General features: G+C 58.6%; 49 protein-coding genes and 1 riboswitch (2 of these 50 cut by a window edge). Of the genes, 24 read left to right on the top strand and 25 right to left on the bottom strand.

From position 1 onward, the window contains the following. A protein-coding gene (locus AC13Q5_RS18850; protein WP_488502730.1) for an ABC transporter ATP-binding protein crosses the window boundary here: on the bottom strand, window positions 1–957 show its 5' portion. It extends 132 nt beyond the left edge of the window; 957 of the gene's 1,089 nt are visible here — the first part of the coding sequence; it begins with the start codon at window positions 955–957; the stop codon falls past the left edge of the window. Window positions 958–1,224: 267 nt separating this feature from the next. On the opposite strand from AC13Q5_RS18850, the gene AC13Q5_RS18845 reads away from it, so the two are divergent. Further along, window positions 1,225–1,938, top strand: coding sequence for a GntR family transcriptional regulator (locus tag AC13Q5_RS18845; RefSeq protein WP_488502763.1), 714 nt, complete (start codon window positions 1,225–1,227; stop codon window positions 1,936–1,938). A gap of 61 nt (window positions 1,939–1,999) precedes the next feature. Beyond that, window positions 2,000–3,202 (top strand): amidohydrolase family protein, encoded by a 1,203-nt coding sequence (locus AC13Q5_RS18840; protein WP_075854256.1) that lies wholly within the window; start codon window positions 2,000–2,002, stop codon window positions 3,200–3,202. Window positions 3,203–3,741: 539 nt separating this feature from the next. Here the strand turns inward: AC13Q5_RS18840 and AC13Q5_RS18835 are convergent. After that, window positions 3,742–3,996, bottom strand: coding sequence for a hypothetical protein (locus tag AC13Q5_RS18835; RefSeq protein ID WP_075854254.1), 255 nt, complete (start codon window positions 3,994–3,996; stop codon window positions 3,742–3,744). A 194-nt stretch (window positions 3,997–4,190) separates the two neighbouring features. Between AC13Q5_RS18835 and AC13Q5_RS18830 the strand changes: the two genes are divergently transcribed. The 6 genes from AC13Q5_RS18830 (at window position 4,191) to AC13Q5_RS18805 (ending at window position 10,272) form a co-directional block, all read left to right on the top strand. Then, window positions 4,191–4,886: a FadR/GntR family transcriptional regulator gene (locus AC13Q5_RS18830; protein ID WP_083961386.1), complete on the top strand. Its 696-nt coding sequence runs from the start codon at window positions 4,191–4,193 to the stop codon at window positions 4,884–4,886. Further along, complete coding sequence (locus tag AC13Q5_RS18825; protein ID WP_075854252.1) at window positions 4,883–6,049, top strand: PLP-dependent transferase; 1,167 nt, start codon at window positions 4,883–4,885, stop codon at window positions 6,047–6,049. Before AC13Q5_RS18830 ends, AC13Q5_RS18825 begins: the two co-directional genes overlap by 4 nt. 40 nt (window positions 6,050–6,089) lie before the next feature. Beyond that, window positions 6,090–7,349, top strand: coding sequence for an ABC transporter substrate-binding protein (locus AC13Q5_RS18820; protein WP_075854251.1), 1,260 nt, complete (start codon window positions 6,090–6,092; stop codon window positions 7,347–7,349). A gap of 90 nt (window positions 7,350–7,439) precedes the next feature. Next, window positions 7,440–8,375 carry a carbohydrate ABC transporter permease gene (locus AC13Q5_RS18815; protein ID WP_457878249.1) on the top strand — a complete coding sequence of 312 codons (936 nt, stop codon included), beginning with the start codon at window positions 7,440–7,442 and terminating at the stop codon, window positions 8,373–8,375. A 3-nt stretch (window positions 8,376–8,378) separates the two neighbouring features. Beyond that, the gene (locus tag AC13Q5_RS18810; protein ID WP_075854250.1) at window positions 8,379–9,209 is read left to right on the top strand and encodes a carbohydrate ABC transporter permease; all 831 of its coding nucleotides are present in this window, start codon (window positions 8,379–8,381) and stop codon (window positions 9,207–9,209) included. A 4-nt stretch (window positions 9,210–9,213) separates the two neighbouring features. Beyond that, the gene (locus AC13Q5_RS18805; RefSeq protein ID WP_488502729.1) at window positions 9,214–10,272 is read left to right on the top strand and encodes an ABC transporter ATP-binding protein; all 1,059 of its coding nucleotides are present in this window, start codon (window positions 9,214–9,216) and stop codon (window positions 10,270–10,272) included. Between the two features lie 20 nt (window positions 10,273–10,292). Here the strand turns inward: AC13Q5_RS18805 and AC13Q5_RS18800 are convergent, their stop codons facing one another. Then, window positions 10,293–11,438 carry a M24 family metallopeptidase gene (locus tag AC13Q5_RS18800; protein ID WP_488502728.1) on the bottom strand — a complete coding sequence of 382 codons (1,146 nt, stop codon included), beginning with the start codon at window positions 11,436–11,438 and terminating at the stop codon, window positions 10,293–10,295. A 229-nt stretch (window positions 11,439–11,667) separates the two neighbouring features. Here AC13Q5_RS18800 and AC13Q5_RS18795 point away from each other — a divergent pair, with 229 nt between their 5' ends. The 7 genes from AC13Q5_RS18795 to AC13Q5_RS18765 all read left to right on the top strand — a co-directional run bounded on the left by AC13Q5_RS18795 (window position 11,668) and on the right by AC13Q5_RS18765 (window position 19,009). Continuing rightward, complete coding sequence (locus tag AC13Q5_RS18795; protein WP_075854247.1) at window positions 11,668–11,895, top strand: DUF1127 domain-containing protein; 228 nt, start codon at window positions 11,668–11,670, stop codon at window positions 11,893–11,895. A 69-nt stretch (window positions 11,896–11,964) separates the two neighbouring features. Beyond that, window positions 11,965–12,816, top strand: coding sequence for a helix-turn-helix domain-containing protein (locus tag AC13Q5_RS18790; protein ID WP_488502727.1), 852 nt, complete (start codon window positions 11,965–11,967; stop codon window positions 12,814–12,816). Window positions 12,817–12,899: 83 nt separating this feature from the next. Continuing rightward, window positions 12,900–13,061 carry a hypothetical protein gene (locus tag AC13Q5_RS18785; protein WP_488502726.1) on the top strand — a complete coding sequence of 54 codons (162 nt, stop codon included), beginning with the start codon at window positions 12,900–12,902 and terminating at the stop codon, window positions 13,059–13,061. A gap of 265 nt (window positions 13,062–13,326) precedes the next feature. After that, on the top strand, window positions 13,327–13,944 hold the full coding sequence (locus AC13Q5_RS18780) for a hypothetical protein (protein ID WP_488502725.1): 618 nt from the start codon (window positions 13,327–13,329) through the stop codon (window positions 13,942–13,944). A gap of 291 nt (window positions 13,945–14,235) precedes the next feature. Next, entirely contained in the window at window positions 14,236–15,726 is a 1,491-nt protein-coding gene (locus AC13Q5_RS18775; RefSeq protein ID WP_488502724.1) for an efflux transporter outer membrane subunit, read from the top strand. A 118-nt stretch (window positions 15,727–15,844) separates the two neighbouring features. Then, complete coding sequence (locus tag AC13Q5_RS18770; RefSeq protein ID WP_143525461.1) at window positions 15,845–17,050, top strand: efflux RND transporter periplasmic adaptor subunit; 1,206 nt, start codon at window positions 15,845–15,847, stop codon at window positions 17,048–17,050. 3 nt (window positions 17,051–17,053) lie between these two features. After that, the gene (locus AC13Q5_RS18765) at window positions 17,054–19,009 is read left to right on the top strand and encodes a MacB family efflux pump subunit (protein WP_488502723.1); all 1,956 of its coding nucleotides are present in this window, start codon (window positions 17,054–17,056) and stop codon (window positions 19,007–19,009) included. A gap of 396 nt (window positions 19,010–19,405) precedes the next feature. Here AC13Q5_RS18765 and AC13Q5_RS18760 read toward each other — a convergent pair whose 3' ends face one another. The 9 genes from AC13Q5_RS18760 to AC13Q5_RS18720 form a co-directional block, all read right to left on the bottom strand. Further along, window positions 19,406–20,671 (bottom strand): sensor histidine kinase, encoded by a 1,266-nt coding sequence (locus AC13Q5_RS18760; RefSeq protein ID WP_075854242.1) that lies wholly within the window; start codon window positions 20,669–20,671, stop codon window positions 19,406–19,408. Then, complete coding sequence (locus AC13Q5_RS18755; RefSeq protein ID WP_075854334.1) at window positions 20,668–21,399, bottom strand: response regulator; 732 nt, start codon at window positions 21,397–21,399, stop codon at window positions 20,668–20,670. The genes AC13Q5_RS18760 and AC13Q5_RS18755 overlap by 4 nt, the downstream gene beginning before the upstream one ends. 237 nt (window positions 21,400–21,636) lie before the next feature. Further along, window positions 21,637–22,692 (bottom strand): hypothetical protein, encoded by a 1,056-nt coding sequence (locus AC13Q5_RS18750; protein WP_457878239.1) that lies wholly within the window; start codon window positions 22,690–22,692, stop codon window positions 21,637–21,639. 18 nt (window positions 22,693–22,710) lie between these two features. After that, window positions 22,711–24,036, bottom strand: a complete 1,326-nt coding sequence (locus AC13Q5_RS18745; RefSeq protein WP_488502722.1) for a glycosyltransferase family 4 protein — start codon at window positions 24,034–24,036, stop codon at window positions 22,711–22,713. Between the two features lie 39 nt (window positions 24,037–24,075). Further along, complete coding sequence (locus tag AC13Q5_RS18740) at window positions 24,076–24,939, bottom strand: FkbM family methyltransferase (RefSeq protein ID WP_457878238.1); 864 nt, start codon at window positions 24,937–24,939, stop codon at window positions 24,076–24,078. A gap of 110 nt (window positions 24,940–25,049) precedes the next feature. Further along, window positions 25,050–26,222 (bottom strand): polysaccharide biosynthesis/export family protein, encoded by a 1,173-nt coding sequence (locus tag AC13Q5_RS18735; protein WP_488502721.1) that lies wholly within the window; start codon window positions 26,220–26,222, stop codon window positions 25,050–25,052. A 57-nt stretch (window positions 26,223–26,279) separates the two neighbouring features. Then, window positions 26,280–27,209, bottom strand: a complete 930-nt coding sequence (locus AC13Q5_RS18730) for a helix-turn-helix transcriptional regulator (RefSeq protein ID WP_244557878.1) — start codon at window positions 27,207–27,209, stop codon at window positions 26,280–26,282. 736 nt (window positions 27,210–27,945) lie between these two features. After that, window positions 27,946–28,680 (bottom strand): ABC transporter ATP-binding protein, encoded by a 735-nt coding sequence (locus tag AC13Q5_RS18725; RefSeq protein ID WP_083961384.1) that lies wholly within the window; start codon window positions 28,678–28,680, stop codon window positions 27,946–27,948. Further along, the gene (locus tag AC13Q5_RS18720; protein ID WP_075854236.1) at window positions 28,677–29,882 is read right to left on the bottom strand and encodes a KpsE/RkpR family capsule polysaccharide export protein; all 1,206 of its coding nucleotides are present in this window, start codon (window positions 29,880–29,882) and stop codon (window positions 28,677–28,679) included. The genes AC13Q5_RS18725 and AC13Q5_RS18720 overlap by 4 nt, the downstream gene beginning before the upstream one ends. A gap of 637 nt (window positions 29,883–30,519) precedes the next feature. Here AC13Q5_RS18720 and AC13Q5_RS18715 point away from each other — a divergent pair. From AC13Q5_RS18715 to AC13Q5_RS18700, 4 genes are all read left to right on the top strand, one after another. Continuing rightward, the gene (locus AC13Q5_RS18715; protein WP_488502720.1) at window positions 30,520–32,637 is read left to right on the top strand and encodes a capsule polysaccharide biogenesis protein; all 2,118 of its coding nucleotides are present in this window, start codon (window positions 30,520–30,522) and stop codon (window positions 32,635–32,637) included. Next, window positions 32,634–34,001, top strand: coding sequence for a glycosyltransferase family 4 protein (locus AC13Q5_RS18710; RefSeq protein ID WP_488502719.1), 1,368 nt, complete (start codon window positions 32,634–32,636; stop codon window positions 33,999–34,001). Before AC13Q5_RS18715 ends, AC13Q5_RS18710 begins: the two co-directional genes overlap by 4 nt. 71 nt (window positions 34,002–34,072) lie before the next feature. Further along, a complete protein-coding gene (locus AC13Q5_RS18705) occupies window positions 34,073–35,125 on the top strand; it encodes an FkbM family methyltransferase (protein WP_488502718.1) in 1,053 nt (350 codons plus the stop codon). A 69-nt stretch (window positions 35,126–35,194) separates the two neighbouring features. Next, on the top strand, window positions 35,195–36,313 hold the full coding sequence (locus AC13Q5_RS18700; RefSeq protein WP_488502717.1) for a DUF6270 domain-containing protein: 1,119 nt from the start codon (window positions 35,195–35,197) through the stop codon (window positions 36,311–36,313). Between the two features lie 28 nt (window positions 36,314–36,341). On the opposite strand, the gene AC13Q5_RS18695 is transcribed toward AC13Q5_RS18700, so the two are convergent. Further along, a complete protein-coding gene (locus AC13Q5_RS18695; protein WP_083961383.1) occupies window positions 36,342–37,151 on the bottom strand; it encodes an ABC transporter permease in 810 nt (269 codons plus the stop codon). 164 nt (window positions 37,152–37,315) lie between these two features. Here AC13Q5_RS18695 and AC13Q5_RS18690 point away from each other — a divergent pair, with 164 nt between their 5' ends. Then, window positions 37,316–38,527 carry a KpsE/RkpR family capsule polysaccharide export protein gene (locus AC13Q5_RS18690; protein ID WP_488502716.1) on the top strand — a complete coding sequence of 404 codons (1,212 nt, stop codon included), beginning with the start codon at window positions 37,316–37,318 and terminating at the stop codon, window positions 38,525–38,527. Between the two features lie 45 nt (window positions 38,528–38,572). Here the strand turns inward: AC13Q5_RS18690 and AC13Q5_RS18685 are convergent, their stop codons facing one another. The 9 genes from AC13Q5_RS18685 to AC13Q5_RS18645 all read right to left on the bottom strand — a co-directional run bounded on the left by AC13Q5_RS18685 (window position 38,573) and on the right by AC13Q5_RS18645 (window position 49,488). After that, window positions 38,573–39,406, bottom strand: a complete 834-nt coding sequence (locus AC13Q5_RS18685; RefSeq protein ID WP_488502715.1) for a tetratricopeptide repeat protein — start codon at window positions 39,404–39,406, stop codon at window positions 38,573–38,575. Window positions 39,407–39,414: 8 nt separating this feature from the next. Beyond that, the gene (locus AC13Q5_RS18680) at window positions 39,415–40,392 is read right to left on the bottom strand and encodes a hypothetical protein (RefSeq protein WP_488502714.1); all 978 of its coding nucleotides are present in this window, start codon (window positions 40,390–40,392) and stop codon (window positions 39,415–39,417) included. Then, on the bottom strand, window positions 40,370–42,688 hold the full coding sequence (locus AC13Q5_RS18675; protein WP_488502713.1) for a glycosyltransferase family 4 protein: 2,319 nt from the start codon (window positions 42,686–42,688) through the stop codon (window positions 40,370–40,372). Before AC13Q5_RS18675 ends, AC13Q5_RS18680 begins: the two co-directional genes overlap by 23 nt. Before the next feature lie 159 nt (window positions 42,689–42,847). Further along, on the bottom strand, window positions 42,848–44,038 hold the full coding sequence (locus tag AC13Q5_RS18670; protein ID WP_488502712.1) for a Hint domain-containing protein: 1,191 nt from the start codon (window positions 44,036–44,038) through the stop codon (window positions 42,848–42,850). Window positions 44,039–44,092: 54 nt separating this feature from the next. Next, window positions 44,093–44,785, bottom strand: coding sequence for an outer membrane protein (locus tag AC13Q5_RS18665; protein ID WP_075854331.1), 693 nt, complete (start codon window positions 44,783–44,785; stop codon window positions 44,093–44,095). Between the two features lie 905 nt (window positions 44,786–45,690). Next, window positions 45,691–46,242: a DUF982 domain-containing protein gene (locus tag AC13Q5_RS18660; protein WP_457878473.1), complete on the bottom strand. Its 552-nt coding sequence runs from the start codon at window positions 46,240–46,242 to the stop codon at window positions 45,691–45,693. 531 nt (window positions 46,243–46,773) lie between these two features. Then, on the bottom strand, window positions 46,774–47,019 hold the full coding sequence (locus tag AC13Q5_RS18655) for a helix-turn-helix domain-containing protein (protein WP_047634520.1): 246 nt from the start codon (window positions 47,017–47,019) through the stop codon (window positions 46,774–46,776). A gap of 306 nt (window positions 47,020–47,325) precedes the next feature. After that, complete coding sequence (locus AC13Q5_RS18650; RefSeq protein WP_075854225.1) at window positions 47,326–47,859, bottom strand: NUDIX hydrolase; 534 nt, start codon at window positions 47,857–47,859, stop codon at window positions 47,326–47,328. A gap of 300 nt (window positions 47,860–48,159) precedes the next feature. Then, the gene (locus AC13Q5_RS18645; RefSeq protein ID WP_075854224.1) at window positions 48,160–49,488 is read right to left on the bottom strand and encodes a dicarboxylate/amino acid:cation symporter; all 1,329 of its coding nucleotides are present in this window, start codon (window positions 49,486–49,488) and stop codon (window positions 48,160–48,162) included. A 233-nt stretch (window positions 49,489–49,721) separates the two neighbouring features. Here AC13Q5_RS18645 and AC13Q5_RS18640 point away from each other — a divergent pair, with 233 nt between their 5' ends. Continuing rightward, the gene (locus AC13Q5_RS18640) at window positions 49,722–51,584 is read left to right on the top strand and encodes a sensor histidine kinase (RefSeq protein ID WP_488502762.1); all 1,863 of its coding nucleotides are present in this window, start codon (window positions 49,722–49,724) and stop codon (window positions 51,582–51,584) included. Next, window positions 51,581–52,957, top strand: coding sequence for a sigma-54-dependent transcriptional regulator (locus tag AC13Q5_RS18635; RefSeq protein ID WP_488502711.1), 1,377 nt, complete (start codon window positions 51,581–51,583; stop codon window positions 52,955–52,957). The genes AC13Q5_RS18640 and AC13Q5_RS18635 overlap by 4 nt, the downstream gene beginning before the upstream one ends. Window positions 52,958–53,011: 54 nt before the next feature. Here AC13Q5_RS18635 and AC13Q5_RS18630 read toward each other — a convergent pair whose 3' ends face one another. The 3 genes from AC13Q5_RS18630 to AC13Q5_RS18620 form a co-directional block, all read right to left on the bottom strand. Beyond that, window positions 53,012–54,622 (bottom strand): hypothetical protein, encoded by a 1,611-nt coding sequence (locus AC13Q5_RS18630; protein WP_488502710.1) that lies wholly within the window; start codon window positions 54,620–54,622, stop codon window positions 53,012–53,014. A gap of 213 nt (window positions 54,623–54,835) precedes the next feature. Further along, a complete protein-coding gene (gene yghU / locus AC13Q5_RS18625) occupies window positions 54,836–55,711 on the bottom strand; it encodes a glutathione-dependent disulfide-bond oxidoreductase (protein WP_075854221.1) in 876 nt (291 codons plus the stop codon). Between the two features lie 572 nt (window positions 55,712–56,283). Further along, window positions 56,284–56,430 carry a DUF1127 domain-containing protein gene (locus AC13Q5_RS18620; protein ID WP_015342994.1) on the bottom strand — a complete coding sequence of 49 codons (147 nt, stop codon included), beginning with the start codon at window positions 56,428–56,430 and terminating at the stop codon, window positions 56,284–56,286. 228 nt (window positions 56,431–56,658) lie between these two features. Further along, window positions 56,659–56,755: riboswitch (TPP riboswitch) on the top strand. Window positions 56,756–56,805: 50 nt separating this feature from the next. Here AC13Q5_RS18620 and thiM point away from each other — a divergent pair. Together thiM and thiE are read left to right on the top strand one after the other, a co-directional pair. Continuing rightward, window positions 56,806–57,609: a hydroxyethylthiazole kinase gene (gene thiM, locus AC13Q5_RS18615; protein WP_488502709.1), complete on the top strand. Its 804-nt coding sequence runs from the start codon at window positions 56,806–56,808 to the stop codon at window positions 57,607–57,609. Further along, window positions 57,606–57,671, top strand: the start of a protein-coding gene (gene thiE / locus AC13Q5_RS18610) for a thiamine phosphate synthase (protein WP_488502708.1). The gene runs 570 nt beyond the window's last position; only the first 66 of its 636 coding nucleotides appear in the window; its start codon is at window positions 57,606–57,608; its stop codon lies off the right edge, out of view. Before thiM ends, thiE begins: the two co-directional genes overlap by 4 nt.

Here is a 57,671-nt window from a genome sequence, read left to right as displayed (position 1 = left end):
ACCGATGACGGTGATCTTCAGCGTCGCGCCGCGATATTCGATGTTGGAAACCACACCGTTGAAGCCGAGGCCCTTGTCCGTTGGCTGTGAAAGCCGGACGCGGTCGGTGCGGATGGCGATATCAACGGGGTCTCCAACCTGGCGTCCTGATCCCTTCACCGAGAAACCCTGTCCTTCCGGCACGGTCGTGGTGATCACGCCGCCCTCGCTCGACGTGACCCGGCCAGACAACACATTATGATCGCCCATGAAGCGGGCGACAAAGGCTGTCGCAGGGCGTTCAAAAACCTCTCGCGGCGAACCTGCCTGCTCAATCCGGCCGTCATTCATGATGACCATGATATCGGCGAGCGCCATCGCCTCTTCCTGGCTGTGCGTGACGTGGACGAAAGTGATGCCGAGCGACTTCTGCAGCTTCTTCAGCTCGGCGCGCATGCGGATTTTCAGGAAGGGATCGAGCGCCGATAGCGGTTCGTCGAGCAGCAGCGCTTCCGGATCGGTGATCAACGCACGGGCAAGCGCCACGCGCTGCTGCTGGCCACCTGAAAGCTGGGCCGGGCGTCGGGTGGCATAGGCCTCCATCTGCATCAGCTTCAGCATCTCAAGCGCCTTGGCGCGACGCTCGTCCTTGTCGACACCCTTCATCTTCAAGCTGAAGGCGACATTGTCGATGAGATCGAGATGAGGAAACAGCGCATAGGACTGGAACATCATCGCCGTGCCGCGCCTGGCGGGCGGGAAGTCGGTGACGACGGTATTTCCAAGCCTGATGTCGCCGGAGGAAATGCCTTCGTGGCCCGCGATCATGCGCAGTGTCGAAGTCTTGCCGCAGCCGGAAGGACCGAGAAAGCAGCAATAGGAGCCTGCCGGTATCTTCAGGCTGATCGCATGGACAGCCGTAGTTGTACCGTAGACCTTCGAAACGGACACTATATCGATCTCTGCCGCTTTCGACATCATCTTCCCCTTTGGTTTGGGAAAGACACTGCATCATTCATGCCAGTTTTGCTGCGGCGCACTAACCAGCTGGAATTCCTATATTTTCCAGCTGGTGAGAAATTTTGCCTCCTGAATAGCAATTGTGAATTTGCACAGGAAATAGGCTATTGTGCTCGATTTATGCAAATTATTGTATACACTTTAATCCATTCTTTGCATCAGATTTCGTTTAACTTCGGCGCGAAACCGGGCTATCATCGCGGCCAATTATTCAGGCAAACGATTATGAATCCTTCAGCAGACGGGCTTTTGACGCCTAGCGACTCTACCGACAGCGGTGCGCAACAGATCCGCGATGCCATTCGCGACGCGATCGTCGAGCGCCGGCTTGCGCCGGGCACGAAACTGTCCGAAAGCGATGTCGGCGGCCTGTTCAACGTCAGCCGAACCTTGGCGCGCGCCGCCCTGCAGGCTCTTTCTTATGAGGGGCTTGTCAGCGTCGAGAAAAACCGCGGCGCTTTCGTCGCCTATCCATCGCCCGAGGAAGCCCGGCAGATATTCGCTGCGCGTCGTCTGGTCGAGCCGGGCATACTGAAATCGGCTGCCGAACATATCACCGCGGCTCAGCTCAAGCATCTCCGACACCTCCTCGTCGAGGAGGGTCGCTTGATGGGTGAACGCGGTCAATCTGCGCGTCGCGCCGAAATCAAGGCTTCGGGTGACTTCCATCTGATGCTGGCGTCGATATCAGGCAATCTCATCATGCAGCGCTTCATGGAAGAGCTCGTCGCCCGCTCGTCACTGGTAATCGCACTCTACGGACAATCAAGTGCCTCCAGTTGCGGCCATTCCGAGCACGGCGATATCATCACCGCGCTGGAGCAGAAGGACGTCGACACGGCCTGTCAACTGATGCTCCATCATATCGCGCATATCGAGGCCGATCTCGACCTGCGGGAGCGCAAGAGCTTCGGCCTGAAAGAAGCATTCGAGCATTGAGACATCCGCCATCTAGGCGGCTCCCGCTCGGATCAATGGCCATTGATTCAAGGAGAAAAAATTGAGCACGATCGAAACCCTCTTTACCCGGGCCAAGCTCGTCGATGGCTCGATCAAGGATATCGGCGTCACGGATGGCCGCATCGTCTCGATCGAAGAAACCAAAGCGCCCGCCACAGCCTCTGAGGTAATAGACCTCGAAGGTGTTCTTGTGGTGTCTGGCTTCGTCGAAGGACACATTCATCTCGACACCAGCTTCTATGGAGACGCGTGGATACCGCATAAGCCGTGCACCAATGGCTTCGATGTCCATGAACGCGTGGCCTTCCAGGCACAGAATATGGCACAGGCTGCACCGATGGACGAAAGAGCCAGAAACCAGCTCGACCTCTGCATCGCCAATGGCAGCACGCATATGCGCAGCCATGTCATGGTGGACGGCTCCGTTGGGCTGAAATCGCTCGAGACCATTCTTGCCGTGCGCGAGGAATATCGCGGCCTGATCGACATTCAGCTCGTCGCTTTTCCGCAAAGTGGCATCCTGAAGAGCGCCGGCACGCCCGAGCTTCTGGACGAGGCGATCGCCATGGGAGCCGATCTTGTTGGAGGGCTCGATCCGGCGAGCTTCGACCGGGATATTGAAAAGCACCTCGACGTTGTTTTCGGAGTGGCCGAGAAGCATGGCGTCGACGTCGATATCCACCTTCATGAAGGCGGTACGCTCGGTCTCTTCACCATCGAGCAGATCTGCGCCCGCGCGCGTGGTCTCTCCATGGGTGGGCACGTTACGATCAGCCACGCCTATGGACTTGGCGATCTTTCGACCGAGGCGGTAACACGCGCTGCAGCACTCATCGCCGAAAGCGGCGTCTCCATCATGACCAATGCTCCGGGCGCCCACCCCTTCCCGCCGGTCGCCCTGCTTCGTGCCGCCGGCGTCACCGTCTTCAGCGGCAGCGACAATATTCGCGATTCCTGGTGGCCATATGGCGATGGTGACATGCTGGGCCGCGCGATGATGATCGGCTATCGGTCGGGCTTCTATACAGACGACGAATTGAAGACCGCCTTCGATGTCGTGACGGAGAGCGGCGCCAGAGCTTTGCGCCTGGAGGGCTACGGCCTGCAGATCGGTGCAAAAGCCGATTTCGTTACCTTGAAGGCAGAGCATGTTCCCGAGGCGGTCGTTGCGGTGCCGAAAGGACGCGCGGTCTACAAGGCGGGCAAGCTCATTGCCACAGATGGCGTCGTCCTGCGGCGCTGATCAAGCACGCGGGGCTTAAGAGCCAACGATCGGCTATCGTTTCAACTCTCGCTCGAATTTCTCGATCTGCTGCAGGACCCATGGGTCATCGGCGGAGTGTTGGATCGTTTCTTGTTCCGACCGTCGCTTGCGACAAATCCAATTGATGAAGGCGCGAAGCAGCCGCATGTGGGTATCCGAGGTTTTCAATATCTGCGAGGTCCGGCGACCAGGCTCGAAAGCCAATGGAAGCCGGACCTCGACGACCGCAAGGCGTTGCGGCGATTGCCTTTTTGCCCGCGCGAAAATGAACGCTAGCTGAACATATTGCACGGCACGATAGTTTCACCCGACCTTTGCAGCCAGTGGGAGAGAGTTGGCAAATCAATCTCTTTCACGAATAAAGAGCTTTTTTGGTTAAGCGTACCGGTATCGGCAAAACTGACCTAGTCGGGAGAGAAGGCGACCGCTAGACAATGCCGCGTCGCTTCCGATTTCCCCGGAGCGGCACAAGCTTAGCCTCGCCTGTGCGGGGCTTTTTTCTTTTCAGCCTTTGCTTTTCAGCGCCGCGGCTCGCCGCCCGGCGCATAAACCGTGTCCTGCGCGAAAGGAAACACCGAGCCGCACCGGCAGCGGATCATGTGCTTGCGCGGATCGGTCGATGGCCGCTCTGTGGAAAAGCCGCGCGGCATCTCGTCTATCTTGAAATCGCGGCTCACGGCACGACGATCGTCAGTTTCAGAAACCTCGGCGAAGCCGGTGTGATCGCATTTCGCGCATTCCAGCTTCCGTGAATATCGATCTCTTGCGGCCATTCTCTTCCAGCTCGGGACTCACAACATGCTCCTTCTATCAGCGCTGTCGGCGCTCTTGAAGGCCGCTGACGACCTTCGTTGTGGGCTGCTTTGCGCCCTTAAAAATTTAAGGGCCGAAAAAATGCCCGTGCCAAGAAAAAGAGATTGACCTGATGGCAGATGTCAGACCAATTTATTGTCCCATGACAAAACCCATGCTTACCCCTCTTCCTTCCATCGATCGGACGCAGCAAGTCATCGAGGCGCTGTCGACCTTCATCGAATCGTCGAAGCTGCGAGCCGGTGACCGACTACCGACCGAGCGCGAGCTGATGGCGGCGCTTTCGGTTGGACGTTCCACCATCCGCGAGGTGATCACCTACTTCCAGGCGCTCGGTGTCATGGAAACGCGCAAAGGCAGCGGTACCTATCTGCTGAAGCCGGTTTCGAAGGCGACGATCCATATGCCGCTCTCCTTCAATCCGTCCCATCTGCGCGATGCGCTCTTGCAGACGCTGGAGGTCCGTCGCGGCATCGAATGCGAGGCCGGCATGGTGGCTGCAAGGAAGCGAACGGATGAAGACATCGTCATCATCGAAGAGAAGCTTAACGAGATGGAGCGTGTGCATATGGCCAAGGGCACATCCGGGCCGGAAGACCTCGCTTTCCATCTTGCCGTCTATGACGCCACGCACAATCCGCTGTTCCGGCAACTTCTCGAACAGATGCGCGAAACCTTCGAGCGCTTCTGGGATCATCCCTTCGATCGGCAGGACTTTGCCCGCCGGTCCTTCCCTTATCACCGCACGCTGTTCAACGCGATCGTCGACCAGGATCCCGAGGCTGCGCGCGCCGAGACACTGAAAATTCTCGACGTAGTCGAGGAAGACATCAAGGAAATGTCCAAATGACTGACGGGCTAGAGCCGTTCGAACTCGCATCCCTTATCACCGCCCATGACGACGGCAATTTTGCCGATGCCGTGGTGCCGCCGATCTTCCAGACATCGCTCTTCACCTTCTCCAGCTATGACGAGATGATTGCCTCCTATCGTGGCGAGAAGGTGCGGCCGACCTATACGCGCGGCCTTAATCCGACGGTACGTCTGTTCGAGGAAATGCTGGCGAAACTTGAAGGCGCCGAGGATGCGCTTGGCTTTGCCAGCGGCATGGCGGCAATCTCATCTGCCGTACTGAGTTTCGTCGAGCCGGGCGACAGGATCGTCGCAGTCAAGCATGTCTATCCCGACGCTTTCCGTTTGTTCGGCACGGTCCTGAAACGCATGAAGGTGGACGTGACCTATGTCGACGGTCGCGATGAGGAGGCCGTCGCCAAGGCGCTTCCGGGTGCGAAGGTCTTCTACATGGAAAGCCCGACCAGCTGGGTCATGGAGGCGCATGATGTCGGTGCGCTGGCAGCTCTCGCCAAGCAGCATGGCGTCGTTTCCATGATCGACAACAGCTGGGCAACGCCCTATTTCCAGCAGCCGCTGAAGCTCGGCGTCGACCTCGTCATCCATTCCGCCTCCAAATATCTTGGTGGGCACAGCGATGTGGTCGCCGGCGTGGTCGCAGGTTCGAAAGAGATGATCGCGCGGCTGAAGGCAGAAGCCTATCCCTATCTCGGCGGCAAGCTTTCGCCCTTCGACGCGTGGCTGTTGATCCGCGGTCTGCGTACGCTGCCGATCCGCATGAAGGCACATGAGGCGGCTGCCCTGACGATCGCCAAGCGCCTGCAGGAGCTCGATGTCGTCGAGCAGGTCTGCCATCCGGGCCTCGCCAACCGGCTACCAGCTGGCTTGAACGGCACCTCGGGTCTGTTTTCGTTCATTTTCCGCGAAGGCGTGGATGTGCGTGCATTCGCGGATCGCCTCAAGCTCTTCAAGCTGGGTGTGAGCTGGGGCGGGCATGAGAGCCTGATCGTGCCGGGCGAAGTCGTGCTGCAGCAAAAGGCGCAGCCGAATTCAGCGCATACCTTCGGCATCAATCCACGCTCCGTACGTCTCCATGTCGGCCTCGAAGGAACCGAGGCTCTGTGGAAGGAACTCGAGGAGGCAATCGCCGCCGCCTCGTGACATCGTCAATCTGAGAGGAAAACCTAAAAGGGGAACCAACATGAAAAGACTGATAACAGCAGCACTCTTTACCGCTTTGATGGGCGGCACCGCCTTTGCCGATACGACGCTGAAGCTCGTGGAAGTCATCACGAGCCCGGAGCGCACCGAGACGCTCAAGTCGATCGTCGCCAAGTTCGAGGCCGCAAATCCCGGCACAAAGGTCGACATCATCTCCCTGCCCTGGAACGAAGCCTTCCAGAAGTTCGCCACCATGGTTTCTGCCGGCGATACGCCTGACGTGATGGAAATGCCGGACACCTGGCTGTCGCTCTACGGCAATAATGGCATGCTCGAAAGCCTGGAGCCTTACCTGGCGAAATGGGAGCATACGAGTGAATTGACGCCGCGCGCGCTCCAGCTCGGCCGCGACGTGAAGAATACCGCCTATATGCTGCCCTACGGCTTCTATCTGCGCGCCATGTTCTACAACAAGAAGCTCCTGAAGGATGCCGGCATCGCCGAACCGCCGAAGACGATGGACGAGTTCGTCAAGGCATCCGAAGCCGTCTCCAAGCAGCCTGGCAAATACGGCTACTGCATGCGCGGCGGCCCGGGAGGCCTTAACGGCTGGATGATCTTCGCCGCCTCCATGGCCGGCGACAACAAGTACTTCAAGGATGACGGCACATCGACGATGAACAGCCCCGGCTGGGCCAAGGGCATCGAGTGGATGGTCGATCTCTACAAGAAGGGCTATGCGCCGAAGGATAGCGTCAACTGGGGCTTCAACGAAGTCGTCGCCGGCTTCTATTCCGGTACCTGCGCCTTCCTCGACCAGGATCCGGACGCGCTGATCGCCGTCGCCGAGCGCATGAACAAGGATGATTTCGGCGTGGCCCCGCTGCCGAAGGGTCCGGACGGCAAATCCTTCCCGACCATCGGTTATGCCGGCTGGTCGATGTTCGCGACGAGCCAGAACAAGGATCTATCCTGGAAGCTGATCGCAACCCTTGAAGGCAAGGAAGGCAATCTGGAGTGGAACAAGAAGATCGGTGCGCTGCCGGCCTACACGGCTGCGGAAAAGGACCCCTTCTACGCCGGCGATCAGTTCAAGGGCTGGTTCCAGGAATTGGCCGACAAGGACACCGTGCCGACCGTCATGCCGACCTATCTTGAGGAATTCGCCTTCTTCAAGGATTCGCTCGCCATCAAGACCTCGCAGCAGGCATTGCTCGGCGATATCTCGGCAAAAGACCTCGCCGACCAGTGGGCTGATTACCTGACCAAGGCCCAGCAGAAATTCCTCGCCAAGAAATAAAACGCATATCCGGCGGCGGAGCGATCCGCCGCCGTTTCTGTCCGCTTGAAACAGACGGCGTCCGAACGCCGCGAATGGGAACTCTTGCAGATGACTTCGATCACCGACACGCTCGACAGGCGTCACGACCGCAGGCCGTGGCTGAAGCGCCTGGCCGACGCCTCGGAGCCCTATCTCTACAGCGCGCCTGCTCTCATCCTCATCATCGCCGTGATGCTGGTGCCGCTGGCGATTGGCATATCCTACGCCTTCCGCGATATTCAGCTGCTCAATCCGTTTTCCGGCGGATTTATCGGTCTCGAGCATTTTCGCGATCTCGCCAAGGATAAGGCCTTCTACTGGGCGCTGAAGAACACGCTCTGGTGGACCGGCGCTTCGGTCTTGCTGCAGTTCATCTTCGGACTGATCCTGGCGCTGCTGCTGGATAAGCCTTTCTTCGGCAGATCGATCGTTCAGGCGCTCGTATTCCTGCCCTGGGCCGTTCCTTCCTTCCTCGCCGGTCTCAACTGGTCATGGCTGTTCAATCCGGTCATCGGCCCGATACCGCACTGGCTCTATGCGCTCGGCCTGATGAGCGAACCGAACAACATTCTGTCGGACCCGAATTATGCGATGTGGGGGCCGATCGTCGCCAATGTCTGGTGGGGTATTCCCTTCTTCGCGATCACGCTTCTGGCAGCTCTCCAGGCGATCCCGCGCGATCTCTATGAGGCGGCCTCGATCGATGGTGCCGGCTGGTTCGAACGTTTCCGCTCGATCACGCTTCCCTTCCTCGCCCCGACCATCGCCATCACCGTGCTCCTGCGCACGGTCTGGGTCTCCAATTTCGCCGATTTGATCGTTGTCATGACGGGCGGCGGCCCCGCCGACCGCACGCAGATCGTCGCCAGCTACATCTTCACGCAGGCCTTCAAGCGGCTGGATTTCGGCTATGCCTCGGCCATCGCCTTGGTACTGCTGGTGCTCCTGCTTGCCTATTCCATGCTGATCATCCTGCTGCGGCAGACCCTGCTGAACAAGGATTGAGCCATGAGACGATCCATCCTGCCTACCATCGCACACCGTCTGGCAATTCTTTGCTACGTCGTCTTTGCGCTCTTCCCATTGTTCTGGCTGCTCAAGGTCTCGGTGACACCGAACGATCTGCTCTATACCGAAGGCGTGCGCATGTGGCCATCGCGCACGACTTGGGAACATTATGCCTTCGTGCTGCAGCACAGCGATTTCCCGACCTTCTTCAAGAACAGCCTGATCGTCGCTGGCTCGACGGCGATTGCGGTGACGATCTGCGCATCGCTCTCCGGCTATGCGCTTTCGCGCTTCAACTTCCGTGCCAAATACTGGATCGTGGCGCTGATGCTGCTGACCCAGATGTTTCCGCTGGTCATGCTGGTCGCGCCGATCTTCAAGATCCTGACGCCGCTGCACCTGACCAACAGCCTCACCGGCCTTGTCATTGTTTACACAGCGTTCAACGTGCCCTTCGCCACCTTCCTGATGCAGTCCTTCTTTGACGGCATTCCAAAGGATCTGGAAGAAGCTGCAATGATCGACGGTGCGACACAGTTCACCGCCTTCCGGCAGATCATTCTGCCGTTGACCCTGCCCGGCATCGCCGCGACGCTCGGCTTCGTCTTTACGGCGGCATGGAGCGAACTGCTCTTCGCGCTGATGCTGATTAACGGCAATCAAGCCGCGACCTTCCCGGTCGGGCTTCTCACCTTCGTCTCGAAATTCTCGGTGGATTTCGGGCAGATGATGGCGGCGGGCGTCATGGCGCTCATTCCGGCCGCGCTCTTCTTCCTGCTCATCCAACGCTATCTCGTGCAGGGCCTGACGGCCGGCGCGGTCAAGGGTTAGTCAAATGGCATCGATCGATATTCAAAACGTCAAGAAAGCCTACGGCCACGTGCAGGTGCTGCACGACATCGACCTCAGGATCAAGGACGGCGAGTTCGTCGTTCTTGTCGGTCCCTCAGGGTGTGGCAAGTCCACGCTGCTGAGGATGATCGCCGGCCTCGAGGACATCAGCGGCGGCGAAATCCGCATTGCCGACAACCGCGTCAACGAACTGCATCCGAAGGACCGCGACATCGCCATGGTCTTCCAGTCCTATGCGCTCTATCCGCATATGAACGTCGCTGGCAACATGAGCTACAGCCTGCGGCTACGGAAAGTAGCCAAGGATGGCATCGCCAAGGCTGTCGCCGGTGCGGCATCCAAGCTCGGTCTCGATCCTCTGCTTGAACGCCGACCGAAAGCGCTTTCCGGCGGCCAGCGCCAGCGCGTCGCGATGGGCCGCGCCATCGTGCGGCAGCCGAAAGCCTTCCTTTTCGACGAGCCGCTATCGAATCTCGACGCCCGCCTTCGCGAGCAGATGCGAGCCGAAATCAAGAAGTTGCACGGCGACCTTAAAGCGACGTCGATCTACGTGACGCACGATCAGATCGAGGCGATGACGCTGGCGGATCGGATCGTTGCCATGCATGGCGGCGTGGTTCAGCAGGTCGGAAGCCCGCTCGAACTCTACGATCAGCCAGCCAATCTCTTCGTGGCCGGCTTCATCGGCTCTCCCGGCATGAACTTCCTGGACGCGACTTATGAGGGCAATGGCGTCAAGCTCAAGGACGGCACGCTCGTTGCGCTGCCCGCGCCGCTAAAATTGGCTGATGGTGCGAAGGTGACGCTCGGCATTCGGCCGGAGCATGTCGTGCTGTCGTCCAATCCGTCCGACATGGCCGCCAATGTCGAGCTCATCGAACCCACCGGCTTCGGCATCATCCTGCATCTTTCGCTGCACGGCCTGCCGTTCAAGGTGTTCACCTTGGATCGCACCGCCCTGAGCGCCGGCACGCAGGTCAATGTCGCCTTCCCGGCGCAGCATCTGCACCTCTTCAACGAGGAAGGGAAAAGGGCGACCTGACGCCGCCCTTTCCAAAATTCTCAGTTCGCAAACGGCTCGGTCGGCCCGCTGGACGGTTGTGTAAACCAACGCGGGCCGTCCGTGGTCATGTAGATGTGATCCTCGACCCGAATGCCGAATTTCTGCGGGAAGACGATCATCGGCTCGTTTGAGAAACACATGCCGGGCGCGAGTTCCGTCGGGTTGCCGCGCACGATATAGGGCTCCTCGTGAATTTCGAGGCCAAGGCCGTGACCGGCGCGATGCGGCAATCCCGGCAGCTTGTAGTCAGGCCCGAGCGAATGTCTCGCCAGCACGGCGCGCGCCGCATCATCCAGGCTGGAACAGGCAGCGCCGAGTTTTGCCGCGTCGAAAACGGCCTGCTGCGCCTCGCGTTCGATCGCCCAGGCATCTTCGAAAGCGCTGTCGCCGCTCTTCAGCTTGTATGTCCGTGTCAGATCAGAATGATAGCCATCGATGCGGGCGCCCGTATCAACCAGAATAACGTCGTCTTCGCCGAGCGTCTGATCGCCATCTGCGCCGTGCGGCAAGGACGTGGCTTCCCCGAAGGACACGATGCAGAAGGTCGAGCCGCCATGGGCACCGGCCTCGCGATGACGCCGGTCGATGAACTCGACCACTTCCGACGCGAGAATCCCCGGCTTAAGCAGGGCATGCGCCTGCTTGTGCACGTCGAGCGTCAGGCTCATGGCATATTGAATGAGCGCGATTTCGGCGGGGGATTTGATGCGGCGCAGGCCGTTGATGATCGGCCCGCCATTGACAAGCCTTTCAGTTCCAAGCTTGGCGGCCAACGCGTTATAGAAGTAAAGCGGCATGTTGTCGTCGAGCGCCAAAACGCCCTTATCGCCGAGCACGCGGGCGATGAGCGCCGCGCTGCTCTCCTCTTCCTGCCATTCGAGGATTTCGGCCGGCAGATGCGGCAGGGTTTCGACCCGGCTGCGCTCGAAGCCCGGTACGATGTAATGGAACCCGGTCTGCGTAACCAAGGCTCCAAGGAACCGCTCGCTCGCATGCCAGACGAGTCCCGTAAAGTAACGCAGGCTTTCGGTCGGCCCGAGAAGCATGCCAGCCAGTCCCTGCGCGTCGAGCAGCTTTCGAAGCCTTGAAAGGCGCTGCTGCCTCTCTTCCTCCGTGATCCGGGGTACTGGGTGTTGCCACGACATTCCTAGTCTCCTCAATGATATTCGCCCTGCATGCCTTTATCATCGCAGCAAGCGGAACGGCGCCGACACTATCGCTCTCTCGGGCATTATGTCGACAAAGAAAATACAGATAGGTCACGATTGGCTTGCCGAATGGTTTCTGCCGCTGTCGATCACTAAATTATCTGACAGCGCGGATGCTGTCCCGATGGTTCACTGTCTTCATCGAAACAGACGGTGGAGTATCACCATGCAAGCCGCAAACACCCTAGTGTCTTCCGAACGCGTCCGTAGTCACTACAAGACCCAACGCGCGCCGCTTTCGAGGTTGCTAAATCTTGTACATCTGCTGGCGCGCAAGATGGCCGAACGCAGGAATCGCAATGCGCTTATGGAACTGTCGGACGATCAGTTGAAAGACATCGGCCTTTCTCGTGGCCAGAATGGAAGCGATGTCCATGTTTACAGCCGCTACTAAAAACATGGCGCAGGACGTGCTAAGCTTTGCAAGTGCAGCGAGCATCGGCGCTGAGGTGGGGATTTCGGCATGTCACAAATTTCGACAGCCTTGCTGCTGAAGACGAAGACCGTCCTCATCCGCGATGTCGTCTGCGATGGCGAATGCCGGCATAAGAGCAGCGAGGAATGCGCCCACAAGACGAGCCTCGTCTATCCCTACCGCGGTGTCTTCAAGCGCCATGTCGGCCGGAGCGATGCCGTTGCGGAAGCAAATCAGGTGCTTTTCTTCAATCGGGGACAGGGATACCGTATTAGCCATCCTGTCGACGGCGGCGATTCCTGTCTCGATCTCATGATCGACGAGAGCGCTCTTCACGAGCTCGCGCCAAAGGAACAGGTTCAACCCGGGGAAAGCGCTATCTTTCGTCGCCAGCGCCGACGCATCGATCCACGGGCACAGGCGCTCATCGCGATGCTTCGCCATGGGCTCAGCCGCAACATAGCCGAGGGCCTGGAAGGCGAAACACTGGCATTGACGCTTGTGCGCCGCTCCCTCGGCGAGCGGACATCGCATGCGGCTGGCGCAAGTTACGGCCGGCAGAAGCTCGTCGATCGGGCAAAGCTTGTTCTCTCCTCCGATCTTGCGCGGCGGTGGACGCTTGCGGAGATCGCCAAGGACGTCGGCGTCTCGCCCGTTTATCTGACGCAGGTCTTCCAGCAGGTCGAAGCCATGCCGCTCTATCGCTATCAGCTGCGGCTGCGGCTGGCGCGCGCACTCGATCTCCTGGGCTCATACGACGACCTGACCATGCTCGGGCTCGATCTCGGTTTTTCCAGCCACAGCCATTTCAGCGCCGCCTTCAAACAGACCTATGGCCTGACGCCGGCGGAATTCCAGCGCTCGGCGCAGCTGAGGCCCAAGCGCTACACGGCTCGCTAAAGATTCTGACAGCGCTGATGTGATGATCAGTGCTCTCATGATCCTGCCCCGGCAAGGGGGATCGATCAGGAAAGGATCATGAGATGAAGAGAACCACATGTGCCGCTTGCGACTGCGAACTCGGCGCCGAGACCATCAAGGTCAATCTCGGCGGCAAATCGGTCGAAGTGTGCTGCGAGGAATGTGCGGTCGCCTTGAAGGAGGCAGATCAATCGACATCGGCTGCTTCCGGAGCCAAGGAATAGCAACGGCCGTGGAGAGAGCTTTCGCCGAACGGCAGCTCTCTCCATCTACAATCTGTAATCGGCCACACCCTACGTGTCATTACATCGAAGCGTGAACTTTAAGGCGACAATAAAGGAATTTGTAATGAAGCGTTGCTGTCAGGCCATCAGCAAACTTCGTTCGCAATATTCCCCTTGCGGGAAAAGTTCGGAAATATATCGACGTATTGTATACATAAGCTCCCACTAGCCTTTGCAGCAGTCATTCGTAGCGAAGGCATTGATTATGAAGAAACGACTTATCGTCGCTGCCTTATTGGTAACGGCAATTGGCGGCGCAACCGCTTCGGCTTATGCAGCCGGCGCAGAAATCGCATCAGACCAGCAAAAGCCCGCAGGCGCCGAAGCCGCGCAGCCGGGTCCGGTCGGCCCGCCGTCGGACGACTGGTATTTCCAGGGCCGCCATCCCGAAGGGCCGATGATGGCCTTTGGCGGCGGCATGCCCATGCCGCCAGGCCCTCCGCCGTACAGGCCGAACCCGGCCCTGATGATAGCAGAAAAATTGTCGGCGCTCGAAACACTGATCGGCGTCCGCAGCAACCAGCTCGACGCTTGGCGGGATTATACCAGCGCTCTGATCGATCTCCTGACTCCTGCGAAGAATGAGCTGCCGGAACCGCCGGCCGCCGATGATGCTGCCGCTTCCCAGGCCGCCCATCAGGGCGACGGGCAAGCTCAGCTTTTCGGAGAGCGCCTGGCCGACCGCATGCTGGATCGCGCCGCCAAGGCCAAGGTTCTCAAGGACAAGGCTGTTGCTCTGCGTAACGTGCTGAACGCCGATCAGCTCACTAAACTAGAGGATGCGGAGCGATCGCTTATTCCTGGTCCGCATCCGTTCCGCTGATCGTTGACAGAGGGTCTTTCTAGGAGAAACCCCTCTGCCTCATCACGACGACCATTTCCTCTCCGCCTCCAACCAATTGAGATCCCCCCGGACGCCCCTGTTGGTTGGAAGGAGCGGCCCATCGTCGGGCCGAATGGTCCGGGAACGCCCCGCCCGGCGCTCCCGGACCAATGGCGTGTGAGCACCGCCATCCTTCTCCGTTGAGGAAACGATGGTCCCCCTAAATGCTCCGTCGTCTTCCTGGCCTCAACCAAGGCCATGCATAGGATCAACAAGCCAGGGATAGAAATCTTGCCGATATGTTTGCGCTCAAACACGGGACTATCGAATATTGCCATTGCCGCCGTGCTCGCCGGGACACTGACGGGCTGCGTCGTAGGACCGGATTATAAGACACCAGACCCTGCCATGCCGACGCATTGGGGTAGCAAGGCCGGAAGCAAGCCCTCGCAGGCCCCGCAATTGTCGCAATGGTGGAAACAGCTCAAGGATCCTACCCTTGATGCGCTCATCGAAGAGGCGATCGCCAGCAATCTTGATGTTGCGACAGCCAAGGCAAAGATCCGAGAAGCGCGCGCCACCTATCGGGAACAGAAGGGCGCATTGCTGCCAACAGCGTCGGGAACAGCTTCAGCGGCGCGCACACGCACATCGGCTGCGGAAGGCGGCACGACCGATGCGACCTTTTCCACATTGTACGACGGCGGTTTCGATGCCAGCTGGGAGCTCGATCTCTTCGGCGGCAACAAACGCGCCGCGGAGGCGGCGAAATACGGTGTCGATGCAGCGGATGAACAGCTGCGCGACACCATGCTGACCCTGATCGGCGATGTCGCGTCCTATTATGTCCAGGCGCGCGAATATCAGGCGCTGCGTGATCTGGCCAGGCGCACCGCCGCATCGCAGCGCCAAAGCGCAGCTCTTACCCATGAGGAATATAAGGCCGGCAGCGCCACCGGCGTCGATACAGCCAAAGCCGACGCGCTCGCCAATAGTACGGAGGCGGATATCCCGACCTACGAAATCTCCTATTCGGAAGCTGTCCATCGTCTGGGTGTGCTGCTGGGCAAGCCCCCGACCACGCTTGAGGACAAGCTCAAGGGAGGCGGCCCGATTCCGAGCCCCAAGATGAATGTCGCGGTCGGCATCCCCGCCGATATTCTGATTTCGCGGCCGGATGTTCGTCTGGCCGAACGGCAGCTTGCCCAATACACTGCAAAGATCGGTCAGGCCGAAGCCAATCGTTATCCGTCGATCTCCCTGACCGGCGACATTTCCTCGTCGGCCGCCAGTATCGGCGATCTCGCGAAGAAGTCCTCCATCGGATGGACATTCGGCCCGACCCTGACGGTGCCGATCTTCCAGGGTGGACAGCTCAAGGCCGCCGTGGACGTAGCCAAGGCCGAACGGGATCAATATTTCATCGCCTACCAGTCGGCCGTTCTATCGGCCATGGAAGATGTCGAAAATGCCATCGTATCGCTGACTCAGGAACGGTTGAGATACGGCAAGCTGGTCTCTTCAAGCAGTTCCTATCGCCGCGCCTCGGACCTCTCACACACGATGAACAAGGCTGGCGTTGTCGACTTTCTCGATGTGCTCGATGCCGAGCGCTCGCTCTATAGCGCGGAGGAGAACGCGATCCAGAGCAGAGCATCAATCGCTACCGACTATATCGCACTCAACAAGGCGCTGGGTGGAGGCTGGGACGGACAGGTCGATGTCTCCAAACCTGTCGTCATTGACACCGATACCGCTCCACATCTGGCCAAGGCCAAATAATCTCATGCTGAACACCCTAGAACATAAAGCACCGGCGACCGTCAGCCCCAAACGTGCCAAGGACGCAAGCCCTCTACCCGGCAGAACGCTCCCAAAGCGGAGCATCAGACCGCGGCACATGCTCTATGCTGGTCTCATTGTCCTTGCAGCAATCGGCATTCTGTCTTTCCGCTACGGCTACTTCGACCGGCAGACGACATCGGCCATCACGGCGCCGGTGACGCGGGGCAGTGTCGAAGAGGCCGTGCTTGCATCCGGTACCTTCAGGCCGATCAAGCTGGTCGCGGTCGGCGCACAGGTCTCCGGGCGTATCACGGCGCTGCATGTCAAACTTGGCGATGCCGTCAAGAAGGACAGCCTTGTCGCCGAAATCGACTCAACCACACAGAGCAACGACCTGAAGACCGCTCAGGCTTCCCTGGCGAACGTCAGGGCACAGCGCCAGGAAAGCGAGGCCGATCTTGAAAACGCACAGACGACGCTTATCCGCCAGCAGACGATATTCCGCAATCAGGCGGGTTCCAAGGCGGACCTCGACAGCGCGGAAGCGAACGTCAAGAAGATTACTGCCCAAATTGCCGCTCTCGACGCGCAAATTACATCGGCCGAAGTCGCGGTCGAAACCGCGCGTGCCAATCTTTCCTACACGCACATCACAGCGCCGATGGACGGCACGGTGCTCGCCATCGTCAACCAGCAGGGCCAGACGGTGAACGCAGCGCAATCGGCCCCGACTATCGTCATCCTCGGACAACTCGATACGATGATCGTTCGTACCGAGATCTCCGAAGCCGATGTCGTCAAGGTCAAGGTCGGGCAACCGATCTACTTCACCATCCTTGGCGATTCTAATACCCGGTATGACGCGACATTGCAGTCGATCGAGCCGGCACCTGAATCGATCACCAGCGACAGCAGCGTCACCTCGTCGTCCACCACGACGTCGTCGAGCAGCAGTACGACATCGTCATCCTCGACCTCGGCGATCTACTACAATGGTGTGTTTGCCGTGCCGAACCCCGAGAACTACTTTCGCACCTACATGTCTGCAGAGGTTCACATCGTTCTCGGGCAGGCCAAGGATGTGCTTACCATCCCCTCCTCCGCATTGGGCGCCAAATCTGCCGAAGGATCCCGCACCGTTCAGGTCGTGAGCGACAACGGCAAGAGAATCCGTCGCAACGTCGTGGTCGGCCTCAACAATAATGTCTCGGCCGAGATCCTGTCTGGTCTCTCCGAGGGAGAGAATGTTGTGATTGGCGAGGCAAGTGCCGCGACTACCAAGACCAGCAGCGGCGGGCCTCCGCCACCAATGGGGTTCTGACGCATGCCTTCCCCTATTATCGAATTGAAGGGCGTGCGCCGCGAATATCAATCCGGCGACCGTACGATTGCGGTCCTGCAGGATGTCGACCTATCCATCGCCGAAGGCGAAATGGTCGCAATCGTCGGGCCTTCCGGCTCGGGCAAATCCACGCTGATGAACATCATCGGTCTATTGGACCGTCCAACCATCGGCACGTATGCGATCGCCGGCGAAGAGACGCATCGCCTCGACAGCGATGCGCTATCCAAACTGCGCAGAGAACACTTCGGCTTCATCTTCCAGCGCTACCATCTGCTTTCCGAGTTGACGGCGATCGGCAATGTCGAGGTACCGGCCATCTATGCCGGACAACCGGGCGAAACAAGACGAGCGCGCGCGGCAGCGCTTCTTGAGCGGCTCGGCATGAGCGAACGAAACAGCCATCGTCCGGGCCAGCTTTCGGGCGGCCAGCAGCAGCGGGTTTCGATCGCTCGCGCCCTGATGAACAACGGAAACGTCATTCTTGCCGACGAGCCCACAGGCGCCCTCGATCGGCAGAGCGGCGAGGAAGTTCTGCGTATTCTTGGCGAGCTCCATGCCGAGGGCCACACGGTGGTCATCGTCACTCACGATATGAACGTCGCTGCGCGCGCCGATCGCATCATCGAGATCTCCGATGGGCGGATCGTTGCCGATCGACGTACGAGCAGCGAAGTTCCGGCATTGCAGTCCTCCGCTACCGCGGCCGGGTTCGGCAAATCCGGCTGGCGGGAGATGGCCGGCCGGCTGACGGAGGCCTTCCGGATGGCGATCCTCGCACTCAAGGCCCATCGGCTGCGCACGTTCCTGACCATGCTCGGCATCATCATTGGCATAGCCTCGGTCGTCAGCGTCATCGCGCTCGGCGAGGGATCGCAGCGCAAGGTTCTGGAAAATATCAATAGCCTCGGCACCAACACGCTCGAAATCTTTCCCGGCAAGAGCTTCGGCGATACGCGCTCGGGTCGCATCAAGACCCTCGTGGTTGCCGATGCCGATGCGTTGGCGAAATTGACCTATGTTGCCGCCGTCACGCCGACCGTCTCGACGAGCAGCACCGTGCGATTCGGCTCGACGGAGGCAAATGCCCTCATCAACGGTGTGGGCGATGCATATTTTTCCGTGAAGGGATCGAAACTCATTACGGGCAGGTTCTTCGACGCGGATAGCGTGAGGCGCTTGTCACAGGATGCGGTGATCGATCAGAACACGGCGACGACCTTGTTCGCCGACAAGGGGCTCGACCCGCTCGGGCAAACCATCCTTATCGGCAAGGTTCCCGTGCGCATTATCGGCGTCATCGCCTCACAGCAAGGCGGCTTCGGCTCGAGTGACAATCTTTCCGTCTATCTGCCCTATACAGGCGTCCAGGCCCGCCTGCTGGGCGACATGTCGCTGCGCAGCATTACCGTACGGGTCGCCGATAATACCGAGACCTCCGCGGCGGAGACGGTTGTCACGCAGTTTCTGGAGCGCCGCCATGGCACCAAGGATTTCTTTATCCTCAACACCGACGATATTCGCCAGACCATCACCAGCACGACGCGAACGATGACACTGCTCGTCTCGGCGATCGCTGTCATATCCCTGCTGGTCGGGGGCATCGGCGTCATGAACATCATGCTCGTTTCGGTATCCGAACGTATCGCCGAGATCGGCGTGCGCATGGCTGTCGGCGCGCGACGTCATGACATTCTCCAGCAGTTTCTGATCGAAGCCGTCCTGGTATGTCTGCTGGGTGGTGCTTTCGGCATCGCGACAGCGCTCGGCTTCGGCTTTGCCTTCAACTATTTCGGATCGAACTTCACGCTTATCTATTCGGCGAGTTCAATCATTCTGGCCTTCGCATGCTCCTGCGCGATCGGCCTGACCTTCGGCTATCTACCGGCCCGCAACGCATCGTTGCTGGACCCCGTAGCGGCATTATCAAGAGACTGATATTTCTGGGAAAAATTGACGGCGGGGCCGGAAAGCAATCCGGCTTCGCCATTCGTGTTGGGGGCGTCATGGCGAAGCCGGGTATGCGGGGCGATCAAAGCCTGCTCGAGCCAAGCTGCTGATCGACCACGATTTTACATCAGTTACCGGCGCTGACATTTCTGAATGTTGCTGAAACAAGGCATTTTGGCGAAATTTAATGTCTCGGCTTTTCCGCCGACACGAACTATTTGGTAAGTTCTGTGACCTTACTTCCAATATTGGTTTATGTAGAATTTTCGAGAGTTCTACGCAAGTAAAGCCTGTTTGATCGCGCGGATGTACCGTCAGCTGATCCCGGCTTTGCAAGGATGGTCAAATCGCGATGCAACGATGATTTGGTTGGCGCCGATCGCGCTAGCTTGCGACCTTGGCCTCGGCGTTCTTGAACGATACCACCTGCTCCAATCCACGCGGCTGACGGTTACGCACCGTGATCTCGCCCCCGAATCGGGTGATGATCTCACGCGCGATGGCCATGCCAAGGCCGGCGCCTGGAAAAGATCTTTGCCTTGCGATGTCGATCCGGAAGAAGGGCTCGAACACCTGATTGAGCCGATCCTCCGGAATGCCGGGTCCGGTATCGACAATTCGCACAACGGCTTTATTGCCAAGATGCGTCACCGTCACCGTCGCCGACTGGCCGTGCGTTGCCGCATTGATGAGCAGATTTCGCAAGGCTCGGGTGACGGCGAGAGGACCTGCGCAGATCGTTGCCTGCTCCAGTTCGCCGCTCTCGACGTTCATATCGATTGCCTTCAGCTCCGTGACGATATCGTCGACGATCTTGTCGAGCCTGACCTGTTCCAGGCTGTCCTTGGATATCTCCTCCCGGACCAACCCTATGGCGCTGTCGGCGATCCTGTCGAGCTCCTCGAGATCGGCAAACCATTTACGCCGCTCTTCGTCATCCCGGATGAACTCCGCCCGCAGGCGCATCCGGGTCATCGGCGTTCGCAGATCGTGTCCGGCGGCAGCAACGAGCCGCATGCGGCTTTCAGTGGCGGCCTTCACCCGGGCAGACAGGCCATTGAGCGCCTGTGCAGTCGCACGAATTTCTCCCGGCCCGCTTTCCGCTATATGCGGCAAGGTACCGTCGGGATTGATCGCCGCCACTGCCTCTTCAAGCAAACGCAGAGGTTTCATGATCTTCGAGGCGGCAAAGATGGAGACGAGCACGCTGCCGATGATGATGAGGCCGAGCCATCCCACAAGGATTTTCCATCCACCCGGTGGCGGACCGTGGTCCGGCATCGGCATGATCAGCCAGTTGCCGTCGGTAAGCTTCAGCGACGCGATCATCTCGCCTGTCGATTGGCGCACTATGACAGCCTCGCGCATGCCGGATATTCGAAGCAGAGCCTCCATCAGAAAACGAGACAATTCTTCGTCGCGTTGACCTTCAGCAGGCCCGGGGGCGACGACCAATCCGGCCGATGCCGCCGTGGTTCTGTCCTTCTCTGCGAAAGTGGCAAGAATGGAGAGCTGATGGGCCATCCGTTCGACTGTCATATCCGGACGTGGCCCGCGCATGACGAGGCTTGCCACGAAGGACGAGGAAATGACGACCAGAACGATAGCGGTCATCAAAAGTAGCGCCAAGCGCGCGCCAAGCGACCTCATGAATCGCCTTTGATAGCCGTTACCGGAACGACGAGCTGATAGCCTCCATTGCGGATTGTCCTGAAGATGGGCTCTTCTATCGTTTCCCCAAGCTTGCGGCGCAGCCGGCTCATCAGGACGTCGATCGAGCGATCAGCCGGATCGCGATCGCGTCCCTGCGTCAGGTCGAGCAACTGATCACGCGACAAGAGCCGGCCTGCACGCTCCAGGAAAGCCTTCAGAAGGTCGAACTCAGCGCCCGTCAGCGAAATCACCTCGCCGTTTTCTCTGCTGACCCGGCGAAGCTGCGGATCGAGCAGCATGCTCGCGAATTGATAGCGCCTCTGCTCAGGCTCCAATGAGGAATCTTCGTTCGTGCGGCGCAGGACCGCACGGATGCGTGCGGCCAGTTCACGCGGATTGAACGGCTTGCCGAGGTAGTCGTCGGCGCCGATCTCAAGACCGAGAATGCGATCTATGTCCTCTTTCAGGGCGGTCAGCAGAATGACCGGCACCCGGGGGCGGCGGTTTCGCAGATCGCGGCAAAGATCGAGGCCCGACCCATCAGGAAGCATGACATCCAGGACGAGGAGATCCGGATGACGCCGGTTGAGCGCATCGTTGCATCCGCGCAGATCGCTTGCCGTCGATACGCGGAACCCCTGCTCCTCGAGATATCTGCTCAGGAGAGATCGTATTTCGTGGTCGTCGTCGACTATCAGAATATCGGGTGCGGCGCTGGCGTTCATGGGCTTCATTCCGTTTTCTCAATTCTTATACAAACTATGGTTTGCCTGAAAAGAAGGGTTTTGCGGCGCCAATACGGAAAAATCCCGCATAGAAACATTCGTTTACAAAATTCCCGGCACCGGAAATGTTGGGTAACAAAATAATTCGCGAAAAATGAAATCCGCTACAGTTGATGCGTCAACGCGGCGAAAGCCTCTGCTTACCGGTGGCCTTCAAAGGCCGCGGCATGCCGGCTGTCAGGCCGCCCGCAACCATTCGACGCTCCAGGCGGAAAGCCGCCCTTCGATGGCACCGCTATCCATCATCAGTCGAATTTCGATCGGCGCACGCGGATCGACAATATTGACGGGTACCGCCGCCTCGAACGAGCCGGTGCCTTCCGGGCGAACACGCAGCCTCCCCAGCAATTCGGCCGCATGTACCTCGACGGTGAAGATCTGCCCCTGACAGTCTTCGTCGACATCGAAAACAAACTTCGCATTCCAGCGACCTGTCGGCAAGTGAAGATAAGGGCCATAGATAAGGCAACGGGCTCCCCCGGTGAGGTCCACAAGCTCATCCAGGGTCTGCCCCAAGCTGTCGCCGGACAGAAATGTCTCCTGAGGCCAGAAGATGGTGGCGCCCGAGCTTTCCCGGCGGTCAAATTCCAAGGGACGAAGAACTTTCCTTGCCGTCTCGCGCAGAGCCTCGCTGACCTCCGGCACAGCCTCCTGTGGCATGAGATATCCGGCGATCACCGCCGCCGCAGCCTCCTCCAGTTTCGGTGGCTCGGCATGCGACGGCTGTCCGGCCGGCGCCATACCGACATGCAGCAACGCATTTGCAATCTGCTCAAGTTTGAGATCCGTACTGAAATGCCGGTCTATCGTCTTCAGAAGCAGATCTATGCTGCCCTTTTGATCGATGTCGTTGCGACGCAAGATGAGCGCTCCCGAGGCGCTCGCCAGTGGCTCCAGGCAGGCAAGGCTGGCCGAGACGGCCCTGACCAGACTAATATCCCGTTGCTCGGTTGCTCGAGCCAGATATGAAACCGCGTCGAGAGGATCCTCGAGAAACAATAGAAACGGCACATTGACCCTGAGGATCAATTCCGAAAGCCTGGCTTCCGGAAATTGCGAGACGAGAACGGCATGCATGCCCGTTTGCGCTACGACATGCTGCTTGAGGTCCTCCACCGTATCGGTTGCGATGATCGCATAGTCGCCGAAGGCTTCGCGGGCCAAAGCATGCACTGCGGCAACGCCCCAGGAGGACATGACGCCCGGCATCCCGAATGCAAAGAGGATGGTCATGGCCCACCCTTCCTGCGGCTATCCGTTGAAGAGGCTGTCATAAAGCGCGCTCACCTTCTGCTGATATCGATCCGTTGAAAAACGGGCGGCCTGCCTGGGGCCGGACTTGGCAAACGAGGCGCACAACCCATCGTCCTGATCCAGACTGACGATCGCTTTGCGCATCTCCTCCGTGTCATAGGGATCGACCAGCAGCGCGGCATTTCCGGCTATTTCGGGGATCGATCCTTCCGTGGAGCTCAGGACCGGCGTTCCAAGCTGCATGGATTCCAGCACCGGCAGGCCGAAACCTTCGTAAAGCGAGGGAAACAGCACCGCGCGCGCACCCCTGATCAGACTGATCAGCAAAGGATAGGACACGAAATCGAAGCGCTGGATCTGCCGTTGCGGCAGGATGCGGTCTTCCGCGCGAAGATAGAAGCGAAACCGGTCATCATCGATGAGCTGCTGCGTTTCCGCGCCCTTCCATCCCGGAGCACCGACGATGATAAGCGGCTTGGATGTCTTTGCGGCGAGATAGGCCTCGATCAGCCGAGAGATGTTCTTTTTCGGCTCGAAAGCGCCGAAGAAAAGGAAATAACCCTTCCAATCGAGATGGAAGATACCGGCAACTTCGTCGGCGACTACATCGGCCGGCTTCTCGCGAAGTCGCTCCGGCACGTGAACGGCCTGATAGGTATTGCTGACGCGCGCCTCATCGGCGCCCAGAACCTTGATGATATCGGCGCGCGAGGTTTCAGAGACTGTCACGATATGATCGGCTCGCCGGACCAGTGAACGCAGCATCTTGTAGTGATAGCGCTTGTCGTCCTCGGTCAGATAGGGCAGCCGCAAGGGAACGAGATCATGGATCGTATATATATTCAACGCCCTCTTCGCCGCGATCGGCATCGGATAGGTGCAATGGAGAAGATCCGGCTGGATCTCGAACTTCATCGTGAGACTGTTGCCGTAGCGTTTGAAGTGGTATCGCGCGAGCTGAAACAGGTCATTGGCTGCATAGACCGCGTCGGAGGTACCGAATTGCGATTGGAGCGATTTCAGAATGACAGTGCCGCTCAACGGGATCGGAACCGGCCTGACGCCGAACGGGGCGGCGATGCGACGCCGCAGCCAGCGCCTTGCGATCGCAACTGCACCAGGAACGCGGGCGCTGGCGTCATCGAATAGCAGCACTTCCCGCAGGACAGGGTCCTTCGGGACGTTTCCCGGCATTCCATGAACCACCCCCGTCTGATAGCCGAGGGACTGGGCGGTCGACATCAGGCTGCGGGTATAGGTCGCAACACCAGTACCTTTTTTCAGAGAAAGATTGAGGCCGTCGTAAAGGATCGTCTGGCTCACTCCCACCTCTCCTTCAGCATCTGGAATCCCTCTTCGCTCTCAAGCTGGTTTGTCACGCGACAGGACGAGCAGCGAATCGTCGGCCCCATATTTCGAAAGCAAGTCCTCGCCGGTGACTGGAACGGCCTCGCCACTGAAATCGAGGCGCCGCAGCGACCCATAGATGCCGGCAAGACGCTCGAGGAAACCGTGCGCGTCGGCATAGCGGCCAGGATTGAACTCGACGACGAGCATCGGCTTGTGACGGGCAATGGTTTCGCTCATTCCTTCAAGGATGACTTGCTCAGCCCCCTCCGCGTCGATCTTTATGAAATCGACACGCGAGCAGGCGTCCCCCAATCGATCGAGAGTGGTCACGGGAACCTTGATGACTGCGCCATCCTGGGCATCAGGCTGGAAAGTCTCTGAAACGATCAGCGCGTTTTTTGGCTCGCTATGGGGAATGTAAAAGGATGCTTCGCCCGCTATTGTGGCGCCGAGCGCCAGCCTTTCGATCCGTGTCCGGCCGAGCAGCCCATTGAGCTCGATGCTGCGACGCAGGAAGTCAGCCGCATGCGGATTGGGTTCGACGGCGATCAACTCGCCTTTGGCTCCCACCAGCTCGGCAAGCAAAAGAGAGTAATAGCCGAAATTCGCGCCGACATCGATCGCGGTCATGCCGCGCTTGACGTTACGTGCGCAAAACAACGTCAGCCAGATTTCCCAAAAACCGTCCAGAAGAACGTGAGAGCCGAAGCCCCTGTCGCGGGTATCGATGTAGAGTTTGTAGCGACCGAGCACGCGGACCAGGGCCGTATGACTTCCAAGATAGGCGCTGCTGACCCGCTGCAGGATCGCAGCCTCGGCCTGATGCCTGTCGAAAGCCATCAATTCATGAAGATGTAGCAGTGCCGAAGAACTCATTTTATCTCTCTCGGTCCGGCATGCCTGCCGCGTATTCTCGCAGGCTGGCCAACGTCATGAAATCCCAGCGAGTCACCCTTCCGCCCCTCTCTCGGTCCTTCACACGGCCCTCAGTTTGCCGTAGATGCAGCTATGCCGACCGATGCCGCCGACAGTGCCGTTCCGGTGACGCCCTGGAAGAGGCCCATGAATTTCTGAATATCGATCGAGGACGCATTGGAGACGTAGATGATATCCCGCGGCTGGACTTCGAAGTTCTGCATCGCGAGCAGCGTCGAGCCGTTTTTCAGATCGAACCGATAGACGATCGGAACGGCCACGCCTCTGCGCAGCAGCGGATTGTTCGGGGCAACGATGCGACGAGCGACATCAAGCGGCTCGTAGCGGAAGAGGAAGACGCCCGAGGCGTCGGCACGGGTATCTTGCAACCCTCCCGCGCGCGCAACGGCATTCGCCATGGTCAAATGCTGTGCACTGAAGGGCACCTCGCCGTTCTGGCCCGATGCACCGAGAATCGTGTAGGTGACCGGTTCCCGGACGACAGTGACCACGTCCTCAGGTCGCAATCTTACGTTTTCACGCGGATTTTGAACGATCGCGGTGAAGGGCAGATGCATTGTGCGGCGTCCCCGCGTCAGATAGACGACGCTATCATTGACGCCGGCGCGCAATCCTCCCGCGGCCGCGATGGCATCAAGCACGCGATCGCCGGCGGGTGACAGCGCAACACGCGCGCCACCGGCGACCTCGCCGGTGACAGTGACGGTATTCGAGGCGCTTTGCTGCACGGTTACCAGCGCCTGCGGCTGCACTGCCTTGCCGACAAGGCCGGAGATCACGGCTCGTTCGACAGCTGCGGGCGTGCGGCCGACCGCATTGATGCGCCCCACATAGGGAATACTGATCGTCCCGTCGCTATTGATGGTTTGAGGCGGGATCGTAACCGAACTGCCGGTCGCCTGCTGCTGACCTGAAGCGCTGGACGCCGTTCCAAACAGACTTCCAGGCGGTGCCTCCCAAAGACTGACGGAGACGACATCGCCGACGGCGATCCTCAAACCGGGATCACGCGCACCCTCGCCGAAATAGGCCGCGAAGCTGGCCTCGGGTCGAACAACGCTCCTGACCATCGCCGTCGATGTGACATCGACCAGCGCAAACGGCGGCGTGGTGCGTGCTGCCGCCTCTTCCAATATGCGAGAGGCCTTGGGTCCGGCCTCCGGTAAAGCACAGCCCGTAAGAACGCAGGCGAGAACGCACAATAATCCGAACTTCAACGGCATCGACGATCCTGAATGGCATGGAGACAGTTTTGGCGAAGCACTCTCGTGCGAGGCAGGCTAGGCCGTTCCGGCATCGTCGCTGCGCTCCCGGGTAAAACGAAGGGTCGACGAAGGACTGGAGCCATAGGCGTGTTTGTAGAGAACGGAGAACCGCCCGGGATTGGAGAATTGCAGACTCATGGCAAGATCGGTGATGCTTTCGGCCTGACCGCCCTTGATGGCGCCATGTGCCGCAGCCAGCCGGTAGTTGCAAAGTATCCCCATGGGCGTATCGCCACGATAGGTTTTGAACATGCGCTGCAACGCTCGCGGGCTGCAGCTTGCGGCGTGGGCGAGATCCTCCAGCATGATGGCATTATGCAGATTGTCGCGCATGAACGCCTCCGCCCTCAGGAGCTGCCGAGGCGCGTTTTCAAGCGTGCCGCGATTGAAGGCATCGGACAGATTGTGCGGCAGCTTGGCAAACAACTTGACCAGCAGGAGCTCGCTATAAGCCTTGGCGAGCATCATCCGTTCGGTCTGACGAGCGGTTGTCAAATCCTTCTCGGCCTGGCGCAGTGTTTGATAGAGCCCTTGTGCGCCACCTTGGCGGAAGCTCACCGGTGCCAGCGCAAATTCCTGCACGTAAGGCTTGCCGGTCAGTTCTTCGAAATGCTGCCGGATTACGGATTCCGGAATCTGAAACAGCAGCCAGGAGCTGCGTGGCTTGATCTCCAGCCGCTTGCCCGCACGGTCGCTAATACTGGCGACATAGTTGGCGGGAATGCGCAAGGACTTGCGCATTCGTCGGTGATTGATCTCGATCTCACCCGCGAGAACAAATACGATACTGACGCGCGGCAAATCCTGCTTTGCGATCCCCTCGAGGCCGGCCGAATGTTCGGCGCTTATGATCGAGGCCGACTGAAGCGGTTGCTTGCTGAATTTGAAAGAATAATCGCCTGAGGTTTCCGAGGGAACCGTCCATTTCCAGTTTGGCTCAAGCATGTCAAGGTTGCGAATGATTGCATCCCGGGAATACACCTCGAAAGTGCCAACGCATTGCTCGACAACTCTTTCCAACATCGCCATCCGCTAATCCTACTCAAAATCTCAGGTTGCATATTAGCCATCGCTAACACGTGATTTCTATCTAGGCTACATTTTTCTAGCGTTCGTTATGACGACTCCATTGCCTTGCTCCCGCGCCCACTTCAAGATGCAAGATCGTTCATCGCAAGTTGCATTATTGATTATTAAATTAGCACGATGAATTTTAGCACGACAGTACAGATAGTGACGATGTTATACAGAATCCTACCTCTTCGTAGCGCTGCCACAGGTTGAATATCTCGAACGACGATATCGGACAAAATACATCGACATCGGCAAATATTATTCAACACGGCTACGGTCAAAGGTTGCAGAAGTAGTTACTAATTTATCTCGGCTGGCTAGTCCGATGATTGTTGCGCGTACCAGGCCCGCGGATAAAATGAGGTACCCTGGAACCATCCATGTTCACGGCCAAAGACAATTTACACGCGACTTTCATTTCAATTATTCTAATACATCAGAAGGCTTAGGCGGAAGCCTGTGTTGCGGCTCGTGATGCCGCTGCCCGGGTAACAACCGGACCCTGGATAGCACAGAGGCGCCGTGCATCTAAGGTTCGATATTGTATCAATTTGCAAATATGGCGTGCATTACTGTTATCGATCCGCACAACCATCTACCAGGTGATCTACAATGTGGAGTAGATGCGAAACGCCGCATCGATGTCGTCGAAGACGCGACCGCGGCCATTTTTCAACACGAGCGCCGATTTGCACAGATCGCCGATCACATTGAGATTATGTCCCACAATGATCATCGAGCGATCCTTGCGCTTGACGAAAAGCTCTTCAAAACAACGTGATTGGAAGCGCTTGTCGCCAACGGCCAATACCTCGTCGATGAGATAGCAATCGAAATCGATGGCAAGCGACATGCCGAAGGCCAGCCTCGCCCGCATGCCTGAAGAATAGGTCCTGAGAGGCATGCGCAGATAGCGGCCAAGTTCACTGAAATCCTCTACCAGATCGCGAATTTCGTTGAATGGCTTGTCATAGATGCGCGACAGGAAGCGCATGCAGTCGAAGCCAGTCATCGAGCCACCGAAGCCACCGCTCAAGGCAATGGGCCACGACATCGACATGTTGCGTACGACCTTGCCCGACGTCGGCTCCTCTATGCCTGCAATCATGCGTACGAGCGTTGACTTGCCGGCCCCATTGTGTCCGAGGACGGCGATCTTTTCGCCGCGACCGATCTTGAATGTCACGCCGTCGACCACGCGGCGCATCCGGCCATGCACTTCGTATTCCTTGACGAGGTCGAACACGCCGACAATGCCATCTTCATGCCAGGGGATTTCGCTCTTCGGCGCGGGTGCCACCGAGGAGGCGATTTGCGTGAGACTGGAAGGGAGACCGGTCATTGCTGAGCCGCGTGCTCATATACCTGGATCATGAAGAAGCGCACAATCCAGAACGTCGCGAAGCAAACCGCAAGCAGCATCAGAAACGAACCGAACCGTTTCGGGTACAGCGCATGATCGGGCAAATTCGGATCAGCGATTCGCTCCAGATACAATTGTTGCCGCTGCGCATCGATCCTGGCATTTTCCAGGGAAACGGTGGCCGACGTCAGCATCTTTGCTGCCATTTCCCTCTCCAGCAGCAGCTGCTCATATTGCGCGATGCGAGGCGCCATCGAGCCGTCGCTACCGACGATACGTGCCCGTTCATCACTGATTTGGCGCTCCATCGCCGCCACGCGCGCTCTCAGCGCTTCCCCCTGTGGACTTTGCGGCGCCTGCAATTCCAGCGCCGAAAGACGCGCCTTGCTGTCGGCCAGATCGTCCGAAAGTCGTGCAATCATGTCCAAGGCGGCAGACGATTGCTTGCTTGGGTCGACAAGCGCTTCGCGATTGCGGAAGTCCGTCAGGCTCTTTTGCATGTTGGACAGCCTTGCCTGGCTGTCGTTCACTTCGATCTGTGCGTAATGGATGGCATCCTCGCGCGCCCGATCATTAAGGCGGTTGATGAGTTCTTCCGCATGCTGAACCAGGGCATTGGCCAGGCGATAGGCGTCTTCAGCACGAAATGCGCGCGCATCCAGTGTCGTTACGCCACTGCCACTGTCGGTGCGCACATTGATGAAACGAAGGTAGTGCTGATACAGCTCCTCGTTGTTGGCTTCGGCCCAAGGTAACGGGTAGCGGCTGAGAATGTCTCCTTCGGGACGGGAGAGGATCCCGGTCAGGCCATCTCTCTTTACCAAGGCGTCAACAGCGGCGCGTGACTTGATGAACTCGGTGACGATGTAGCTGTCGTCCTGCGCGCGAACGAAGCCGGTGCTCTGGAGAAAGCCGCTGAGCAGCCCCGCGGCATTCCGGTTCGGACTGCGCACGACGAACTGCGTTTCGGAAACATACTGATCGGCGCAGATGAAACCGTAATAGACCGCCCCAAGCAGACCGGGAACGACGACGATGAGCAACAGCAGCAGCTGCGATCGAGCCCATCGCGCAACAGAACGCGGCCAGGAAACTGGTTGACCTATGACGACGCCGGAAGAGCGTGCATCCACCAGCCTAACGAAATCAGTGAATTCCTTGTTATTCTCGATACGGCTCATTTGGGACCATCAAATCTCTCTTGGAATGGTCGAGACCACTCCACGGTTGCCTTTCCGGAGCTCCGATCAGGCAACTGCAGTCAGCCGGTTCCCATCGTTTCGGTTCGTCGTTCCGAACAACACGCGCGACGATTTCGACGGCAATTTACTTTGCGAGAGATTCCCATATATCCTTTGAAAGTCAAATATATTTCCGCGCTTCCGAAATTTTTACATACAGAAACAAGAATAATTTGCCTTGTGTCGCAATTAATACTTTAGCGACGCGATCCGTATGGCGAGGCCGAATTGTGGCGGCAATAACTGCCATTCGATTAGCCGTTTCACCCTCTTTGCTGGTTCAAGGAATTCGGAATGGGAAAGCTCGGAGGCATTTTAAAACATGTCGGCAGCAACTTTGCCTCGGATGGTCGTGGAGACCTGTTGATCGGCCGGATTCGCCGCAGCCTTTTGAAATTTCTCGTGGGTAGGCGGCGCAAACTCGCATCTGCGATACCGGAAGATGTCACCCAACTACATTTGCGTTTCATGCCCCCGAAAGCGGCTCCACTCATGCAACCAGCCGTGATCGGACATCGCAGGCTGTTTCGGTCAAGCGCGAGCCATCGCGCTTAGCAGACACACTTGGGGGACTCATATGCGTATGGATTCGACGATCTTTCCCCAGGAGACGCGGTCTTCGGCAAAGACAAGTGAGCCGCCGTCCTGGTTGCCCCCGACCAACGCGCGACTGCTCGCCTTCCTTCCGACACGTCGGCAGTTTCCTCTCATCGGTCCTGCCTTCTCCGCGTCGCTCAAGCCGATCGAATTGACGATGGGCGCCGCCGATGGTGTCGTCGGATGGGGGGACGGACCGCTTGCTCGTCTGGCACGTCTCTATGCGCAGGTGCTACGTCTGCCCTTCTGGACAATGGCGGGCGGCTTTCTCCAATCAACCGGTCCGGACGTCACGTCACCGATCTCCATCGTCGCCGACGATCTCGGCATTCATTCTTCCGCCCGTCAGCCGTCGCGATTGGAGGCGCTGCTTCAAAATGCTCCATCCGACACGGATACTCAGCGCGCCAGGGATTTGCGGCGATGGATCATCCGCGAGCGACTGTCCCAAGACATTCACCTACGGGACGAGGCCATTTCGCTTCGCCGAAGCCGTCGCAGGCGCATTCTGCTTGTCGACGAGGTAGTCGGAAATCGCACTGTGGAAAGTGCCGGTGCAGATGCAGCGACCTTCGCAAGAATGTGGACGGCGGCTCTTGCCGAGGAGAATGCCGACATCATTGTCAAATGCCATCCCGAAGTCGTCGCGGGCCAGGCCCGGGGCTTTCTTCAACCCCTCGCCCAGACGGCAGGAGTGCAGCTTGTGGACCGCCCTGTCTCGACACATTCGCTGCTGGATGTGGTGGATGAAGTTTGGACCGTATCAAGCCAACTCGGGCTGGAAGCGCTTCTGCGGGAAATACCCGTCGTCACCTTCGGCATGCCCGCCTATGCCGGCTGGGGGCTGACTGCAGATCGCGCCGAAGGCACGGTGGCAACGACGGCACGCTTGCGTCGTGGACGCCATGTCAGCATAGACGAGTTTGCCGCTGCCACGCTCTTTCAATATTCCCGCTATGTCGATCCCGTCTCCCGTAACCAGATCACGGCAGAGCAAGCGGTCGAACGGCTACTTGAATGGCGCATCCGTGCCCGATCACTGACCGGCCGTTACCTTTGCGTCAATTTCTCGCTTCACAAACGTGCAGTCATGCGCCGCTATCTGAACAGCCCCCGATCGCAGGTGCAGTTCGCCACCAATCCGGGCGTCTCAGAGATCCAGAGTGCCGACACCATCGTCCTTTGGGGGAACGCCACCCCTCCTGATGAATCCACTTTGTGGAAGCAGGGCAAGAGATTGCCGATCATTCGGGTTGAAGACGGCTTCATTCGCTCATCCGGCCTCGGCAGCTCGCTGGTGCCTCCATCTTCGCTCTGCTTCGACGATCAAGGCATCTATTTCGATGCCTCCGCTCCAAGCCAGCTGGAGACGATCCTGAACAGCACGAATTTCGACGACGCGCTTCTTGCGCGGGCAAAGCGCCTGCGGCAGGCCATCGTCTCGATGGGCATCACGAAATACAATCTGCCGCCGCAGCCAGCGCCGGATTATCGTGCTCTCGCCGAAGGCCGCAACGTCGTTCTGGTGGCCGGGCAGGTGCCGAACGACGCTTCGCTGCGGTTTGGCATGGCAAGTCATCCATCCGATATCGAGCTCCTCAAAGCCGTCCGGCACGCAAGACCAGAGGCATTTATCATCTACAAGCAGCATCCTGATCTTCTGGCGAAGGCGGCTGGCCGCCATCCGCCTCCATTCCTGCCCGCGGAGGCTGCCGATCTTGTTATCGGCAATGTCGATCTGGATAATCTTCTCGGCGTTGTCGACGAGGTTCATGTCGCGACATCGCAGATCGGGTTCGAGGCGCTGCTGCGTGAAAAGCCGGTATGGTGTCACGGTCTCCCCTTTTATGCCGGTTGGGGACTCACACACGATGCGGTTGTTTCGTTGCGGCGAAAGCGCACCTTAACGCTCGACGCACTCGTCGCCGGCACCCTCATCCTCTATCCGCGATACTGGTCGAACATCACCAATCTTCCGTGTGAAGCAGAAGACGTGGTTGACGAGCTCTATCGCTCCCGTCTGGGCACGGCTCCCAATCCGTCACGGCGGCGCTGGCTGGCACAGGCTATACACATGCTCGAGGCTAGAAAAACATGACGAAGCCGGTCGTTATGGATATCTCGCGATTGATGGAACGGGCGCATTGCCCGACGCCAACGGGTATCGATCGCTATGAGCTTCACTATGCGAATTGGCTGAACGAGCGCCGCAAACAAGCGGCTCTGGCCAATCTCGAAGCGTTTCCGCAGCCTTCCTGGTTTATCGAAACGAGCCACAGTGGCGCCGTCACCATTCCCTCGGAACGAGCAGACAGGCTGGTCTCCATCCTCAACAGCCGCTGGGCAGCGACGGAAATATCGTCCTCGCAGGCCGCCCTTCTCGATCGGATTTTCGCGGCTATCGATGGCAAGATCAGATGGCAGGCAGCGTCGGAAGTGAAAGCGGGCGAGGCCCATACGCAAAAGCTGCGCAAGATCGTGCATGCCGTTGCCAATCATTTCGCCCGTGGCCTGACGCTGCCGGACAGGGCGTCTTTCGTCCACGTGTCGCACAGCCGGCTGGAACGGACATCGGCTTTCTCCTGGCTTCGAGAAACCGGTCGCAACGGCGTCTTCTACGTCCATGATCTCATTCCGTTATCACATCCTGAATTCGTCAGACCGGAGGAGCCGGAGCGGCATCGTCGCAGAATGGAGACCGTGCTGAAACATGCGTCTCTGGTGCTTTGCAACTCTCAGGTAACGGCTCGCGCCTTGCGTACCTTTGCCCAGGAAAGCAACAGAAAGCTGCCCTCGATCGCCGTGCTGCCGCCTGGTGTCGAACAGTGCTTTCTGTCGCCGTCATCAGACATAGCGCGTCCGCGAATGCCATATTTCGTAACCCTCGGAACGATCGAGCCGCGCAAGAACCACATTCTATTGCTGCATCTGTGGCAATATCTGGCCGAGCGCGACGGGCCGATGGCCCCACGGCTGGTCATCGTCGGCAAGAGGGGATGGGAAAACAGCCATATCCTGGCGATGCTGGAGCGCTGCCCTGCCCTGCCTGGACTCGTCATCGAAGTACCTGGCCTGGAAGATGCCGCCTTGGCGCGGCTGGTCGCTGGCGCGGCCGCCCTTCTTGCCCCTTCCTTCACAGAGGGTTACGGCATGCCCGTCGCCGAGGCCATTGCACTTGGCACACCTGTTGTCGCCTCCAACATCAGCGCCCATCGCGAAGCCGCGGCCGGTCAACCTGCCATCTTCCTCGATCCCCTGGACGGGCTGAGCTGGCGAGCCGCCCTCGACATGATCGCCGCCTCGCCGCAACGCCGGACCAAGCCTAGCCAGCCAAGCGGATGGGACACGCATTTCGATGATTTGGAGACGCTGATCGAAGCCGATCTTTCGGCTCGGCGCCACGCTGCCCAGCGGGCCTCGCGACGCATCGAGAGAACATCGCCGTCGGCGGCTTTGCAGTGAGAGGCAACAATGCAGACAAAAGGCAGCAACAAGACAAATCCAATTGGTCAGCAAGACGTGGGAGCAGCGAAGTGACAAGCTTTTACGACATCGAGAACTGCTACAAATTCATCCTCGGCCGTGCAATGAACGAGGACGAGCGCAACGCCATCGGGCAGAATCTGCTGCAGCTGACGGATATTTCTCTGGACGAGCATCGTCGGCGTTTCCTCAGCTCCTACGAATTCCACCAGCGCCATAGCGAACTGCTCTTCAATAACTTCGTGCCGAAATCGCTTTTCGTTCTGTTCGAGACAAAATACAATTTCAAGCTGTATCTCGATCTGCGCCAGTATCACATATCCTTCGGCATCATGAGCGGCGAATACGAGAAATTCGATGTCGATCTCGTCAAGGCCATTCTGCCCGAAACCGGGCAGTTCATCGATGTCGGCGGCAATGTCGGATACTACTCGCTCTCCATTGCCGCCCATCCGACGTTCAAAGGAACGGTCCTTGCCTTCGAGCCGCTGCCGAAGCTCTGGGATCTGTTCAATCGCTCGATCCTCGAGAACGGCTTTGAGGATCGCGTCAGCGTTCGCCAGCTTGCCCTTGCGGATGCACCAGGCGAATTACAGCTCAACAATGCCGAGGACACGGTCAATGCCGGCGCGACGCGGCTGGTGACAAATTCCGCCGACACCAGGGTCGGGCGCATGACCAAGGTCGAGACGCTCGACGGCGTCGTCGGCAGACTGCGGCCCGATGTCATGAAGGTCGATATCGAGGGTGCGGAAGGCTTGTTCCTGAAAGGAGCGCAGAAAACGCTCTCGGCACATAAGCCCTCGCTCTTGATGGAGATCAACCGCGACATGCTCTCTGTGCTGTCGAAAACGACGCCCGGTGCTATCCACCACCAACTCACAGAGCGCGGTTACCACATCTGGAACAGCGCACAAAATAGGCTGACGCAGATGACGTCACCCGAGGAGCTCGACTTGAATTTTCAGGTCGGCACGGTGGCGAACATTCTGGCCGTGCATGACGATCGTATCGACGGTGTCAGCGAAAGCCTTCAGCGGCTTGGGCTGACACTGGGGTCGACGAAGGCAAAAAAACAGCGTCAGCGCGAGCCGGCGCTTTAGCCCTATCAATGCCCGACTGTGCGGCTCCGGCGCAAGATGCCGGCGTCGGCATTTAATACGGAGACATGATTGAGCAAACGGGTCAATGACATAGCTGAGGTCGCCTACTACGGCTCGTGCCCGAGCGAGGAGTTCGTCCGCCACGCCTTTCCGGATAGCAGAATCCCGTTCTTCTGCTACGGCATCAACATTGCCAGCTTCATGGACGAACGAAAAGCAAGCCTCAAGGCGATCGAGGCATGGCCTGAGCCGATCAAGAAAAAGCTGTACTTCGAAGCGCGCAAGGGCTTCAGGGAGCGACTGAAGCAGGCCGCCCCGAAAATGCTTGTTGTCGATTTCAGCCGCATCACGCGCGCCTCGCTCATGCGCTACAGAAACACCTTGCTGACAGTGCCCTATGAACTATTGGAGGCCGGACCGGATCTGCAGCGGGAAGCTTTCGGCATCTTCAAGATCATCCCCTTCGGCTGCCGCGAATTCTGGACGCACGTGATCGAGGCAATGCGGGCATTTTGCGATTTCGTGAATACGGAACTTCCAGATACAGGACTGATTCTGCTCGATGTTCCGCCCACCGCCGATTATCGCGGCACGCTCATCGACAGCAATACCTATATGATCGACTTTTGCCGCTGGCAGATGCGCTATCCGATGTCGCGCATGCTGGTGGACCTCTGCCTGGAGCATATTGAAAACAGCCGGGTACTGACGCCGCCCGTCGATCTTTATTCCGACGACACCGCCCTCTATGGACCTGCACCAATGCACTATTCCGCCGAGGTTTGGAAGGAGATGGCGGGGCGCTTCCATGCGGATGGCGGTTTCGAAGGCTTGCCGCGCTCCAGCGACCTGGTCTCGATCCTGACCAACTACTCCGGCCTTATGGATGCTTTCACTAAGACTGCGTTGTCGAACCCGAACCTTCACCGGTTCAGCCTCGATATTCTGCATGGGGCACTACCCTATCTTTTCGCGAAAATCAGCAGTCCCGCTCACAGTCATTTCGTCGATCCGATCGATTCCCACGACGTCGTTGCCGCCTTTCGTTGGATTCTTGGACGCGAGCCGGAATCTGCAGAAACTTTTCTCAATCATTATGCTCTGCACAACCGCGGCGAGCTGCGTGAAACGCTGCTGCGTTCCTTCGAATTCCAGAGCCAGGTGCCTCACTATGCCAAGCAGCAATAGCACGGTGAGGAGCGGGATGATCGTCGCATCATTCGAACTTGATGTGGTTGCGCGCCATGTTGACCAGAAAGAGGCCGACGGCCGTGGTGAACAGGCAGCATTTCAGAAGATAGCCGACGTCATAGAAGGTCTGCACCGTATCACCGAAGACGCCGGCACGGAACAGCTCGAAGCAATGGACGGTGGGAACGTAGAGCGCCAGTTTCTGCGGGCCGCTCGGCAGCCAGGCCACCATGAAGAACATGCCACAGATCGGCAGCGTCAGATATTGGAACGGCGGAATGAACTTCTCGATGAACTCGAACCGCTCCGAACCCGCCGCAAAGATAAGCCCGACTGCGAAGGAGAACCAGGCCATGAACAGCCAGCCGGTCAAAAGCAGGCCGAGATCTTGGAAGGGCGGGATGATTCCCGCCAAACGCGCGACTGTGTAGACCACAATGAGAGCCGCGGTCGTGCCCGCAATTTCCAGAAGTGCGCGGGCGATCAGTGCGTCGGCAAGGCGGATCTGACGATGATACATCAGAGGCAAGTTCTGGCGCAGGCAAGAGACGGCGTGACCGCTTATGTGGCGCCAGAGCGTCAGCGGCATGTAGCCGCTCAGAACGAAGGCGGCGACCGTCAATCCGTGTGCTTCGTGATGAAGCAAGGTCCACATGATCATGACGCCCGTCGTCAGGATCATGGGCTCAAGTGCGAGCCAGAGAAAGCCAATATTCTCACGCCCATAGCGGATGAGCATCTCACGCATGATCAGCGCGCCGAGAACACGCCCCTGGATCTTCAATCCGGTCGTGAATTGCGAACGGCCGCGGGAATTCATCGATACGTCATGCATGCGGAAGCCTCCTGTTCATCGTCCCACCTGCGTCGGACGATGGTGCAACGATACCGGCGAAGGCTTCGCGCTCAATTTTCATTGCGTCGGACTTGGACAATTACCGCCCACGGCTCCACAGCATCGATCTGCGACGGCGGACATTCATCAAGAGAGGCACAGTCATGGCTCTGATAGACTCCGAGACCCAAGGCAAGGCAGCCGATGCGGATCACAGACGACAGCCTTTCCGCCAGAGGATTGCGCGATCGATCGCCAAGCCTGCAAAGGCCGGCAAACGCCGCAGACGTTCGAAACGATTGGGCGCCTATGGTCTGGCAGTCATTGCCCCGACCCTTGTCGTCAGCGCTTATTACGCCTTCGTCGCCGCCCCGATCTATGTGTCGGAAGCATCCTTCGTCGTTCGCATGGCCGCTCCACCGTCATCCAACGTCTTCGGTTCGCTGTTGCAGAACAGCGGAATAACCAGATCACAGGACGATACGTTTTCCGTGCAGGAATACATCCGCTCCCGCCAGGCGTTGAAGGAACTCGCTAGCAAGCTTCCCGTACGTGCCATTTTCGGCAGTCCGCAAGCGGACTGGCTGACGCGCTTTCCACGGTTCTGGGAAAACAACAGCGAGGAGGAACTCTACGGTTACTACTCCGATCGCGTCTCAGTCATTCACAACGACACGACCGGCATCACCGTATTGCGCACGACTGCCTTTCACGCGCAGGATGCAGCCGATCTGAATACTACGCTGCTGGTGCTTGGCGGTGATCTGCTCGAACGCCTGAACGACCGCGCTCGCGGCGATGCAGTTCGTTTCGCCGACAATGAGGTGCAGGAGGCGCAGCAGCGGGTCATAGATGCGCAACGAAACATAACGGACTTCAGAAACAAAGAGCTGATGATTGATCCAAACGCCAGCTCCATGTCGATGATCGATCTCATCAGCAATCTGACTGCCGAGCTGGCGAGCACGCGCGCGCGCCTTGCAGAAACGCGCAAGACCGTGCCTGACAGCAATTCCATTCCTTTTCTGACGAGTCAGATCGCGGCTCTGGAGCAGCAGATCGAAAATGAACGGGCCAAGATGGTCGGATCGGACAAATCAGTCGCGCCGAGGATTGCGGATTATGAAAGTCTCGTCCTGATGCGGGAGTTTGCCAACAAGGCACTCGTTGCCGCCCTCGATGCGCTCGAAGCCGCCAGGGCCGATGCCCGCCGTCAGCAACTTTATCTCGAGGTGGTCGTTCCGCCGCAGATGCCGGATGAGGCAGAGATGCCTTATGCGCTCAAGAACATTGCGATCGTCTTCCTGTCCTTGAGTCTTGCCTACCTCCTGGGCTGGCTCATGCTCACCGCCATCAAGGATCATGAGGCCGGCTGACGAAGCAGCCGTGCTGCTTGAGGCTGGAACATACCAATTGCGGTATCAGTCGGGATGCCAGAAGCAGGTATAGATTTCCGCCATGCAGGCACGGATCTCACGGCTGGCAACCGAATCCGGAGTGACATGGCCATAGAGGCTGAACTCCGCGTCGCGCGCACGAATGTAATATCGCAAGGCCGCTTCTATATCCCGCATCGCCTTGTAAAGATGCGCCGTCTGGATTTCGACATCGATTACCGATGCGGCATCAAGATTTTGCGCATATTCGCGATAGATATCGTAGAGCCGCAGCGCCTCGTCGAAATCGCCGGCTTCCTTTGTCACATTCGCATAGACGGCAATCAGGTCGATCTCGCCATCCGTATCCACCAGATCGCGCAGTTGCGCCCGCGCCTGAGGCCAACGCCGCGACTGCACCAACTCCATGGCACTCTGTCGCTTGCGTTCTATGTCGACGCGCGAAAATCGAAGGCGCGCCAATTTCAGATGTCCGGCTATGTCGGTATCATCCGGCGCAAGCGCGTGGGCGCGCTCATACCATTGAAGCGCTGCCTCCGGTTCATTCATTCGATTGTAGAGGTGGCCGAACTGCAGATGAATATCGACATCGTCAGGCTCCTCCTCAAGAAAGTGCCGATAAGCCTCCAGTGCTGCTTCGAAATCGCCATTCTCCTTGCAGGCATGGCCGAGTTGTACAAACAGCGATACTCGCGTGGGATATTGCTGCAGCGCCTGCTGATAATAGAAGGCGGCCGTCGCCCAATCGCGCCGATCACGTGCGGCATCCGCCTCGGCCAGAACGTTGACCGGCGTGCGGGCCTCGGCAGCCCCGCTTCCCGCTTGGCCGACGCGCAGAAGCGTCGATGCGAATCTCAACTCTCGCCTCATGATACGTGCCGCATCGAAATGTTTCGGGGACGCAGCCAGCGGTCCTCTGGCGCGCGCTCGTGAATGCGAACGCGCAATTCGACGAAGCGATGCTCCCGCTTGATGGTCACGCATACGGTCCCCGAAAACGAGCCGACCAGAGTCATGGTCTGCAGAAAATCGAGGCCGGAATTGGCGACGATCTCGATATCGAGCCTGGCCGATTGCGGCTGAATGAGATCGAGATCCAGCAACCAGTCGCCTTCCGCGAAGCTGCGCTTGGGACCTGTGAGCAGCCAGCCCGAATGCACACTCCAATTGCCGTCGTGAAGCTGCAGCGGCTGGCACAGGAGATCGGGAGCGATCATCCAACCGACGTTCTCGACCTCGCGCACGAATACGAGCATAGCCTGCCCATCCGGATTAACCAGCAACCCGGATGGCGTGACGCTTGCGTTGGACGAATCCGCAACTTCCCGCCCGTTACCATCGTCTTCTGGCAGCAGCGTATCCCAATAGGCGGTCTGGCCATCACGGCGCGCGATCGCGACGATCCGCTTCACGACAGCTGTGCGCGTGAGGACGCGACGCCTGAGATCGAACTCCAGCCCCAATCGCTCGGCCGATGTCGGATCGCGTCCGCAGATCCGCGCGAAAGCATAGCGGAGGAAGGCCGCATCATCTTCTTTTGCGAAGCGAACGAAATTCTCCACCATGGCGAATTGGTCCGGTTCCCGGCGCAGCGCCTGCATCCCGGAAAGGCCGCTCAGCGACGACGGAACGGGACGACGAGCCTTCAGCGCATCAACGACGCGTAGCCGGTTGGTGCCGCCGCGAATGGCATTCGCAAGCGAGAGACGATCATCCGCAGTCAGGTCGATCTCGGTCAGATCCAACGCCCTTGCCCAGGCATCGACGAAGGATTCAGCAGGCAAGGAGAACACGTCTTTCGGCAGCGCGCTCAAGGGCTGCCTATGCAACTCGGCGATGGTCAATATTGCCCCCCAACATCTTTTCGATGGCTGTGACATGCCGCGCGGCAGTGCGCGGATAGGAATACCAAAGGGCCGCCTGGCTGCGATCTCGATCCAGCATCGACAGTAGCGACGGATTTTGAGCAAGGCTGAGGAGCGCCTCCGCGATGCACTCTATCTCGGTGCTTTTGACGATATGGCTGAACGGCCACAAATCTCGCAGGACCGGCGAGCAGGAGCAAAGCAGCGGGCGGTCGACGCTCATTGCAATGCGCGCCGCGCCGGTCGCAGTTTCGGTCGAATTGCCATAAAGGAATGAGAGCAGATCGCAGGTCATCAGCTCGCGACGCAGTTCTCCTTCGGGAATAAAATCGAAACGCGCCGTGACTTTGTCGGATAGTCCGAGATAGGCGATCAGATTTTCGATCGTGGCGCGTGTCGTACGCGATTCATCATTTGGAACGATGCAATTGAACAGCTTGAGCCGCAGTCTCGGCTCGTAGTTCAATGCCTCCGCAAAAGCCAATACGAGACGATCGATGTTCTTGTGGGGCATCAGGAACCCGAAAGAGCCGATGGTAAAATGCTCTGGGTCAGGTGCCGGGGCGTCTTCCGGCACGAGGAGAACGCCATGCGGTATGACGATTGGATTCGGATGGCCGGCTGCCGAAAGCGCGGCCGCGTCCTCCGCAGAATGCACAAAGACCATGTCGAACGCGCGGGTCCAATCCAGTGTCCCGCCGCGTAACGCCTCTTTCACGCTGTGCATTGTCAACACGCGCAGTCGGTGACCCGTCGCCGCTATCGGTTGAATCAACAGCTCCATGTCCGGCGCTGAAAAATGCCCCGGATGATGCTGCATCCAAAGGACGTCGCCTCGCCCCTGCTCCAAACGTCCCGCCAGACGTTTGAGCGAAGCAAGATCATAACCCCACAGCCGCGACATGCTGCGCGGTACGGCCTCGATAGTGTCTGAAGATGCTTCCGGTAGCGCATCGTCCATGATCCGCCGCGCGAAGATATGATCAATCCTGCCTTCGAATGCTGGCGTGCCATAGAGATGTTGCGAGTAGGTAGCGATGCCGCATTGCTGCTGCCAGGAGGAAATGAGATCGATCGTCCAATCCCGCCGCGTTTCGGTCGTTGATGGAGCGGATTTCGCAAGGGCGGCCAGCGTGCGGATGGCGACCGACCTCCAGCTGAAATGCGCTTTCAGCAATGATTTGGCTCTTTCCGTCCGGCTGCGGGCCTCATCGGGATGATCGAGCACGGCGCGCATCTGCATCCCCAGATGCTCGACGGACGGTTCCGCCCAAAGGCTATGGGAACCCGCAACATGGGCTTGCGACGCCGACATGTGGCAATCGATCAGCCAGGCCGTATCGGGACGGCAGAAATCAAGCTGGCCGCTATAGTTCGTGGTCACCACCGGAACGTCAAGCAGCATGGCTTCCGCCAAAGGCAGGCCGAAACCTTCGCCCCTACTCGGCGCAACCAGCATCGCCGCCGAACGATAGAGCGCTCGCAGCTGGCCTGGATCATAGTGCTGATCGATGATGGTGATGGGCGCGGCATCGGCGAGCCTGCCCCGCCTGTCAGCGAGGACGGAGGCCGAGATATTGTTCGGATTCGGAAAAGTCTTGATTATCAGCTCGACCGGATCATCCGCGCGGAAGCTGCGCAGGAACGCATCGATCAGAACGTCGACACCCTTGCGCGGAAAGCAGGAAGACACATGCAGGATGCGTCGGCGCCCAGTTTCAGGCAGCGGACACGGCACGTCATCGGCGACAGCCGAGAGATGATCACAGCCATTCCCGGTGACCTCCACCGGTATCGTAATCCCTGAACGCTCGAAACTGTCCCGGACGAAGTTCGAAATCACCGTCACGAGGTCGAGATCGCGATTGAATCGATCCACCAGATACTGCGGAAATTCGAGCTCTTCCCAGGCAAATGCCACATAGGCATTCTGTCGGCCCACCATATCGTGGGTCGCCGGTGGCCAGGTGTTCCGCAAATGGATGTCGAATGTCTCTTTAAATGGATAGTCATCACGCATTCGGCGCATGATATCCGTGGCAGCCGAGAGATTTGGGTCACCCTGCCAATCGTCCTCGGCCGTATGGCAGATAAGATTGACGCCCAGGTCTATGAGTGCTTGTGCAAGGTGGCGGTTGACGATCGCCAGGCTGTAATCGCCTTTGAACACACCGTCGAAGAAAACTGTCTTGCCGGCGAACTTTTCGATCAAGGCTCGCTCGTCGATGCGGCCCGCATCGAGCGAATAGGGCGAAGCAGCATCGTCATGGCGCATTCATGGCTCCCAGACACCAGAGATAGACGGATGGGCGATAGCGAAGCGCGCAAATTCGCAGACGTATCAATAGACGGATGACGAAAACGCTGTCTCTCACCTATGCCCGGCTTCAGCTCCGGGCGGCGACCGCCCGAAGCTGGATGCTCGGCATGTATGTCAGGATGCCTCGGCTTCTCGGACGAGATAGCCCATTTCCTCCGCGCGCTTTTCGAGCGATACGCGGACCTGTTCGAGCACGTTGCCCGCATAGACCGGCGGATAGCACCAATCGTTCCAGGTGCGGGTTGCCCCGTTTCCGAACGAGCCGAACCGCAAGACACCTGGCTCGAGGAAGGACAGGCGCCCACCGAGATCGAGATAGGTCTCCGTCTGCGCGCCTTCGGCAAGGATGATGGAATGCTGCTCCAGCTCGATATGGAAGTATTCGAACGGGACCAAAGTCGCCTCTTGGGTGATCGTCGTGCCATTGACGAGGAACTTGGCCGGAATCAGCGATTCTCCGAAGAACATGCAATGATCGGGAGAAACGTACAGATCGCGAGCGGGAACGTTTACCTCAAAGGCGCCTGCCTGTATGCGGATCGGCAACGTATCGCGCGGCTTGTCGATCGCCTTCGGATCGATCCGGCGGCGGCCAACCCACTTGATTTCCGCAACGCCCTTGTGAGTGACGACCAGATCGCCGACACGAAAATCCTCGACCGGAATATCGCCTTCCGGTGTCCGGATCAGCGTCCCCCGAAGGAAGCAGCTCGTGAAGGTCAGCGTGTCGGTATTCGCATCGTAAGTGTAGGTGACGCCCGCAGGTATCGTATAGGAGCCGAGCGCTACGGCATTCAACAGACCGCCATAGAAGGTAACCGTATTACCCGACTGTTGGACGACGTTCGAGCCGACAACCTCGATCTTGTCTCCCGATTGAACGTTAATGACGTTCGGCGGGGTCGACAGGTTGAGATTGATGCCACCGGGATTGTACGCGAATAGGCCGGTGCCATTCGCATTGGCGAAGTCTACCGTGACGCCGTTCAGCAAGCCGACGTTGAGCAGGCCCGCATCGACGGTGATGCTGGAACCCGCGCCAATTCCGTAAGTATAGGTCGAGCCGGCTGCGATGTTCGCAAGGCTGGCATTGATCGTAACGTTTGCACCGTTGATGGCGTCGATCGTCGTGCTTGAGACCGCACCTGTACCGACGAGATTGCTGATATTGACGTCCACGCCATCGACGATCACGGTGCCGTTGGAAACCAGATTGAGCTGGATCGTATCTCCCGATGTGCCAGCATTGCTGCTATCGATCGTGGTCGTGCCGTTATTGATTAGGTTGATGCCAATCAAAGCCATGTTATTATCCTCTCCATTAGATTAACACGTTGTTTTTCAAGGCAAATACTATCGTCAGAACTTGTAGTTCAGACCCACCCGAACGGCATGGAAATCGAGGCTCGCTTTGGAGTTGAGCGCATCCCCGCCCATGTTGCTGCTGCCGAAATCGACATACTGATATTCGAGTTTCGCTGTCACATGATCGGTGAAGGCGTGTTCGACGCCGGCGCCTACCGTCCAGCCGGCCTTGGTCTTGTCGTCGTCAAAGCCTACGCCACCGAGTGCGCCCTTGTAATCGACATGGCCATAGGCGAGACCGCCGGTACCGTAGAACAAGGTATTGTCATAGGCGTAGCCGATGCGGGGGCGGACGGTGCCGTACCAGTCGATCTTGGAAGATGCGCTCGCAGTACCATTTCTGAACGAGTCGCTAATGTCGGCGCCCTGGAAGTCTGCTTCGAGGCCGATCACCCAGTTGGGGTCGAACTGATAGTTGTAGCCGATCTGGCCGCCTCCGAGGAAACCGGACCCTTCAAGCTTGCCAAATCTGCCAAGGTAACTTCCGAAGGAATGGAAACCGACATTGTCGTTACCACCGAAACCACCGCCGGCATTCACACCGACGTAAAAGCCGGTCCATGAAAACACCGGTGCCGTCTCGACAGGAGCTTGAGGCGGCGTGGAAGCCGCAAGATCTGCTGCATAGACGGTATTCCCCACAACCGTCGCCAACAGGAAAACGGTAGTCCCCAAAAACTTGCGCATTCGAAAATTCTCCTCGAAGGAATTCACGAGATTCAACATGTAACTTGCGAAAGTTCACGTTGAGGCCATAATATAGACGCGATTATAGCTGTAAATACGCAGTCACTAATAAATATTTTCGAGATACAAGCTTTATTTGTATAGTTTTGTCGCAATATGTATTGAGAGCATATTGATTCTATACTTTCGACGCTCCACAAAATGCCGAACTCATTGCAGCAGAACCAATACAACTGGAATGAAATGGATAGCTTCGCATCTGCCGCGACGCGGAATGTATAAAAACAAGGCGCCGCGATTTCGCTTCGTTCGCAAAAAGCTGCGAGCCGCAGCGGCTTCCGCGTGACGCAATCGGGTGCGATGTGTCGCTTTCGATATAGACAGGCAAGGCGCGGTTCTGCGAGCTTCTATCGCTACCGCAGATATTCATCTGCTGCGCTGGGAGGCTTGACGTGGCGGACCCCTAGAAGGAACGTCAGGCCTCCCAACTGCGCCCAAACCCTCCTCCTATGAACGACGTGTGATGAAGAGCAGGCTGGCAGATCATGGCCCGCATACATCTGATGTCGTCGATCTCCGCGACAACGCCCAAAAGACAAGCAGAGCGGTGATGTTGCCGCTGTAGCATTCCGAAACAGGCAACCTGACGGCATTAAGCATTGGCTGATTTTGAATTCGGCTTTCCAACGTCAGGCGCAATCAGACCTCCGACGTCGCTTTCCGTATGGACGATGGGGCAGTGGCAAGCCACATCTTTGGAACTATCGCAACCGCCAATTTGCGATGGTCGGGAGGCTCGATCGCCTTGCTTCAAGTAACGGTCGGGCCTCCTTGCTTGCGACAAGCGCAACTCGCTAAGTGATTGCCACTACCACGCCGCACTTCCGGGCCACTGCGTGCTCGCCTCAGGGAATTACACGCATACCAGCCGCACTCGCTGCCTTGAGGAAAGCAGAGCGAACTTGTTCAGGCGAAACCCTGCCTTTGATGCCGTCGACGCAGGCCTGTAACGCCTCTTCAAACGCATCTCCATAGCGTACCGGCCATTTCGTCGTCAGACACTCCACGGCCTGTGCGATCGAATCAATGGACTGAACCTCGTCTTCATCCTGCATTGCAATTCCGAGTGGTGCGAATGCCAGTCCTATAGGCTCATCCAAGGCATCAAGGGACGACGTTTGATCTTGATCCTCGGCATTTTCGGACTTTGCGTGCCGTCGCCTCGTCACCAGCGTGGCCAGCAACGTCATATCCCGAGCAATCTTATCCAGGGCTACAAGCTCGTCCCCTTCGGCCACTACCTGGCCTGGATCACTCTCTTCCGCTTGCGGCTCCGGCGGCAACGCCAGGCGACTATCTATGTTCGTTTGAGGAGTGAAAACATCAACGGGGACCGAATTAGCAAGCTGCGCACCGCTATCGAGGTCGGCGCCAAAACTCTTATCATTACGCCCCATGCCGGTATGTCCCAATAAGCGCTGTCAAACCCGTCCCACTGCACGCCTGCATAGCCGCAATATGCTGTATCGGCAAAAGTACTACTAATAAAACGCAATTGACCCGTATAGATTAAAACTTTGAAACGAATTTGACCAGTATCGCGACAGCAGAAAGCGAAAATACTCATAAAACCGGCTGATATTGGCTTATTTTCAATGTATAATTATGGAAACTTTCGCTTAAAAGGCCAGCGGATGGTCTTATGATCGAGGCTGGATCTCTTCCACGCGGCGGCCGCAGCCACATCTATAGTTGCATGCACCCCTTCAAGGGCTGCCAAATCCACCTGTGATTGCCATTTCCGCCAGCTTCCGGCGCCCTGAGCTACGCAAGCCTGCAATAAGACCTTGCTCAGACAGTTGCGGATGCATGAGCGTGCCGAAGCGAGGTGATACGCCCTTGGGCTGCGATGACCGTCGCGGAAAGCCAATGCGAAGTGCAAGCCGCTCCTGCAGAATTGAAGGGGCGCACCGAAGTGCGCCGCTTGTTCAGACAATGAAGAAAGTCGACGGCGGAACCTGTAATGCGGTGGCAATACGGCGAAGTTTCGCCGGATCGGCCTCGGCACCAGCCTCGATTTCAGTGATTTCCTCACTGGTGAGGCCACAGGTTTCGGAGAGGTCGTCAATCGTGTAACCGATGGCTTCACGCGCCTGCCGCACGGCAGCGGCGATCTCGCCATCGGGAACGGTAGAAGCCTTTGAACTATCGATATTATTCGGAGTAATGGACATGAAATTTCTCCTTCCAAAGTCCGCCGGCCAATTCGTTGCCGGGTGAAGGCAGCTATTGCAGCCATGAGGCATATCGACCTAAACAGACACGGCCGAACGCTGCGTCAATATAGGCATCAATGCGGCGAGGGCAAGCACGGAAGCGCATAGCTGCCAATCGCCTGGCTCTCGGCTAATTTCGCAATTTAATATTCTGTGATGGCGACAACACGTCACGGTTACAGAGGAATGAACCCTGCTGCGCGCCGTCTCGTAACGACCGCCGCCGGACGGCACGCTTGCGAACACCACCTATAGTGATGAAGATCACTTCTTGCCTTTTGCCTTGCGCACCTTCCGCTCGGCCGCAAGCAGGAGCCCCTTGAGTTCTGGCTCACGCACACGATTGGCTGCTTCGATGAAAGAAACCCATTCGACGCGGCGCTGGCCGCGCTCAGGGAAGTCCTGGAACGTCTGGTCGACCTCCAGCAGATGCAGTTCGACAATGCAGGGAACGCGATTGCCGTCGGCAAGCTGTTTCAGATAGGTGAAGTAGCCGAAAGGTTTTTTCCTCACCTTGCCGCGTACGCCGGCTTCTTCGTAAGCCTCGATGGCGGCAACCTCATGCGGCTTCTTGCCCTTGATCGGCCAGCCCTTGGGGACGACCCATCGGCCGCTTTCCCGGCTGGTGACGACGAGCATCTCGGCATCGTCGCATTCGGGCATCCTCCTGTAGCAGATCGCGGCATATTGCTCGTGGACCCGGCCGTGCAGCAACTCGTCTGCATGAGAGGCGAGCTCGGACAGAAAACTCTCCGACCGTCGCAGGGCCTTTTGCTGTGCTGAGAGTGAAGAAGCCATGGGCACCCTACTCGCGACACGGTCGATCGGCGCAAATACCCCCCGAGACTGGCTGGCTTGCGCTCACAAAAATCGTCTGTGACACGCTGCCCTCCTATCCGCTTGGGGTTTCGCCGAAATTCACAACTATCAGTATGATGCTGTGAGCCGTTGCGGTGACAGTTTTATGAAGGCGGCTGTTGATGATGCGGGAGGGATCAGCCGCCCGGCGGCGCTACACGAAACTGTGATCACCCAGCATGGAAACAAAAAAACGGCCCCCGAAGGGGCCGTTTCATCCTTGGGAGGATGATGCGAAGCTTACTCGGCGGCCTGCAGCGCAGGCACCTCGATTTCTTCGCTCAATTGCCCCGCCATGGCGGCGGCAAACTTGGTCTGGTCGAGCTCGTTTTCCCAGCGGGCGACGACGATCGTGGCAACCGCATTGCCGACGAAATTGGTCAGCGCGCGGCACTCCGACATGAAGCGGTCGATGCCAAGGATCAACGCCATGCCGGCGATCGGCACCGAAGGCACGACTGCGAGCGTGGCGGCAAGCGTGATGAAGCCCGCGCCGGTGATGCCGGCAGCCCCCTTGGAGCTCAACATCGCGACGAGCAGCAGCAGGATCTGGTCACCAAGTGCCAGCGGCGTATCGGTCGCCTGCGCAATGAAGAGTGCTGCCAGCGTCATGTAGATATTCGTGCCGTCAAGGTTGAAGGAGTAACCTGTCGGAATGACGAGGCCGACGACGGAGCGCTTGCAGCCTGCACGTTCCATCTTGTTCATCAGGCCAGGCAGTGCGGCTTCAGACGACGAGGTGCCGAGTACCAGCAACAGCTCTTCCTTGATGTAGCGGATCAACGCCAGGATCGAGAAGCCGTTGTAGCGGGCGACGGCGCCGAGCACTACGAGCACAAACAGCAGCGACGTGGCGTAGAAGGTGCCGATCAGGAATGCCAGGTTGGCAATTGTGCCGATACCGTATTTGCCGATGGTGAAGGCCATGGCGCCGAAGGCGCCGATCGGCGCAAATTTCATCAGAAGCGCTACCATCCGGAAGATCGGGGTAGTCAGTGCCTGCAGGAAGTCAACGACCGGGCGACCGCGTTCTCCGGCTGCGCCGAGCGCGATGCCGAAAACGACCGAGAAGAACAGCACCTGGAGAATGTCGCCCTTGGCGAAGGCACCGACGATCGTATCCGGGATGATGTTCATCAGGAAGCCGACGACAGAGGCATCGTGCGCCTGCGCCGCATAATTGGTGACAGCCTTCGTATCCAGCGTGGCCGGATTGATATGCATGCCAGCACCCGGCTGCACGACGTTGGCAACGATGAGGCCGACGATCAGCGCCAACGTTGAGAAGGTCAAGAAGTAGATGAAGGCCTTGCCAACGACGCGGCCAAACTTCTTCAGATCGGACATGCCGGCAATGCCGGTCGCAACCGTCAGGAAGATAACGGGCGCAATAACCATGCGTACCAGCTTGATGAACGCATCGCCGAGTGGCTGCAACGATGTGCCGAGCTGTGGATAGTAGTGGCCGAGCAGTATGCCCGCAGCGATCGCGGTGAGAACCTGCACATAAAGGTGCCGGTAGAAGGGAACTTTGGCACGCGTTTCCGCGGCAGCGATGGGAGCAATCATGATGTCCTCCGTTAAGCCCAACCGATCTCTCGGCCCTCCGGGCGACGACTAGAATTCAACAGCCTCCGACTGTTCCGTCGTTCGTTGCAATGGCTGTGCCAGATGAGCGCCTTGATTTTAACACATTGCTTTTGTTGGATTTTATTTTGCTGCGCTGATCGAAGAATGCCGGCATGTGCGATAATCCGCACAGACTGAATTGCAGTTCGCGCGAAATCATGCACAATATGGCAATGCTGCAGCGCCCGACCAACGAACGATCTTTGACGCCCGAGCAACTGGGTCGGCGCTCCCGTCGGGTCTGGTTCATTTTTGCGTTTTTTAGTGCGGCCGTCATTGCGGCGGGTCTTTACGGCGCGAATTTTTATGGCCGCCTCTCGGCAGTAGAAATGCTGCAGAGGCAGGGGCACACGGATGCAAATCTCAAGGTTGCGCTCTTGCGAGCCGTCCTCGAACGTCCCCGCGCCTTGCCGCTGCTGCTCGCCGACGATCAGCAGGTACGGGATGCTCTCGCCGACAAGCACATTGACGATGTCGTCGCGCTGGATCGCAAACTCGAAAGCCTGGTTTCCGGCACAAGCGCATCCGTCCTCTACGTCACCGGCAAGGACGGCGTTGCCATGGCCTCCAGCAACTGGCGGGAGCCCTTGAGCTTCGTCGGCAACGACTATTCCTTCCGCGATTATTTCCGCAAAGCCATGGAAACGGGGACAGCCGAACACTATGCGCTCGGTACGGTCAGCAATCGCCCCGGTCTCTATATTTCCCGCCGCGTCGGCGATGCCGGTTCCGCCCTTGGGGTCGTCGTGGTCAAGATGGAGTTCGATCAGCTGGAGGCTGACTGGAGCGAGACCGGTCGTCCCGCTTACGTGACCGACGAACGCGGCGTCGTGCTCATCACCAGCCTACCCTCATGGCGCTTCATGACGACCGCGCCGCTTGGACGCGAGGAGGCCGCAACCATTCGCAAAAGCCTGCAGTTCGGCGCAGCCCCGCTTTCGCCCCTCCCGGTCAGCCATCCCGAAGAAGTCGGCCCGGATGCAACCATCGTGCGTGCCATTCTGCCCGGAAGCAGCGCCGCGGAATATTTGCGGTTGACGGTCGCGGTTCCATCGACACCCTGGCAGCTCGGCTATCTGATCCCGACCGATCAGGCGGTCGCTTCCTCCGTGCGTGAGACGCGCTTCCTTACCTTGACCGTCCTGCTGCCAATCCTCGCCTTTGCCGCTTTCCTACTGCGCCGCCGTGATGTCTCCGCCATGCAGATTGCCGTCAGCAGGATCGCGCGTGAAGAGTTGGAACGCCGGGTTCTTGAGCGCACGGAAGACCTGAGCCAGGCCCGCGACCGGCTGGAGGCGGAAATTGCCGACCATCGTGCAACGGAAGCCAAGCTGCAGGGCGTGCAGCAGGATCTCGTACAGGCCAATCGCCTTGCCATCCTCGGCCAGGTCGCAGCCGGCGTCGCCCATGAGATCAATCAACCGGTCGCGACCATCCGCGCCTATGCGGAGAATGCGCATGTTTTTCTCGACAGGCGGCAGATGGAACCGGTCAAGGAAAACCTGTCAGCGATCGCAGCATTGACGGAGCGTATCGGCACGATCACCGAAGAATTGAAGGCCTTCGCCCGCAAGGGAAGGACCGCACCGGAGCCTGTCGACCTCAGAAGCGTGATCGAAGGAGCCGTCGTCCTGCTTAGGAGCCGCTTTGCAGGCCGTCTGGATGCGCTCAACATCGAGTTGCCGCCAACGGGGCTCGGTGTTGTCGGCACACGCATCCGGCTCGAACAGGTGCTGATCAACCTCTTTCAGAATGCTCTGGAGGCCCTGGAAGGCCGCGACCAGCCCAAGGTGGCGGTTTCGGTGCATGAAACTTCGGATGAGGTCGAAATCGTGGTTTCGGACAATGGGCCTGGCATTCCGGCGGCGATCCTCGACTCGCTGTTTACCCCCTTCAATACGTCCAAGGAAAAAGGCCTCGGCCTCGGTCTCGTCATTTCAAAGGATATCGTCGTCGATTATGGCGGCCGGATCGATGTCGAGAGCAATGGCAACGGCACCCGCTTCACCGTCCATCTGCGCAAGGCCATACCATGAGTGAGAGTTCCCCCGTTTTCCTCATCGACGACGACAAGGATCTGTTGAGGGCTACGAAACAGACGCTTGAACTTGCCGGCTTTTCCGTATCCGCCTTCTCTGCTGCAAGCGAGGCGCTCCATGGTCTCAATGCCGACTTTGCCGGTGTCGTCGTCTCCGATATCCGCATGCCGCAGATGGATGGCCAGCAGCTCTTTGGCCGCATCAAGGCGCTCGACGCCGATCTTCCGGTCATTCTGGTCACGGGTCATGGCGATATTCCGATGGCGGTGCAGGCGATCCAGGATGGCGCCTATGATTTTATCGCCAAGCCCTTCGCCACGGATCGGCTGGTACAGAGCGTGCGGCGCGCGGCCGAGAAACGGCGGCTCGTCCTGGAAAACCGGGCGCTGCGGCAGGCCGCAGAACAGGCGCAGGGCGATCTGCCGTTGATTGGCCAGACTCCGGCCATCGAGCGGCTGCGCCATACGCTGCGGCAGATCGCCGACACGGATGTCGACGTGCTGGTGACGGGTGAGACCGGCAGCGGCAAGGAGGTGGTGGCCAGCCTGCTGCATCGCTGGAGCCGGCGGGCGAAGGGCAATTTCGTCGCGCTGAACTGTGGCGCCCTGCCGGAAACCGTGATCGAAAGCGAATTGTTCGGCCATGAGCCGGGCGCTTTCACCGGCGCCCAGAAGAAGCGCGTCGGGCGTATAGAACATTCAAGTTCCGGCACCCTGTTTCTCGACGAGATCGAAAGCATGCCGCCGGCTATCCAGGTGCAGATGCTGCGCGTGCTGGAAATGCGCGAGGTGACGCCGCTCGGCACCAATGAGGTCCGCCCCGTCGATCTTCGCGTCGTCGCGGCGGCGAAGGTCGATCTCGCCGATCCGCGCCAGCGCGGCGATTTTCGCGAGGATCTCTACTATCGCCTCAACGTGGTCACGCTTTCCATTCCGCCGCTGCGCGAGCGGCGCGATGACATTCCCCTGCTCTTCGGCCATTTCGCCGATCGCGCCGCTGGCCGCTTCAAGCGCGAGGTGCCGGCGATATCCACAACGGTGCGCCGCCATCTGCAGCAGCACGACTGGCCAGGAAACGTCCGCGAGCTCTCGCATTTTGCCGAGCGTTTCGTGCTCGGCCTCGAATCGGCCCCGGCGGCAAAATCCGACGAAGCACCTATGGCGGATGAAGGCCTATCGTTGCCCGTTCGGGTGGAACGTTACGAAGCCGAACTCATTCGCGAAACCTTGTCGCAGAACAATGGCGATGTGCGTCGTACCATCGAGGCACTCGGCATTCCCAGAAAGACCTTCTACGACAAGCTCCAGCGGCACGGCATCGTCAGGGGCGATTTTGCCGGCTTTGATGGCGACGAACGACGCGGTTCATGACACGCCACCGATGAGCGAAACCATACCAGCTGAAGCGGCCTTGCGCGACACGCTTCACGCGCTGCGGCGCATCTCCTTGGCATTGGAACCGTCCCCTTGCTGTGCCGCGACCTCGGCAGTGCGATCCAATACGAGCATTGCTTGTACGATCACCGCCGCAAGCGCTTCATCGCTCTTGGAAGCCGCAACGACCAGCGGCGCGCTCAGGCAAATTCTAAGGGCACTAGCGGGCACATCGCCAAAATCGGCGCAGCGAACCGGCTGCCCAAGGCGCACCAACGCAACCCCTTTGCCCTCGAGGGCCAAATCCTTGTAGACGGCAGCCATTTCCGTCGCCGTCAGCATGGCGCCATCTGTGCAATTGCGCAGGTAGAACGAAAATACCGAGGGAATCTCGTCCCAACGAAGGAGCGATGACGTGCCCAATAGCTTCCGCCGATCCAAGGGCCGGCTCTGCAAGGGTTCGAAGGTCGGATCGTTCGCAAGCCGATCAGAGACTGCCTCGGCAAATGCGGACAAGACCTCGATCACGCGATCTTCAGGTATACCCACGAAACGTTCGAGCTCGAAGATGGCTGCTTTCCAGCGCAGCAGCAGGCCAAGATTGGCGCGTTCCGGCAAGATGTCACGAGCGGCCCAGCCCTCGGGCCATTCCGCCTTCCCGCAGTAATCCGCCAAGGCGGCAGGCAGGATGCGCGACTTGAATCGTTCCGACATTTGCGGCGGGCAGAGAAGCGCACCGCTGAAAATCGGTCCGGCAAGGAATTTCGACCCCGTGAGCGCGACCATGAAACCATGCGCGAGATAGGCGCGGATCGTTGCCGCCGACAGACGAAACTGGCAGGCATCGATCATGATATCCAGCACAGTCCCAAATCGTTCCTTCAAACCCATAACCGTCTCGAGGCTCGGCGCCAGCAGGCTGGTCTTTGATACGTCCGTTACCACGAGCAGGCATCTAAGGCCTGCTGCGCGGGCAAGTTCGATGAGGCCGCGCAACTCCTCCTCCACCTCGCTGTCGGTGCGAAGAGAGCCATCCTTGTTGCGCACGGCAATGGTGGCGTTGCGCGTGGCGCTCCCTGGCTGCAATTCCTCGCCCTTGGCGACTGCCCGCTCGCTGCTGACACGGCTCATGAAATGCCGCCCGGCCGACGCCGTCATGACGCCGCTGCCCGTCTCGTTCCCCATCAGCGTGATGGTCATCAGGGCGCGTTCGTCCTCACCCGCCAGCAGTGCGGCCGAAAAAAGGTGGATATCCGTGCCCGATGTGGCCAGGATCGCGTCGACCCTTGGTTGCGATATCTGGTTCAGGCCAAGCAGGCGCAACAGATCGTCGCGCACGCGCCCGACTTCGCGATCGTAGACGGCCGTCGACGATCCTGCTTCCATCGCCCTCATCAGGTCTCTGTAATAGGATTCGACCGCGGCAAAGGCGGCCGCAGAGATGGTGGATGCCGTAGACGAACCGAAAGCGAGATCTTCGGGCCGGGGCGCAGGGCCATAGCCATACATGTTGAGCCCGTTGACCGGATCGCAATCCAGCCGCTCATCTCCGCCCGATACCAGGTGCTTCAGAAGCGCATCCCTTGCCTCGCCTCGTTGCTGCGACAATGCACCTGCCGTCACGGTCTCATCCAGGGTACGGTCATCAGCAATTTGCTGCATGGAGAAGCATTCCTCTTTCGCCAAAATCGAAACGCTTCGCAGGATCGCGCCGCGTTCTATACCGAGCGGGGGACCCTCGGCAGTCGAACATTACGCTTCGCAAGGTGGAGCGAGGCTGACTTGCCAAGACCAGCAACGCCCGGTGGCAAGCACAATAAAAAACTCGCGGTCGGGAAGGCCGCGAGCTCATTAGTGCAAAAGGGAATTGTTGGATTAGCCGGCAGCTTCCAGCTTATCCTGCGTCTTCGTGTCGAAGTCGCTGGCATCGTGGCGCTCACGCAGCTGCTCGGACGGATCGCCCGACATGCGGTTGACCATGCGGCCGCGCTTGACGGCAGGACGCGAATAGACCTGCTCGGCCCAGCGCTGCACATTCTTGTAATCCTGCACTTGCAGGAACTCGGCCGCACCGTACTGCCAGCCCTTAGCCAGGCCGCCATACCACGGCCAGATGGCGATATCGGCAATCGTATAGTCGCTGCCGGCGATATATTCGCTTTCAGCGAGACGGCGGTCGAGGACATCGAGCTGGCGCTTCACCTCCATGGCGAAGCGGTCGATCGCATATTCGATCTTCGTCGGCGCATAGGCGTAGAAATGACCAAAGCCACCGCCGAGATAGGGCGCGCTGCCCATCTGCCAGAACAGCCAGGAGATGCATTCGGCGCGAGCCGGCTGCTCGGTCGGCAGGAAGGCACCGAACTTCTCGGCAAGATACATCAGGATCGATGCCGATTCGAAGACGCGGACCGGCTTCGGGCCACTGCGGTCGAGCAGAGCCGGGATCTTCGAATTCGGATTGACGTCAACGAAACCGCTACCGAACTGATCGCCCTCGCCGATCTTGATCAGCCAGGCATCATATTCGGCACCGCCAAGACCGAGCGCCAGCAGCTCTTCGAGCATGATGGTGACCTTCACGCCATTCGGTGTTCCCAGCGAATAGAGCTGGAGGGGATGGCGTCCCACAGGCAACTCCTTGTCGTGCGTCGGCCCGGCAATCGGACGGTTGATATTGGCGAACTGGCCGCCATTGGCCTTGTTCCAGGTCCAGATTTTCGGCGGCGAGTATTCGGCAGAACCGGTCATGGGCATCTTCCTTTTTCGGAAATCAAGTTTGGGGCGATCTTCGATGTAGCGCGCTACATAGGTCGCACATAGTGGCCACAGTTCATTTTTGCGAGAGGAGATTGCGCACTCTTTAATTCCCCGGTGCCGTTTGGCGCTCGGGCCGCTTGCCTCGGGCCAAGGTCCCTGCGCCAATTTAGGCCATTCGGAATCGCGTGGAGGTTCGATGAAACGAAAAAGCCTGCCGCGGGAGGAGGTGCGGCAGGCTTTCTACAAGAACCGAACAGCGGATGGGAGGAGGAGTTCCGCTGTTCCTGCAGTCGTCCCTGGGAGGAGGATAAGGACGTCTGCCAAGCGAAGGGATGCGGGAGGAGATGCATCGCTTCGGTGAGTAGGAACATACCAGTCTTTTGCTCAGTTCATAGGCATTTCTTTGCAAGGCAGTTATGCGCCATGCGAAAAGCGGAGAGCTGAACTGATGCAATCTTCGGCAAGCGCGGCAAAAGTGAACATCAATGTCCACAAAGCAAAAGCGCCTGCTCGAGGGAACAGGCGCTGGCATAAGGCAGCTTTATAACGAGCCGTTGCGGCCGTTAGCGAGCGATCGCTGCGCGGGCAACATTGCGGATTTCGCCGCGGTCGATACCCAGGTCGTGCAGTTCGCGCGTGGACATACGGCCCAGTTCAGCGACCGTCTGACGATACTTGCGCCAGTTATTGAAAGAGCGTGCTACGTTCATGATGATCCCCTTTCCTTGGGCTTTCGAAGCTGAGCGGCCGTGCTTGGCGCTCCCGTCGCTTCGATGAGAAACATATAGTCGAAGCCCGCAGCTTTTTGCAGAGCTAAGAGATCACTCCACCAATGCGTATATTGCATAGGTCGCCGAAAAAGCAGGCGATCGCCGCCGTCAGATTGGCTTTTGTGATTTGATGATGACAGCGACGCCTTTGTCTGCGAAAAGAAGAGAGATGAGAGACAGGGGCGTCCGCCATCCGGCGGGCTGAGAAGCACCCTTCGAACCTGAACCAGATCATGCTGGCGGAGGGAGTCGCTCGGGACCTCGTAAGCACAAGTACGTCGTCCCTATGCGTCTCGCCCGCCTGAAAGGGGCGATATGCAAGACCAAACAACTGCAGGCAATCTGCTTCACGCCATGCGGGCCAACCCTCCGCTCGTGCAATGCATCACCAATTTCGTCGCCATGAACATCGCGGCCAATGTGATGCTCGCCGCCGGGGCGTCGCCGGCAATGGTACATGCCGAAGAGGAAGCCGGCGAATTTGCGGCGATATCAGGCGCGCTGACAATCAATATCGGCACGCTTTCGACCGGCTGGCTTGCTGGCATGCTGAAGGCTGCGAGGTCGGCAAACAATGCCGGCAAGCCCTGGGTCCTCGATCCCGTCGCCCATTACGCGACTGCGTTTCGCCGCAAGGCGGTCGCGCAATTGCTCGAGTTGCAGCCGACGATCATTCGCGGCAACGCATCCGAGATCATCGCGCTCGCCGGTGGTACGAGCCGCGGCCAGGGCGTCGATAGCAGGGATGCCGTCGAACAAGCGGAAGATTCCGCCCGACTGCTCGCCGAAAAGCACGGCTGCATAGTCGCGGTCACTGGTGTCACGGATTTCGTGACGGATGGGCAGAAGGCGAAGCGCATCGCCGGCGGTTCGCCATTCATGCCGCAGGTCACAGCCCTCGGCTGCTCGCTCACCTGCCTCGTCGGTGCCTTTGCGGCGGCAACGACAAATGCGCCCTTAGAAGCGACCGTCGCCGCCCTGGCCGTCTTCGCCGTCGCCGGTACGCAGGCAGGCGCGGCGGCCGATGGCCCCGGCTCATTCTCCTGGCGCTTCCTTGATGCACTCGCTTCCCTCACGCCGGAGGTCCTCGATCGCGAAGCAAGGGTAACGGTAGCATGAAAGACTTCGACCTCTCGCTCTATCTCGTCCTCGATCCAGCGCTCTGCGCCGACCTCGGCATG

The organism is Martinezella sp. CNPSo 3964 (assembly GCF_057784375.1).
This window is presented reverse-complemented; position numbering and strand designations above follow the sequence as displayed.

Bases quoted from the DNA above. Each gene is read 5' to 3' on its own strand.
- AC13Q5_RS18845 (WP_488502763.1), top strand. From the start codon at position 1,225: ATGAATCCTTCAGCAGACGGGCTTTTGACGCCTAGCGACTCTACCGAC.
- AC13Q5_RS18835 (WP_075854254.1), bottom strand. From the start codon at position 3,996: ATGGCCGCAAGAGATCGATATTCACGGAAGCTGGAATGCGCGAAATGC.
- AC13Q5_RS18830 (WP_083961386.1), top strand. From the start codon at position 4,191: ATGCTTACCCCTCTTCCTTCCATCGATCGGACGCAGCAAGTCATCGAG.
- AC13Q5_RS18825 (WP_075854252.1), top strand. From the start codon at position 4,883: ATGACTGACGGGCTAGAGCCGTTCGAACTCGCATCCCTTATCACCGCC.
- AC13Q5_RS18820 (WP_075854251.1), top strand. From the start codon at position 6,090: ATGAAAAGACTGATAACAGCAGCACTCTTTACCGCTTTGATGGGCGGC.
- AC13Q5_RS18815 (WP_457878249.1), top strand. From the start codon at position 7,440: ATGACTTCGATCACCGACACGCTCGACAGGCGTCACGACCGCAGGCCG.
- AC13Q5_RS18810 (WP_075854250.1), top strand. From the start codon at position 8,379: ATGAGACGATCCATCCTGCCTACCATCGCACACCGTCTGGCAATTCTT.
- AC13Q5_RS18805 (WP_488502729.1), top strand. From the start codon at position 9,214: ATGGCATCGATCGATATTCAAAACGTCAAGAAAGCCTACGGCCACGTG.
- AC13Q5_RS18800 (WP_488502728.1), bottom strand. From the start codon at position 11,438: ATGTCGTGGCAACACCCAGTACCCCGGATCACGGAGGAAGAGAGGCAG.
- AC13Q5_RS18795 (WP_075854247.1), top strand. From the start codon at position 11,668: ATGCAAGCCGCAAACACCCTAGTGTCTTCCGAACGCGTCCGTAGTCAC.
- AC13Q5_RS18790 (WP_488502727.1), top strand. From the start codon at position 11,965: ATGTCACAAATTTCGACAGCCTTGCTGCTGAAGACGAAGACCGTCCTC.
- AC13Q5_RS18785 (WP_488502726.1), top strand. From the start codon at position 12,900: ATGAAGAGAACCACATGTGCCGCTTGCGACTGCGAACTCGGCGCCGAG.
- AC13Q5_RS18780 (WP_488502725.1), top strand. From the start codon at position 13,327: ATGAAGAAACGACTTATCGTCGCTGCCTTATTGGTAACGGCAATTGGC.
- AC13Q5_RS18770 (WP_143525461.1), top strand. From the start codon at position 15,845: ATGCTCTATGCTGGTCTCATTGTCCTTGCAGCAATCGGCATTCTGTCT.
- AC13Q5_RS18765 (WP_488502723.1), top strand. From the start codon at position 17,054: ATGCCTTCCCCTATTATCGAATTGAAGGGCGTGCGCCGCGAATATCAA.
- AC13Q5_RS18760 (WP_075854242.1), bottom strand. From the start codon at position 20,671: ATGAGGTCGCTTGGCGCGCGCTTGGCGCTACTTTTGATGACCGCTATC.
- AC13Q5_RS18755 (WP_075854334.1), bottom strand. From the start codon at position 21,399: ATGAACGCCAGCGCCGCACCCGATATTCTGATAGTCGACGACGACCAC.
- AC13Q5_RS18750 (WP_457878239.1), bottom strand. From the start codon at position 22,692: ATGACCATCCTCTTTGCATTCGGGATGCCGGGCGTCATGTCCTCCTGG.
- AC13Q5_RS18740 (WP_457878238.1), bottom strand. From the start codon at position 24,939: ATGAGTTCTTCGGCACTGCTACATCTTCATGAATTGATGGCTTTCGAC.
- AC13Q5_RS18735 (WP_488502721.1), bottom strand. From the start codon at position 26,222: ATGCCGTTGAAGTTCGGATTATTGTGCGTTCTCGCCTGCGTTCTTACG.
- AC13Q5_RS18730 (WP_244557878.1), bottom strand. From the start codon at position 27,209: ATGCTTGAGCCAAACTGGAAATGGACGGTTCCCTCGGAAACCTCAGGC.
- AC13Q5_RS18725 (WP_083961384.1), bottom strand. From the start codon at position 28,680: ATGACCGGTCTCCCTTCCAGTCTCACGCAAATCGCCTCCTCGGTGGCA.
- AC13Q5_RS18720 (WP_075854236.1), bottom strand. From the start codon at position 29,882: ATGAGCCGTATCGAGAATAACAAGGAATTCACTGATTTCGTTAGGCTG.
- AC13Q5_RS18715 (WP_488502720.1), top strand. From the start codon at position 30,520: ATGCGTATGGATTCGACGATCTTTCCCCAGGAGACGCGGTCTTCGGCA.
- AC13Q5_RS18710 (WP_488502719.1), top strand. From the start codon at position 32,634: ATGACGAAGCCGGTCGTTATGGATATCTCGCGATTGATGGAACGGGCG.
- AC13Q5_RS18695 (WP_083961383.1), bottom strand. From the start codon at position 37,151: ATGCATGACGTATCGATGAATTCCCGCGGCCGTTCGCAATTCACGACC.
- AC13Q5_RS18690 (WP_488502716.1), top strand. From the start codon at position 37,316: ATGGCTCTGATAGACTCCGAGACCCAAGGCAAGGCAGCCGATGCGGAT.
- AC13Q5_RS18675 (WP_488502713.1), bottom strand. From the start codon at position 42,688: ATGCGCCATGACGATGCTGCTTCGCCCTATTCGCTCGATGCGGGCCGC.
- AC13Q5_RS18670 (WP_488502712.1), bottom strand. From the start codon at position 44,038: ATGGCTTTGATTGGCATCAACCTAATCAATAACGGCACGACCACGATC.
- AC13Q5_RS18665 (WP_075854331.1), bottom strand. From the start codon at position 44,785: ATGCGCAAGTTTTTGGGGACTACCGTTTTCCTGTTGGCGACGGTTGTG.
- AC13Q5_RS18660 (WP_457878473.1), bottom strand. From the start codon at position 46,242: ATGGGGCGTAATGATAAGAGTTTTGGCGCCGACCTCGATAGCGGTGCG.
- AC13Q5_RS18655 (WP_047634520.1), bottom strand. From the start codon at position 47,019: ATGTCCATTACTCCGAATAATATCGATAGTTCAAAGGCTTCTACCGTT.
- AC13Q5_RS18650 (WP_075854225.1), bottom strand. From the start codon at position 47,859: ATGGCTTCTTCACTCTCAGCACAGCAAAAGGCCCTGCGACGGTCGGAG.
- AC13Q5_RS18645 (WP_075854224.1), bottom strand. From the start codon at position 49,488: ATGATTGCTCCCATCGCTGCCGCGGAAACGCGTGCCAAAGTTCCCTTC.
- AC13Q5_RS18640 (WP_488502762.1), top strand. From the start codon at position 49,722: ATGCTGCAGCGCCCGACCAACGAACGATCTTTGACGCCCGAGCAACTG.
- AC13Q5_RS18635 (WP_488502711.1), top strand. From the start codon at position 51,581: ATGAGTGAGAGTTCCCCCGTTTTCCTCATCGACGACGACAAGGATCTG.
- AC13Q5_RS18630 (WP_488502710.1), bottom strand. From the start codon at position 54,622: ATGCAGCAAATTGCTGATGACCGTACCCTGGATGAGACCGTGACGGCA.
- yghU (WP_075854221.1), bottom strand. From the start codon at position 55,711: ATGACCGGTTCTGCCGAATACTCGCCGCCGAAAATCTGGACCTGGAAC.
- AC13Q5_RS18620 (WP_015342994.1), bottom strand. From the start codon at position 56,430: ATGAACGTAGCACGCTCTTTCAATAACTGGCGCAAGTATCGTCAGACG.
- thiM (WP_488502709.1), top strand. From the start codon at position 56,806: ATGCAAGACCAAACAACTGCAGGCAATCTGCTTCACGCCATGCGGGCC.